The sequence below is a fragment of the Proteus alimentorum genome (assembly GCF_002607735.1).
Classification (GTDB): Bacteria; Pseudomonadota; Gammaproteobacteria; order Enterobacterales; family Enterobacteriaceae; genus Proteus; species Proteus alimentorum.
This window is the reverse complement of sequence record NZ_NBVR01000010.1, coordinates 57,672-115,342: the sequence shown is the minus strand read 5'-3', so window position 1 is coordinate 115,342 and position 57,671 is coordinate 57,672. Positions and strand designations below refer to the sequence as shown.

Sequence of the window (57,671 nt, the reverse complement as noted above, 5' to 3'; positions counted from 1 at the left end):
TAGCTAAACCTAATCCTGTTCCCTCTGATGCACTTTCTGTATTTTGAGACACTTGGAAGAAGGGTTCAAAAAGCTCATGCAATGCTTTGTCGCTGATCCCTCGGCCTGTATCGTGAATATCGAAATAGAGATAATAATCATCTTTATAAAGATGTAAGGTAATGCATCCGGTCGTAGTAAATTTAATACTATTATTCAACAGATTAGAGATAACTTGTTGTACACGAACAGGATCACTATTTACAATTTTAGGTACATCAGGTTCAATAAAACAGTATATAGCCAAGTCTTTTTTTGCAATCAAAGGTAGATAATTAGAGATAACAAAAGAGAGCACTTGACGACAATTAAATGGCTTAATATCAATTTTTAACTGTTTAGATTCAATTTTCGAGAAATCGAGGATATCACTAATAATTTTTAGTAATAACGATGAGGAGTTATCCATCGTTTTTAGCAATCGAGCAGTATCATCACTTTGCGTAAGGGATTGCAGTAACTCTAAATTACCAATAATGCCATAAAGTGGCGTTCGTAATTCATGGCTGACTGTTGCCAAGAACATCGATTTAGCTTGGTTAGCTTGCTCTGCCGCTGTCGCCATATTTTGTAGTGAGCGCTCCATTTTAACCCGAGCGCTGATATCCACTAAAACACAGATAGCCACATCTTCATTTTGATAGCGTGAGTTAACAAAACTTATTTGCAGATGATTACGATTGTTGGTCACTACATCGACCATATTGCTACTTTTCTCAGCAACAATAGAAAGGATATTTTGTTTATCACTATGACTAAGTAAACGAAAATAGTTATGTGCCAGTTCGTTACTTAAAATGATCATGCCATCACGTATTCTAAGAATACTGATCCCAACCGGCGCTGATGCCACAATCTTATGGTTAAATTGCTCGTGCTCTTCTAGGCGAGAGGCATTATTTTCGGCTGGGGAGAATATTTTTCTCTCAAAGATCCATACGAAGATAAAAATCATAATGGCTGAAATAATATTTAAGATCAGCGCATTAAAAATCGTGAATTTAAATTCATTTAAAATTTGCTTGAGTGGTAATGAATACACCACACTAAAAGATGAAGGCAATAATTTGCGCTTAGCAACTAAATCACTAAAGTCTTCATCAAAACCAAAATAAGGGGCGCTGACATCAGGAACTTGTTTAACTGCATGATAATTATTTTCTGCAGGATAGCTTAAAACAGCGGTATTTCTGCTATTAAGAAGGTGAATTGAAATCACCCTATCTTTGGCAGGAGAAAAATATTCAAGACGAATAGCTCTTTCGATACCAATCAAGCCAATAAATTTACCTGAAGCATAAACTGGTGACATGACATATAAAATGCCACTATCCCCTTTTGCATCTGGCACTATCCAATATTGGTTGACTTCTTTACCTTGTGCACGTTGATTGATGTAGTTACGTGTGTTTTCGTAAACCATCTTTTTCAACATTTCAGTATCCACAGGGGATGCACGCAAAGGGAAGTTAATCATACACATGCTATGGGAGCCAACCATAAAAACTTGGTTTATCCCTTGTAAGGCAGGAGTATTATCTTTCCAATAATATAAGATACTGTTAAATGAGCGGAAATAGTTATTTGCTTGCCCTTTAAATAATTCACAATCTGCAGTTTCATTAAGCTTATGAAGTGAAAATGGCCCTTCATAAAATAATGAGTTTTTCATACCTGGGTTTAAGTTAATTTGTTCTTGGTGGCGTTCTGCGAGGTATTGTAAATCACGGATAGTGCCGGAGGTTTGCCTAAAGAAGCCAAGGAGGTTAGTGTAATTATTACTATACTCTTGCCGAATATCAGACTTAGTATCATTGAAGATATTGATAAGGTAAAACATGGTTAACAATGCACCCATCGCCCACAACATGATACCTAATATGCGAAAAAGGTAGCGGGAAATTTTTAACGATGTTTTAAAGGACGAGAGATATCTCAAACAACCACCCTAATCAATATTCCTACCGCACAAGAAACTTATTCTATTCTAGCAGAAGTTACTGAATGTCTGAATGATATGATCTTTATCATCAGGATAATTTTTTCTGATGATGAACTGATCCTACCACATAAAAAAAGCAGGCAATTATGCCTGCTTTCTTTTATTTATACATCACAATAATGATAAATATTATTCTTCGTCCGCATCATCTGCTAAATCTGAATCAGGTGCTTCTGATGACTCTTCATTAATAACTTCATTAACTTCGTCGTCATCTAATGCATCATCTTCATCTTCAACACGTTGCAAGCCAACAACCAACTCGCCTTCTGTTGTACGAATTAAGGTAACACCTTGTGTATTACGTCCAACAATGCTGACTTCAGAAACACGTGTACGAACTAATGTACCCGCATTCGTGATCATCATAATTTGGTCAGTTTCTTCAACTTGAATTGCACCAACAACTTTACCGTTACGCTCACTCACTTTAATAGAGATAACGCCTTGTGTTGCACGATTTTTCGTTGGGTATTCACTTTGAGCAGTACGTTTACCATAACCATTTTCAGTTACGGTTAAGATATCACCTACACCTCGAGGGATGATAAGTGAAACCACTTTATCGTCATCACTCAGTTTCATACCACGAACACCTGTCGCAGTACGACCCATTGGGCGAACACAATCTTCTGCAAAGCGAACTACTTTACCTTCCGCAGAGAACAACATAACTTCGTTAGTGCTATCGGTTAAATCAACACCGATTAATTCATCGCCTTCATTTAAATTAACAGCAATGATACCTGCACTACGAGGACGGCTGAAATCTTGTAGAGGGGTTTTCTTCACGGTTCCGCTTGCCGTTGCCATAAAGACAAACTTACCTTCTTCATACTCTCTTACTGGCAAAATAGCGGTAATACGTTCATTTTGCTCAAGAGGTAATAAGTTGATAATTGGACGGCCTCGAGCACCGCGACTTGCTTCTGGTAACTGGTAAACTTTCATCCAGTAGAGACGACCACGGCTTGAGAAGCATAAAATCGTATCATGGGTGTTAGCCACTAATAGACGATCGATAAAGTCTTCTTCTTTAATTCTTGCTGCTGATTTACCTTTACCGCCACGACGCTGTGCTTCGTAATCGGTAAGCGGTTGATATTTAACGTAACCTTGGTGAGAAAGTGTCACGACAACATTTTCTTCATTGATCAAGTCTTCAATATTAATATCAGCCGTATTTTCAGTGATCTCAGTACGACGAGGATCGTTATATTGATCTTTAATCGCATTTAGCTCTTCACGAATGACTTCCATCAGACGCTCTGGGCTTCTTAAGATATGTAGTAACTCAGCAATTTGGAGTAATAACTCACGATATTCATCTAACAGTTTTTCATGTTCAAGGCCTGTCAGTTTCTGCAAACGCAGATCCAAAATCGCTTGAGCTTGTTGCTCTGTTAGATAGTACTTGCCGTCATGTACGCCATATTGTGGCTCTAACCATTCAGGACGAGCAACGTTGCTGTCGCCAGCACGCTCTAACATAGTAGAAACGCTACCTAAATCCCAAGGTTGTGCAATTAATGCCGCTTTTGCTTCTGCTGGATTTGGTGCTTGACGGATCATTTCAATAACTGGATCAATGTTCGCCAAAGCAACAGCCAGTGCTTCTAAGATATGGGCACGATCACGTGCTTTACGTAATTCGTAAATAGTACGACGAGTAACAACTTCACGACGGTGACGAATAAAGGCAGAAATAATTTCTTTTAGATTTAATAATTTTGGCTGGCCTTGGTGAAGCGCAACCATATTAATACCGAAAGAAACCTGCATTTGTGTTTGTGAGAATAAGTGATTTAATACTACCTCTCCCACAGCATCACGTTTGATTTCAACGACAATACGCATACCGTCTTTATCAGACTCGTCACGTAATCCGCTAATACCTTCAATTCGCTTATCTTTAACAAGCTCTGCAATTTTTTCAATTAAGCGAGCTTTATTCACCTGATAAGGAATTTCTGTCACGATAATGGTTTCGCGACCTGTTTTCTCATCAGTTTCGATATCAGCCTGAGCACGGATATAAATTTTTCCGCGACCAGTACGGTAAGCATCTAAAATTCCTCTGCGACCATTAATAATAGCGGCAGTCGGGAAATCAGGCCCCGTAATATGTTCCATCAACTCTTCAATCGTGATGTCTTCGTTATCAACATAAGCAAGACAGCCGTCGATAACTTCACCGAGGTTATGTGGCGGAATGTTTGTTGCCATCCCTACCGCAATCCCTGAAGAACCATTGACTAACAAGTTTGGAATACGGGTTGGCATTACTGCCGGAATATGTTCTGTTCCATCATAGTTAGGAACAAAATCAACCGTTTCTTTTTCCAAATCCGCCAGCAGTTCATGGGCGATTTTCGCCATACGAACTTCGGTATAACGCATCGCAGCCGCCGAGTCACCATCAACTGACCCGAAGTTACCCTGCCCGTCAACCAACATGTAACGCATAGAAAAAGGCTGTGCTAAACGAACAATCGTTTCATAAACAGCACTGTCACCGTGCGGGTGATATTTACCGATAACATCCCCAACAACACGGGCTGATTTTTTATAAGGTTTATTCCAATCGTTTCCTAGTACATTCATCGCGAAAAGCACTCGGCGGTGTACTGGCTTCAGTCCGTCTCGAACATCGGGTAATGCGCGTCCTACAATAACAGACATCGCATAATCCAAATATGAGCTTTTCAGCTCTTCTTCGATATTAACTGGTGTGATTTCTCTGGCAATGTCGCTCATGGAGCCACTGTCCCTCATACTACGGATTCAAAGGTTTAGAACTATACCACAAATCGCCAATTTTTGGAAAAAGGAAACAATAAAATTAATGCTCCTTTCGCTATTCTCTTCGATTTCACCGTCTAACGTTGGTAGAATCATAGCAATATGAAAATAGGAGTAATACTTTCTGATGAATGATAAAACAACCTCTTTACATGCTAACGTGGATCAGCATGAAATCGACAAGTTTGAAAGCGTCGCATCACGGTGGTGGGATCTTGAAGGTGAATTTAAGCCATTACACCGCATCAATCCACTAAGACTCAACTATATTCAAGAACGTGCAGACGGCCTATTTGGAAAAAAAATCCTAGATGTCGGTTGTGGCGGCGGTATTTTGTCTGAAAGTATGGCATGTGCTGGGGCTGAAGTAACGGGTCTTGATATGGGTACAGAGCCATTACAAGTTGCACGCTTGCACTCACTGGAATCGGGTATTCCTGTCACTTACATTCAAGATACCGTTGAAAATCACGCAAATGAAAACCCACAAACTTACGACGTTGTTACCTGTATGGAGATGTTAGAGCACGTTCCTGACCCAGCTTCTGTTGTAAGAGCCTGTGCAAAACTAGTAAAACCGGGTGGACATGTTTTCTTCTCAACCATCAATCGTAATAAAAAAGCGTGGCTAATGCTGGTGGTAGGTGCGGAGTATATTCTGAATATGGTACCTAAGGGCACACATGATGCTAATAAATTTATTCGCCCATCAGAATTACTAAGCTGGGTTGATGAAACCGATTTACGTAGCAAAAACATGATTGGTTTACATTATAACCCAATCACTGATAAATTCCGATTAGCGCCAAATGTCGATGTGAATTATATGGTGCACACACAATCGACACATAACTCGAATTCATGAAACTGAAAGTTTGATTTGGTTTAATAAAACATCAAACGATCACATTTTTTAAAATTGACTTTACATCGTTGTCACTTGAATTTGTGTTTCTTACTGCCTGTATTTATGCAGGGTACAGGCAGTTGTTAAAAAAATTATCCCCTATTTATCCACAGAAACAATCAGATTTGTACACTTGATCAATCTCTCAATTACCTTTATCTTGTTATCACCATTTGAACCAACCCCTATATATTGTGTTTCCTTAAATTTCACACCACAAGACTCCTTGACACTGATTGTCATCGGGAGCGTTTTTTTGCGGTATAAAATTTCAGGTAACACTAATGCAAGAAAGGTGCATCGCTCATGAATCACAGCCTGCTCGTCACAAAACGTGATGGTCATAAAGAACGCATTGACTTAGACAAAATTCACCGTGTTATCGCCTGGGCCGCTGAAGGTCTAGAAAATGTCTCTGTATCTCAAGTTGAATTACGTTCTCAGATTCAGTTTTATGATGGTATCAAAACTGCTGATATCCATGAAACACTGGTAAAAGCTGCTGCAGACTTAATCTCTGGTGAAACGCCTGATTATCAGTATCTCGCTGCCCGTCTTGCCGTATTTAATTTGCGTAAAAAAGCGTATGGCCAATTTGAGCCACCAACACTGTATGATCACGTTAAAAAATTAGTCGATTTAGGCAAATACGATCGCCATCTTCTTGAAGATTACACACAAGAAGAGTTCGAACAGATGAATAACTTTATTGTTCATCAACGTGATATGAATTTCTCCTACGCTGCGGTTAAACAATTAGAAGGTAAATACTTCGTTCAAAACCGTATTACAGGTGAAATTTACGAAAGCGCACAGTTCTTATATGTTTTAGTTGCGGCTTGCTTGTTCTCTCGTTATCCACAAGCAACACGTATGGACTATATCGAACGTTTCTATCATGCGATTTCAACCTTTAAAATCTCATTACCAACGCCAATTATGGCGGGTGTAAGAACCCCTACTCGTCAATTTAGCTCGTGTGTTTTAATTGAGTGTGACGATAGCCTCGATTCTATCAATGCCACATCAAGTGCCATTGTGAAGTATGTTTCTCAACGTGCGGGCATTGGTATTAATGCTGGTCGTATTCGTGCATTAGGGAGTGCTATTCGTAATGGTGAAGCATTCCACACAGGCTGCATCCCATTCTATAAACACTTCCAGACTGCGGTAAAATCTTGCTCGCAAGGTGGTGTTCGTGGTGGCGCAGCAACCTTATTCTACCCATTATGGCATTTAGAAGTTGAAAGCCTGCTGGTACTGAAAAATAACCGTGGTGTTGATGATAACCGTGTTCGTCATTTAGATTACGGCGTTCAGTTAAATAAATTAATGTATGAACGTTTAATCAAAGGTCAGGATATTACTTTATTCAGCCCTTCTGATGTCCCTGGCTTATACGATGCATTCTTTGCCGATCAAGATGAATTTGAACGTTTATATGTGCAATATGAGAAAGATAAAAGCATCCGCCAAAAACAAGTTAAAGCGGTTGAGTTATTCTCATTAATGATGCAAGAACGTGCCTCAACTGGCCGTATTTATATTCAGAACGTTGACCACTGTAATACACATAGCCCATTTGATCCGGCTGTTGCACCAATTCGCCAATCAAACTTATGCTTAGAAATTGCACTACCAACTAAACCATTAAATGATATTAAAGATCCTAATGGTGAAATTGCACTGTGTACATTATCTGCATTTAACTTAGGTGCAATTGAAAATCTTGATGATTTAGAAGAACTTGCTCGTTTAGCCGTTCGTTCATTGGATGCACTGTTAGATTACCAAGATTATCCAATCTTAGCCGCTAAACAAGGTGCAATGGGCCGTCGTACCTTAGGTATTGGTGTTATTAACTTTGCTTATTATTTAGCAAAACACGGTGTTCGCTACTCTGATGGTAGTGCAAATAATTTAACCCATCGTGCATTTGAAGCAATTCAATACTATTTATTAAAAGCATCTAATGAATTAGCGAAAGAACAAGGCGCATGCCCATGGTTTAATGAAACCACTTACGCTGAAGGTATTTTACCTATTGATACCTATAAAAAATCATTGGATGTACTGACAAAAGAGCCTCTGCATTACGATTGGGAAGGTTTACGCAAAGACATTAAAGCGCACGGTTTACGTAACTCCACACTGTCTGCACTGATGCCATCAGAAACATCTTCACAGATTTCGAATGCGACAAATGGTATCGAGCCACCGCGTGGTTATATCAGTATTAAAGCCTCTAAAGACGGTATTTTACGTCAAGTGGTTCCTGAGTATGAGCGTTTGAAAGGCGCTTATGAATTACTGTGGCAAATGCCAAGTATTGAAGGTTACTTGCAGTTAGTGGGCATTATGCAAAAATTTGTTGACCAAGCAATTTCAGCAAACACTAACTACGATCCTACTCGTTTCCCTAGCGGTAAGGTTCCAATGAACCAACTGCTGAAAGATTTGCTGCTCGCTTACAAATATGGTGTGAAAACACTCTATTATCACAATACCCGTGACGGTGCAGACGATGTACAGGGTGATCTGGAAGAAGTCGTTGAGACGGAAGATTCAGATTGTGAAGGCGGCGCGTGTAAAATTTAATTGAGGAAGCTATGTCTTATACTACTTTTTCACAAGTTAAAAATGATCAACTTCAGGAGCCCATGTTTTTTGGGCAGCCTGTTAACGTAGCGCGTTATGATCAGCAAAAATATCCTATTTTTGAAAAGCTAATTGAAAAACAGCTCTCCTTCTTCTGGCGTCCAGAAGAAGTGGACGTTTCTCGTGATCGTATTGATTACAATGCGTTACCTGATCATGAAAAACATATTTTTATTAGTAATTTAAAATATCAAACGCTGTTGGATTCGATTCAAGGAAGAAGCCCTAATGTGGCATTCTTACCTTTAATCTCAATCCCTGAGTTAGAAACATGGGTTGAAACATGGTCATTCTCTGAAACCATTCACTCACGCTCTTATACTCATATTATTCGTAATATTGTTAATGATCCGTCAGTTGTGTTTGATGATATCGTTGAAAATGAAGAAATTTTAAAACGCGCGCGTGATATTTCTTCTTATTATGATGAGTTAATCAAACTGACAAATCTTTATCATATGTATGGTGAAGGCGACCATCAGGTTAAAGGTAAAACGGTTCATGTCACGTTACGCAAATTAAAGAAACAGCTTTACCTGTGCTTAATGAGCGTCAACGCACTAGAAGCGATTCGTTTCTACGTTAGCTTTGCCTGTTCATTTGCCTTTGCTGAGCGTGAATTGATGGAAGGTAACGCGAAGATCATTAGACTCATTGCTCGTGATGAAGCGCTACACTTAACAGGTACACAGCACATGCTGAATTTACTGCGCTCAGGTCAAGATGATCCTGAAATGGCAGAAATTGCAGCGGAATGTGAGCAAGAGTGTTATGACCTGTTCGTTGAAGCTGCTGAGCAAGAGAAAGAGTGGGCTGAATACCTATTCTCTGAAGGTTCAATGATTGGTTTAAATAAAGATATCCTTTGTCAGTATGTGGAATATATTACTAATATTCGCATGCAAGCTGTGGGTCTTAAACTACCATTTAAAGCGCGCTCTAACCCTATTCCATGGATCAACGCATGGTTAGTGTCTGACAACGTTCAAGTTGCGCCTCAAGAAGTTGAAGTCAGTTCTTACCTCGTGGGTCAAATCGATTCACAAGTTGATACTGATGACTTAAGTAACTTTGAACTGTAATACTGAGAAATAACACCGATACGTTATGGCATCTCATAAAGTGACCCTGCATCAGCAGGGTCTTTCAACACCTTTAGAATTTCATACTGACACTCATCCTTCTTTGCTTGATGCATTAGAACATGGGAAAGTCCAAGTCGAATACCAATGTCGTGAAGGCTATTGCGGCTCTTGTCGTCTACGTTTAGTGAAAGGCAAAGTTTGTTATCGTAATGAGCCTTTAGCCTTTATCCAACCCGATGAAATCTTGCCTTGTAGTTGTCATCCCATCAGTGATATTGAAATAGAAATTTACTCTGAATAATTTGAATTATCTTAATTTAAGCTTTTTTCTAACACTCTTGTTCAACTTTGACTAAGGTTAAGTTAATACGATAAAAAAAGGAAAAGCATTATGAAATTAAAGTCTATTTTCTCAGTGATTGCTATTTCTACATCAATTCTGCTGGTTGCAGGCTGTTCAAGTCCACAAAAAATAGAAACAGTAAATGGGGAAACAATTTTAACGACAGATAAACCCCAAGAAGATGAAGCGACTGGATTAATAACCTACAAAGATGCAGAAACTGGACAGCTCAAACAAATTAATCGAGATCAAATAAGACGAATGGTAGAGCTTGACGATTAACGCTCTGATAAACCTTTCTCTTAAAGCGCCAATTCATATTTATGATTGGCGTTTTTTTATTCATAAAATCATCAGTGTAAACTTATAATTACACCTTACGTAATTAAAATTTGACAGAAATTTACCATTCTTATACTCTGCTTTTTAAGTAAATAAAATAGTCTAGTGAATAGAGGATCTTGTGAAGAATCGCACTATAGGCAGTGTTTTTATTGTTGCAGGAACAACAATTGGGGCAGGTATGCTGGCAATGCCACTGGCTGCTGTGGGTATTGGCTTTAGCACGATGATGCTATTGCTTGTTGGCTTATGGTTATTGATGAGCTATACCGCGTTACTGCTGGTGGAAGTTTATCAATACAACGATCCTCATACTGGTCTTGGCTCTATCGCTAAACGTTATCTCGGTGTAGGTGGTCAAATCATCACTGGGCTCGCACTATTGCTATTAATGTATGCGCTAACAACGGCTTATATTAGTGGTGCGGGTGAACTACTTTCAGCCACCCTTTCATCTTGGATTGGTCATGAGCTTTCTGTCACACAAGGTATTATTATCTTTACAATGATTGGCGGAGCTGTGGTAGGAATTGGTACAACATCGGTTGATATGATTAACCGTCTATTGTTTACCGCAAAAGTTTTCTTCCTCATATTTATGCTGATTGTGATGTTACCTCACGTTGAGTCAGTAAACTTAACCTCAATGCCTGTGGCATATGGACTTATTCTTTCTGCTATTCCTGTTATTTTTACCTCATTTGGTTTCCACGGTAGTGTGCCAAGTATCGTAAGTTACATGAATGGCGATATTAAAAAGCTACGTTTTATCTTTATTATTGGTAGTGCTATTCCTCTTGTTGCTTATATTTTATGGCAAATTGCCACATTAGGCGCCATCCCAACAAATACTTTTATGGGAATTATGGCACAACAATCTGGATTAAATGGCTTATTGACTGCTATTCGTGATGTTGTTGCTACACCTCGCGTAAATATTGCAGTTAACTTATTTGCTGCGTTAGCTCTAGCTACCTCATTCCTTGGTGTTGCACTAGGTCTATTTGATTATCTTGCGGATCTATTTAAACGCAGTAATCGTGCAACTGGCCGCGTGCAATCCAGCCTATTAACCTTTGTTCCACCTTTAGTTTGTGCGCTTTATTTCCCTAACTTTGTACAAGCCTTAGCCTATGCTGCTATTGCATTGTCAATCTTAGCGTTGCTTCTACCCGCTTTATTAGTATGGAAAGTCAGACAAGAACAAAATGGTGCAGATAAATACAAAGTTAAAGGTGGAAAAGGCGCATTAGGTATTGTGTTTATTTGTGGTCTAGTGGTTATTGGTATTCAAATCGCTATTACTTTTGGTTTATTACCTCAAGTTGGCTAATTTCCTTTATTATATCGCTTTCTTATAGACAATAAAAAAAGCAGGTGCTGATTTTAGACACCTGCTTTTTTTGATTCAGATATAGTGTCTAGATTAGAAACTTAAACCTGCACCCACATATAAACCATCAGCTAATTTATTATTGCTTCTATTATGTGAGTTTTCGATTTCAATCACACGATAACCCGCATTAACATGTAATGGTTTAAATACCGTTAATTGTGCACCCACATCGGCTTCATAATAAGATTTGCTACCAGAAGTTAATCCTTCAGGAGATGCATAAGCCTCGCCATACACGCTTAAAGAAGGCAGAACATTCCAGTTAAGTCCCACACCACCGGCTAAAGCGGCACCATCATCACCATTTTTTGGCGCTAAATAGAGTGCTTTACCACCAACACTTGCTGAAAATGGCCCTAAAGGTAACGCAAATTTTGCACCTAAGCTTCCTACTTGACCATCATGATCACTACGAGCCCAGTTTCCATTAAAAGAAAGACCCGCATTAGGATCACCTAAACCAGCGCGAACATCAGTATAATGTTCCCCTGCTTGAATATTCATTGATACTGCATTGGCATTTCCAGCCACAAACAGCGCGCTCATCGCACCGACCAATAAATATTTTTTCATTGTTATTACCCCAGCAAATAATTGTCCTAACTTATAATTATACAACAAATTTATTAAACAACTTGAGACAAAATTGAAAGATAATCTGTAGAATTTTCAATCTATGTAAATAAGTTACGTCTATCAATATTATTGGTCTAATTGGTTTTATTAATGAGTTCAATATTGCTAAAGTGGAATTACGGCCAATATTAACCATAATAAGTATAAGGCTGTTCGCTTCGTTTTATTCACACATGCTATTTTTTTAGAACGTTTACTATTTCATAAACTGGAGATATGTGATGGAAAAGAAAAAGCTAACAACGGCGTCAGGTGCACCTGTTGTAGACAATAATAACTCGATGACAGCAGGCCCTCGTGGTCCAATGTTACTTCAAGATGTCTGGTTTTTAGAAAAGCTGGCTCACTTTGATCGTGAAGTTATTCCAGAAAGACGTATGCACGCGAAAGGCTCTGGTGCTTTTGGTACATTTAAAGTCACTCACGATATTACAAAATATACTCGTGCTAAAATTTTCTCTAAAGTGGGTAAAAAAACAGAAATGTTTGCTCGCTTCTCAACAGTTGCTGGTGAAAGAGGTGCTGCAGATGCCGAACGTGATATTCGTGGCTTTGCATTAAAATTTTATACTGAAGAAGGTAACTGGGATATGGTGGGTAATAACACCCCTGTATTCTATCTTCGTGATGCACTGAAATTCCCAGACTTAAACCACGTAGTAAAACGTGATCCTAAAACTAACCTACGCAATATGGCATACAAATGGGATTTCTTCTCTCATTTACCAGAAGCTTTACACCAATTAACCATTGATATGAGCGACCGTGGTTTGCCACAGAGCTATCGTTTTATTCACGGTTTTGGTAGCCATACTTATAGCTTTATTAATAAAGATAATGAGCGTTTTTGGGTTAAATTCCACTTCCGTTGTCAGCAAGGCATTAAAAACCTGATGGATGATGAAGCTGAAGCGCTGGTCGGTAAAGATAGAGAAAGCTCACAGCGTGATTTATTTGATGCGATTGAGCGTGGTGATTTCCCACGTTGGAATTTACAAATTCAAGTGATGCCAGAAAAAGAAGCGTCAAAAGTCCCTTATAATCCTTTTGATTTAACAAAAGTTTGGCCTCATGCTGATTACCCATTAATCGATGTAGGCTATTTCGAATTAAATCGTAACCCTGAAAACTATTTCTCTGATGTAGAGCAAGCGGCATTTAGCCCTGCTAACATTGTTCCGGGTATTGGTTTCTCCCCAGATAAAATGTTACAAGGTCGCTTATTCTCTTATGGTGATGCGCATCGTTATCGTTTAGGTGTTAATCATCATCAAATTCCAGTGAATGCGCCACAATGCCCATTCCATAACTATCACCGTGATGGTGCTATGCGTGTTGATGGCAATAGTGGCAGTGGTATTACTTACGAGCCAAATAATGGCGGTATGTTCCAAGAACAACCTAACTTTAAAGAGCCGCCATTATCTATCGAGGGTGCAGCAGATCACTGGAACCATCGTGAAGACGAAGATTACTTCAGTCAACCTCGTGCGCTGTATGAATTACTGAGTGATGAAGAACATCAACGTATGTTTGCTCGTATCGCAGGTGAATTAATTCAAGCAAGCAAAGATACGCAAAAACGCCAAATTGCCCTATTTAAGAAAGTCCATCCTGAATATGGCGCAGGTGTTGAAAAAGCAATGAAAGCATTAGCGAAAAAAGACGCTAAATAACCGCATAATAAGAAGCCCTGTGAGCAACTCGGCAAAAATAACAAGGCGCCTTCGGGCGCCTTTCTTATGAGAAATAGACTAACAATAAGCAATGACCTTAACTGATTAACTGTTTTGAAATTCTTCTGCTCGTCGTTCTAATTCTGCCATATAAGGTGTTTTCGCTTTTTCATGTCCATCGGGTGACATAATACCTATGATCTGAATATTATCGTAATCCAGCCAATGCCTTGAAAAAACAAGATAATGATTCGAATGTCTGTCAATTTGTGGTTTTGTTTTCTTCCAAGCTGCTTCTGGCATCACCAAATCCATTGTCTATTTTACGCTCACCACTTTAACCATGATAAGCATATAATAAAATCACTTTTATCTACCCTTTATATTAGAAATAGGCGTTTTGAGAGAAAGCTCGACAAATAAATATCACTTCAACAACTGCCCTTTTACCCACTCTTGCACTTGCTTACGGGAGATTTTAATTCCGCCATTTTTAAGACATTCAGGGAGTTGTAAACAAGCAACAGGTCGTTGAAATCCGGCTAATCGAGAGTGATACCACTGTGGTAATTGATTGATTATTTCAATATCCGCATCCACAACTGCGACAGGACGTTGCCCAAACTCCGTATCATCGATAGGAACAACAAAAGATTGGCTTACACTAGGGTGTGCATTGAGTATTTTCTCAATATCTTCCGGCTGAATACCTTCACCTGCACTAAAAAAAAGATTATCTAATCGCCCTAAAACACACCATTCTTCAGCAATAAAGTCGCCTTTATCTCGCGTCGAATACCATCCATCGGCCGTGAGTGATAACGGTTTTAATTTACCATCAAACCAATAGCCCAAAGCAACACTGTCAGACATTATCTGGAGTTCGTCATCCACTAACCTAACATTTTTGCCTTTTAATGGAAGCCCAACGCCTGCTTTACCATCTGCACGCTTCGCACAAACAGTTGATGCCATTTCCGTCATGCCATAACCACACCAGCATTGAATTCCCCAATGTTCTGCTTCTTGCGTTAGCTCAATAGGGATCATTGCTCCCCCTAATAAAACAGATCTTAAAGTGATAGGTTTAGGTTGTTGATTATCTTGTTGCGCTCTACTTTGTAAGAAGCGCCATAGTTGTGTGGGAACTAAAGAGGCATGAGTACAACCTTGCAAAGCATCCACAAATGGGTGCATTTCACGCACCACCAGCATTGCGCCACGTAATAACCAGCGCCAAAGTATACCTTGCCCTGAAACATGAAATAGTGGTAAAGAAAGTAACCAGCTATCGCCTTTTTCAAAAGGCATTAATGATAGAATACCTTCCGCACTACAAAGATGGGCATCAAAAGTATGAACAGCCGCTTTAGGTAAACCCGATGAACCCGATGTCAAAATAAGCGTTGCCATGCGAGATGGCTCCCACTGTACAGCTTCTGTTTCATTTTTATGTTGACGTGGTGCGTTATCAAACTCAACGCCATTAAGATCAAGCAAAGTCGCATCCAGATCGAGCGTTGACTCACTCAGATCAGCATAAAAATCAATATTTAAATGAGGTAATAAATCATCAAGTAAAGACTTTGGAAGTTGTGGATTTAAAGGTAAAACCTTAGCCCCACATTGGAAAACAGCGAGTAATGTAAAAACAAGATTGAGGTTATTTTTTCCACGCAATAGCACAGTGCTTTGCGTATCAACACCTTGTTTAGCAAAATTGTTAGCTAAGTGATTAATATGACAACTGAGTTGCTGCCATGTAATCGGTGAAACACCTGAAATGATGGCCGTTTCATTTGGGTATAATTTCGCCCAGTGATGCCACGGCCATTGTTTAAATGGAACTACTGTTGCCATACTGTCTCTAGCTGTTCAAGAGAGATAAGTGGAATATCCACATTTGGCCAAGGGCGAATGAGTTGTTGTTTAATTAAATCAACAGTATCCAGCCCAGGAATGCTATTAGGCGTTAACCATTGTGCAATTCTGGCTAATTGAGTGAGCCCGAAACTACTTTCAATACTTGAACTGATAATGGCATCTAATCCTAACGCATGCGCTTGTTTAACAAGCAGTTGGCAGCGTTCAAGACTTCCCACTAGCGTAGGTTTAATCACAATCGTTGTCACACCAGATTGTGGTTTTACTTCAAAACCGTCATCACGCACAGTCTCATCCCAAGCGATATTAATGCCTGTTGCTTGAGAAAAAGCCAGTGACTCTTCAGGTGTTTTACAAGGCTCTTCTAAGAATGCAATACGATCACGCCATGCAGGGTTTACATACTTCGCAAATCCTTCTGCTTTGGCTGGTGTCCAGCTTCTGTTCGCATCCAATCTTAATTTTAAGTCTGGAATAGCTTCTAATAGCAGGTTAACAACGATCCCATCACGTACCGCTTCATATAATCCCACCTTGATTTTAGCAACTTTTTCACCTTCCATATCATTAAGGCTTAAAATCAAATCATCAGGATCGCCATTACATAAAGGTGCAGCACGATAGTTTGCTTCTTGTGGTAACGCATCATCAAGCTCTGCTAATGCACAGCTAATACCAAAAGCCACACTGGGTAGTTCACTATGAATAGGTTTTTTACCGGCGCACCAAGCTGTTAACCAAGATTGTGCAGCTTCTTGTGCTTGTTCTAAAGTTTCACGGCTAAACTCAGGAAGAGGTGAAATTTCACCCCATCCTTGTTTGCCATTTTGCTCTAAACAGACAAGAAAACCATCACGCGTTTTTAGCCTTTGATAGCGCAGAACAACGCCTGCATCTACAGGTAGGCTGAATGAATAGAGTTTGGCGTTTCGCATTATGGGTTACGTTTAAATCGAGTGAAATCAGGTTGACGTTTTTCATTAAAGGCGTTGCGGCCTTCTTGACCTTCATCAGTCATATAGAACAGCATAGTTGCATTACCCGCTAATTCTTGAAGACCCGCTTGACCATCACAGTCTGCATTTAATGCCGCTTTCAAACAACGTAATGCCATTGGGCTGTTTTCCAACATTTCACGACACCAGCGTACGGTTTCTTTTTCAAGATCTGCATAAGGAACAACGGTATTCACCAAGCCCATTTCTAATGCTTCTTTTGCATCATATTGACGGCATAAGAACCAGATTTCGCGCGCTTTCTTTTGACCAACAATACGCGCCATATAAGAAGCGCCCCAGCCACCATCGAAAGAACCCACTTTAGGGCCAGTTTGACCAAAAATAGCGTTTTCAGCAGCGATAGTTAAGTCGCACATCATATGAAGTACATGACCACCACCGATAGAATAACCTGCAACCATTGCGACAACAGGTTTCGGGCAAGTGCGGATTTGGCGTTGGAAATCCAACACATTCAGGTGATGAGTGCCGCTATCATCGCGATATCCGCCGTAGTCGCCACGAATTTTTTGGTCACCACCCGCGCAGAATGCTTTTTCACCTGCACCCGTTAAAATGATAGTACCAATGGTGTCATCATAACGTGCATCAGCTAATGCTTGGATCATCTCTTTCACTGTCAAAGGACGGAAAGCATTACGCACTTGCGGGCGGTTAATCGTAATTTTTGCAATGCCATCGACTGATTTATGATAAAGGATATCTTCAAAACCTTCAGAACAATCCTGCCATTCAATCGGTGCATATAATTTTTCTTCGCTCGGGTAAAGCATAATTAGGTTCCTTTAACCAAAGAGGGATAAAACATGATTTATCACCGCAGCATAAGCAACAGGCTGTGCCTGATGGGCATTATGACCAGCCTGCGGGATAGTCGTTAATGGCAGCGAATATTGCTGCGCAATAAATTGAAATTTATTATCTTTTTCACCACAAAGCCAAATAAATGGCAATGTGAGTTGCTGTAACTCTGTGACAAGCCAAGGCTGATGACCTAAAGAAAGCGTTTCTAAACTTTCTGCAATACAAAAACCCGCATTATGACGTCGTTTTTCAACGAGTAACTGGCGTTTCTCATCACTTAAATCGGAAAATACAGGTTGCTGATACCACTGTGTTAATACGTCACTGATAGGTTCATGACGAAAACGCTCAGCCCAGCATTTATCATGTGCAATACGGCGTTGTCTTTCTGTTGCATCACATAACCCCGGATTTCCACCTTCAACAATCAACCCCATTAATCCCGTCGTATCACCAAAACACGCATGATACATCGAAATTCTGCCACCTAACGAGTAGCCAATTAACCAATAGTGGTCAATACCTTGCTCTTTAAGTGTATCTGTCAGTAACGTACTCACTTCAACAAAATTTTTCGCGCTGATAGAAGCAGAACCACCATGACGAGGCAAATCAATCACAAGTGATGGATATTCATGGCAAGCCTGAATGACAGGTTCCCATTCACAACCTTCACCTAATAGCCCATGCAACCAAACTAACCAAGGCCCTTCATTATGGGTATTATATCGCTGACATGCTAAAGTCATGAGATGTTACCTGTTTTACCAGCTGATTTAATGTTTTTGCACCCTCAGTATCATCAACAATTAATTCAATTAATGTCGTTGTTGGCGCCCCTGCCCAGCATTTCTGAACAGTCGTTAACAATGCATCCCAACTTGTTGGTGATACATAATCCAAGCCAAACATTGCGGCTGCGTGTTTGAAATGTAGTGAATGAGGCATACAGTAAAAGCGTTCTCGCTCTGCCTCTGGCGTGGGTAGCATTGAAAATATTTGCCCACCGTTATTATTCACCACGATAATAACATTAGGTGCATAAACTTGTTGATGTAACGCTAAACTATTTAAATCATACAGTGCAGATAAATCACCTAATATTGTTAATGTGGGTTTTCCTGTTGCACGATGAACACCCGCAGATGTTGAAATTAAGCCATCAATACCACTTGCGCCTCGATTGCTCATCACAGGGTAACCTTGTGGTAGCTGAGCAAATGCATCGATTAATCGGACTATCAGACTATTGCCAACAAATAATTGTCCATCATTAGGAAGTAATTTATCTAATTGATGTGCAACCTGAGCCTCACCAAAATAATCGGTTATTTCACTGACTTTTTGATAGGTTTGTTTGGCTATATTCGTTAATTGATTAGTCCACGGTGGATTATCGATCGCAGGATGTGCCGTTAACCACTGCATAGGAGGTAATGTAAATTTCTCACCTTGATGATGACCAGGATCTAAACGCCCCGGAATAGGATCAATAATCCAATACGTTTTTGGCGAGCATGCTACTTGCCATTGTAATAAGCGTTTACCTGTTAAACTTGAACCAAATTGAATAACAATTTCAGCTTTATTTAATTCTGATTTTATCTGTGGGTTATTCAACCATAAATCGGCACAAGGTAATGGTTGCCCTGTTTGAGATAATACATCACCCAATAAAGGCCAACCTAATTTCGAAGCCCATTTTACAACTTTAACGCCCTCTTCTGGACTAATACGCCCCGCAATAACCACACCTTTTTTCTGACGTAATGCATTCCATTGAGGATGCATCGTGGCAGAAGTAAACAGGGTTTCTTGTAGCCACGGTTTATCACTTTGCCACCAATCCCCTAAAGCTTCAGTCCATGGTGTTGATGTTTCAACATCATCACCATATAAAGGTTCTGCAAAAGGACAATTGACGTGTAATGCACCATGAACCAATGTATTCATGGCATTATCAAGGGTAGAAACTAACCAACTTGCGGAAATATCTGCGGTTGGTCTTGGTAAAGAGAGTGTTTGTGAAGGATGCGTTGCAAAAATACCTTGCTGGCGAATAGCTTGGTTTGCACCACAATCAATTAATTCAGGCGGTCTGTCTGCGGTTAAAAAGACAACTCGTTCTCCCGTTAACCCTGCCTCAATCAACGCTGGGTATAAATTAGCAACAGCGGTTCCCGATGTCACGATCACAGCAACAGGTTCTTTGGTTGCTTTTGCGAGTCCCAAAGCTAAATGCCCAAGTCCACGCTCATCAAAATGCGTATGGCAAACTAATTTTTGATTAGCCGCGGCCGCAAGTGTTAAAGGGGTCGAACGAGATCCGGGGGCAATACAGATATGGCGTAAGCCATGACGAGTCAAAGTTTCGAGTATAACTTTAGCCCATTGGCGATTAAACGAACTATTAGACATTGATCATCCCAACAACGAAAACCTGCAATTGCTATTATAATATCTGTTCCTAAATACTTTTCCTTAGCCTAGTTCAATGAACAGAAGTTTTCGTTAAATAAATCGTTAAAGAAAGCACTCAAAGAGTGCATTATTTAGGCTAATCATCCACTCTATTTTCAATGAGCTCTTTTTTATCGTTAAGAATAGAAATAAATAGCGTTAGTGCTCTAAAGGATAGCATCAATTAGTTAACAATTAGCAGTGGTTATTTGAAGAGTAGCACTAAATAACTGACTTTAAAAAACCACTCGTCAAATTTTGATTATTACGCTGATGTTATTTATTCAAACTGAGATTATCTGTAAGAAATTAACTCTCTTTTTCCAGCAATGTTCGCAGACCTGCTGCTTTATTTTCAATTTCAGTCCACTCTTGCTGAGGATCAGATCCTGCAACTACGCCAGCGCCAGCGTATAAAGTTAAAGCATCATCATGCAACTCACCACAACGCAAACTCACAGCAAATTCCGCATGAGGGAGAGATAAATACCCCGCAGAACCCGCATACCAACGACGCTCAAACGGTTCATGTTGACGAATAAAAGCGCGTGCGATACTTCTTGGTAATCCACATACGGCAGCCGTTGGCTGTAATCGTTTTAAGCAATCGACATCATCAGAGTGGATTAATTTACCTTGTATATAGCGACGAAGATGCTGCACTTTACGCAACCGAATAACATCTGCGGGTGAAATATCGATACCTTCTACACCGCCTTGTAATCGTTGACAAATATCATCGACCACAACGAGATTTTCATGCTGATTCTTTTTATCATTCATCAGCCAATCTGCAAATTTAGTGGCTTGTTGTTCGTTATCGGCACTTGCCACCGTACCCGCTAACGCTTCTGTATAAAGCATCAATTCATCACGTTTATATAATCTTTCTGGTGTTGATCCCATAAACGCATCTGAAGGTGAAAATGCCAGCATATAGTGATAGCAATGATGATTAACATCACGACTCGCCTTCATAAATTGGATCGCTTTAAGCGGGCTATCCAATGTTAAGCGAGTTGCTCTTGCTGGGACAACTTTTTCAAATAAACCTTGGTTAATCTCATCTAAGGCAATGTTGAGATAGTGAGTCCACTGATCTTGCGTTAAAGAGTGATTAACATGAGTAACAGAAACAGAAAGCGATTCAATTTCTTCCGCTTGATTTAATGTTTGCAGAAAATCTAATGTATTTTGCTTATCACCTTCATCCAACATATTTAGATGAATCGAAAGCTTCTGCTGGTGGCGTCTAATCTCGATGTGAGGCAAAAAAAGGTAGGCATCATCGCCATTTTTTTCATCAATACGGCCAGGAATAATAGTATCCCATGCATTTAAGCCCCAAATACGCACATCATCACTATTTACATCACTATGGTGTAAACCTAAAAATTGGTGTGCATCTTTAATATGATTAAAACAGCGTAATTGTCCACAGGCTGCCACTTCTTCATGTTCATCACGATGTTGCCAATAGAATTGAGGATAATACGACTGTGCAGCAAGCCATGAGAGCAATGAAAATGAGACCTCTGATGGCAAGGTGACTTTCAAATGTAAAAGATTACCTTGTGCTGTCAGATTTATATTTTTAACTTTTTCGTACAGTGTCGAAAACACAGGATTAACCTTTTCCACTCCAAATACCCACAACTAATTAAAAGGGAGATTATACGTCTCTATACGAATTATCAAAGGGCTGATTAATTATAACCTTTGTCATTTATCAAAGTTTTGTATTTTTCATGTTACAAAGTAGAAGCATTAATCAGTAAATCCTAAATAGTAAACAAATCATTCTAAGATCATGCTGTATAGATAAAAAATCATTATACATAAGTGAGGTTATATGGATACAACCGTCTTTGAACATGTCGATAAAATCATCGAATCGCCTGATGTTCCTAAAGTTGCACTTAGTTTAATATTAGGAATAAATATCGAAAATGGGCGATTACCCGGTATAGTGACTTCTCATGATTTAATTAAAATAAAATCTTATATTAATAAGGCACTTTCACTCCCTTATAAAAGAGAAGATGTCATCAATTTCATTCGATATAATGAAATAAGCACACAACAGCTTTCACCTGATAACATTCTCTCTCTCTTTATTAAAATACGTGAACATGCCTTTGAGTGGAATAAAATAGAATATGCTATTAAGCAACAAGCAATTGATTTAGAAATAATTGGCAGAGAAATTACCTCCACAGGTGAAAACATTATTTCATTTATTAGTCAAATGCCTTTAATAGCAAAAATAGCCTCTACTATTAATGATTTCTCTGAGCAAGAGTTAGAAAACATTCAATATGCACCTCAAGATAAAGAAGTTGCAACACAACTAATTCATATATTAGAAAGCATGAAAGAGGATATTGAAAAAGAACGAGATAAAACTATTAAAATAAAAGAGAGTTTATCCACATTTAGAAGTAAAATAATGGGTGGTCAAGATAGTCAGAATGTTGCTCATTATTCTATTTATCACGATATTCTTAATAAGAAAAGATTTATCAATGAGTTTTATACTGATAATAGTCATTCACTTATTGAAGAGCGCGATTTACTGATTGAAGAAATTGCAATGCTAAAGGATGAATATAAACACTATGTCGGTCTTGCATTTACTGGACTCGCGCTAGGCATTATTGGCGTTATTATTACAGGAGGAATATTTGGCGCAAAAGCCGAAGCGATACGTAAAAAGAGAAATGAACTCATTAATAAAGTAAAAAAAATCAATGCTGATATCGATATCTATGCAGGTTTGTCTTTGCACTTAAATACGCTTTATATTGAATTAGAAGAAATTGAGCAATTTATTGAAGATACAAACATGGCACTAGAACATATTGAATATGTATGGCAAGCCATATTAACAGAAATAGACACATCAATAACTCACTTTAGTAAAATTAACAGTGCATTGGAGTTGATTAAATTTAGTATTTATTTAGAAAAGATTATCGCGCCTTGGTACATGGTTATTGGTTATTCAAAAGAGATCTTACTTTCTTTTGATAACGCACTATCTGCATTTTACGCATCCCAAAACTAACAAAAGGAAATTGTTATGGCTTATTCTGAAAACACCCTACAATCTGAAAAATGCTTTGAACATAATAAATTATTTCATGCACACAGAAATATTCTTTATTTGAGTAATAGCAAGTGCTATACAGCACATTCACTCGAAGAAGACATAAATAAACTTATAGAAAAAAATAATAAAAACATTGAGAGCATTATCTACTTTTCACTCAAATTAAAAAGTAAATTAAGACAAAATTTATCTAGTGATATTTTAAAAACAATTAATGAGATTAACAGTGAGATAAAAAATGGGGCTCTTAACAATGAACTAAAAAGTAGATTAATGGAGGAAAAAAACGAAATACTCAGTCTATTTTCTAATGAAATAGATGAAAGCGTAAATATTATAAGTGAGCATAATAATTCTTTATTAATTGAAATTGAAGAATTGAAAACTCAATTTGTCACAAATAAACTAACGCCTTTTATTTATGAAAAAGAGAACCAATTGGAAAAACATTCGAAAGAGATCCTTGTTTTAGAAAATGAGTCAGAAAAAATAAAAAAAGAACTGGATATTATCCGTGATAGTGAAGATATTTTACATAAAAGAAATTTCTTTGATCTTTTCAAAAATACACTACCTCAACAATCAGAAATAGAAAACCTGAATATTGAGTCACAAGAAAAAAGTATTTTATCTTCACTGATAAAAATACTTAATAATCTATTTTCCACATTAGATCACGGTTTTTCTTATACTAAAGTTGTTGAAACTCGTCATCAACTTACCTCACTCTATTTGACAAGAATAAAGAAACTTCATCAATTGAGAATTGAGCAACAACATACACTGTTGAATTTAAAACATCATTATAAGCTTGTCGATATCGATTATTTCCTTCACATCCTGATTAAGCAATTAGAGTTTCTCTCTGAACATTGGCGAGAAATAACATCGAAAATATTAATGTTGAAAAATAATATTTTTTTAAATGAATCCATAATCATACCCATTTTTTCATTCTTAGATAATTTTTCTTTATATTATGAAACACCAGAACAAATGAAAACATATTCGTAATAACAAAAAAACGGCTCTATAAAAGAGCCGCTCTTAATTTGAATATCTAACTATTACAATTAATTTGCTACAGGCGCAATAATCGCAAAATTTGTTAGTTCAATTAACGGTTGTGGCCATACACCTAATGCAATAACAACAATGGCACAGATTAGCGCAACAAATGTCGCCATATTTTGTGATGTTGTTGCAATCGCTGGTGTATTGTCATTGTCTGGTTTGCGTAAGAAGACAATAGCCGCAGCACGTAGATAGTAAAATAAACCAATCGCACTACCTAACACAACCATACCTGTTAACCACCATAAGCTTGAGCTAATGCCCGCAATGATGACATACAGTTTACCAATGAAACCTAATGTAATTGGTACACCGGCCAGCGATAACATCATCAGTGACATCACCACAGCAACAACAGGACGGCGCCAGAATAATCCGCGGTAATCTTCCAGTGTATCCATTTCGCTTTCACGATAAGGACTTGAAGCGACGGCAATAGCACCAAACGCCCCCAGACTTGCAAACAAGTAACCGGCTAAATAAATTTCAGCGGTTTCTTGTGCTAATACAGGGCTGTATTGCAACACGATTAATGCCACAAGCAGATAACCAAGGTGCGATACTGACGAGTAACCCAATAAGCGCTTCACGCTCTTTTGCGTTAACGCCATGATGTTACCAAACAAGATAGAGGCAATGGCCATGAAACCTAAGATCATGCGTAAGGTTTCACTATCCGCAGCTGGCGCTTCAAGGAATAAACGCATAACAACCGCAAAAATACCAATCTTACTTGCTGTCGCTAAGAACGCGCCAGTTGGTGCTGGTGCACCTTGATAAACATCGGGTGTCCACAGTTGGAATGGGAATAAAGATAATTTAAATCCAATTCCCACTAACATCATACCTAAACCAGCGAGCACTAATGGTTTATGGATATTGCTGTCACTTAAACTTTGTCCCATTGCAGTAAAGGAGAGATTTCCTGCTTCTGCATAGAGAAGTGCCATACCAAACAGTAAGAAAGAAGAGGCGGCTGCCGAAAGCAACATGTATTTAATACCCGCTTCCAAAGAGGGACGTTGTTGGAATGCATAACCGATAAGACCAAACAGCGGTAATGTCAGTAATTCAATACCAATAAACATCGATGCGAAGTGGTGAGCTGAGGAGAGTAAAATCCCCCCAATGACCGCAATCGCAATCAGCAAGTAAAACTCTTCTTTGTTATCTTGATAACCTTCTAACCAAGGATAAGCAAAAGCAATAGTGCCAATACCAGAAAGGATCACTAGTGCAGTAAAGAAACTAGAGTATCCATCAACATGGTAAAGCGTGGTAACGTCCACTACGCCTAATGCATTAACGTAATAGAGTGATCCCAGCGCAATGATGAAACCTGTTGCTGTCAAAGTGGCAATAATAAAATGATCGCGTCGCCACGCAATGGACAGCATCACAACCACCACCGTCAATCCGACGATCAATAGCGGTAGCATTGCGATCAATTGTTCAGGAGTTATTGTCATGGCGAATTACGGCCTTACTGTTGAAATAGAAGCGGAATACCAAGTCTGGAGATTTTCCATCGCTGATATTGATGTGTCTAACACAGGTTGTGGGAAGAAGCCCAAAATAACCAGTAACACGACCAATGTGATCAGAATAAAGAACTCTCTCAGATCTAACCCTTTATAGGTTCTTTCAGCTGTTTTCGGTGAACCATAGTAAGCCTGTTGCATCATCCACAGCGCGTAAACAGATGCGAAGACTAAACCAAAGACCGAAATAATGGTGATCAGCTTAAAGTGACCATAAGTACCAAACAGGATCATAAACTCACCGACGAAGTTACCTGTTCCTGGCATACCTAAAGAGGCAACCGCAAAGAACAGTGAAAACGCAGGTAAGAAACGGATGCTTTTCCACAATCCACCCATTTGGTTCATATCACGCGTACCTAAACGCTCATACAGCATGCCACACATGATAAACAGACCTGCTGCTGACAAACCATTGGTGATCATTTGAATAATCGCACCTTGGTAAGCCAATACAGAGCCAGCATAAATCGCAATGACGATAAAGCCCATGTGAGAAATACTACTGTAAGCCGCAAGACGTTTGATATCTGTCTGACGGAATGCCAGTAATGCTGCATAAAATACGGTAATTAAACCTAACCACATCGCCACAGGTGCCAGTAACGCTGACGCTTCTGGGAAGAGGGGTAAATTAAACCGTAATAGACCGTAAGCCGCTGTTTTTAGCAAAATACCTGATAAGTCAACAGAGCCTGCGGTTGGTGCTTCTGCGTGAGCATCCGCTAACCAGCCGTGTACAGGAACAATTGGCATTTTCACTGCAAATGCAGCGAAGAAACCTAACATCAGGATAAATTGCAGTTCAGAGCCTAATACTGTGTGTGCTTGTAATAAAGTATCGTAGTTAAACGTCCAAATACCTGTTCCACGGTAGAAAGCCACCGCGAGACCGATAATGGCCAGCAACATTAACAGACCACTTGCCTGTGTATAGATAAAGAATTTTGTCGCTGCACTAACGTGTTTTTTATCACTACTTCCTTTGTGTCCCCATAAAGAAATCAGGAAATACATTGGGATCAACATCATTTCCCAGAAGAAGAAGAATAAAAATAGGTCAGTTGCTAAAAATACGCCCATCACACCTGCTAAGATCCACAGCAGGTTAAAATGGAAAGCACCTTGTGATGGCTGATTTTCATTCCACGATGAAAGTACTGCTAAGATCCCTAAAATCGCAGTTAATACCGTCATCAGCAATGACATACCATCAAGTGCAAATTGGATATTAATCCCTAAAGCAGGGATCCACGGCACAAAGTAATACTCTGTCCAACGTGGTGCTCCATCAGCACTAAGTAGTTGATAATCGCCTTGCAACCAAAGTTGCACAGAAATAACGAGTGTTAATCCCATCGTCAGCAACGCAACCCAGCGAGGAACTTGCGAGCCGATTCGTTCAGCCTGCCAACTTAGCAGGCCACCGATGAAGGGAATAAGTATTAGCCAGGGTAATAACATGGCGCAATGTGTCCCTTAATTAAACCAGAAGCAGCAGAGCGATGACCAGCACTGCACCTAAACCGAGAGAAGCCGCATACCAACGTGCTAATCCATTCTCACTGAAACTTAATCCTTTATTGGTCCCTTTAAGCAGGCAACCGAATAGATTAAAGAATTGGTTAACAGGATCATTTTGGATAAGCCACGCCGCCCCTTTATAAGGTTTGACAAACAGCACTTCATACAGTGCATCGAATCCCCAAGCATGGAACCACCATGTTGAGAAGAAACGACCTGTACGAGTATTGGCAACCTTAGCAACACATTGACGCTGTTTCAGGTATAACCATGCTGCAATGACAACGCCTACTATCGCTACCACACCAGAAAGCGCTTCTAATACATATTTACCCTCATGCGATGCGTTTCCTTCAGGGAAAACAGCACCTAACGGCTGAGTAATTAACGCACCGATAAATGTTGATAACAGTGCTAATACCGCTAATGGGAAAGTATGAGTAAACCCTTTAACTTGATGTGCTTCGGTTTTGGTTTCACCATGGAATACGATGAAAATCAAACGGAAGGTATAAAGTGACGTAAATAACGCGCCCACTAAACCTGCAAGCATTAAGTTAACATGCCCGTTTGAATACGCACCCCATAAGATTTCATCTTTACTGAAGAACCCTGCTGTTAACAGTGGTAATGCCGCTAATGCGCCACCACCAATGAGGAAACAAGCATAAACAAATGGGATCTTCTTACGTAACCCGCCCATCTTAAAGATATTTTGTTCGTGGTGGCAGGCAATAATCACAGAACCTGCGGATAAGAACAGTAATGCTTTAAAGAAAGCGTGAGTCATTAAGTGGAAAATTGCCGCATCCCATGCTTGAGCGCCTAAAGCCAAGAACATATAACCAATTTGGCTCATGGTTGAATAAGCAAGAATACGTTTGATATCTGTTTGTACTAAAGCGGCAAAGCCGGCTAACACTAATGTCACTGCACCGATAATACCGACTAATTCCAGTACTTCTGGTGCCATTAAGAATAGCGCATTGCTACGTGCCACTAAGTACACACCCGCCGTGACCATGGTTGCGGCGTGAATTAATGCAGATACCGGTGTTGGGCCTGCCATTGCATCGGCTAACCAAGTTTGTAATGGAAGCTGTGCTGATTTACCGACTGCACCGCCTAATACCATTAACATTGCCCAGTTAATGACGCTTGAACCTACTGCTAATTGCTCAGGAGCAAGCACGGCCATTTCACGGAAGCTCAATGTACCTAATTGGTCAAACAGGATAAACATACCGATAGCTAAGAACACATCACCGATACGCGTTACGATAAACGCTTTCATCGCAGCTGCGCCATTAGCAGGATTGCTATAATAGAAACCAATTAACAGGTAACTACATAAACCAACCCCTTCCCATCCCATATACATCAGCATCATATTATCAGCCAGTACTAAGACAACCATACTTGCGATAAATAAGTTGGTATAAGCAAAGAAGCGAGAATACCCTTCTTCGCCACGCATATACCAAGATGCATACATATGAATAAGGAAGCCAACACCAGTAATCACACCCAGCATTGTTAATGAAAGACCATCAAGAACCAATGTAAACGGAATATTGAAATTCCCAGCTGACATCCAGTTCCATAAAGTCAGAACTTGAGTTTCTTGCCCGTTAGCAAAGAAATCCATACCGGCCCAAAGAGTAACTAGGGCAGATAAACCAACAGAACCTGTACCAATCCATGCTGATACGTTTTCAGACCAACGACCATGCGAGAAAGCGAGCAGTAAGAATCCCAGCAGTGGTAGCAGAATGGTTAAATAGAGTATATTCATCCGCGCATCTCACTGACTGTATCAATATTGATATTTTGGCGATGTCTATGAAGCTGTAACAACAATGCCAGACCAATACTTGCCTCTGCCGCCGCCAAACTGATTGCCATGATATACATTATCTGACCATCTGTTTGACCCCAAAAGCTACCTCCGACAACAAATGCCAGTGCAGCTGCATTAATCATAATTTCTAGTCCGATCAACATAAACAACAGGTTGCGGCGAAGTACTAAGCAGGTAAAACCTAACACAAACAGTACCGCAGCCAAGATCAAACCATGTTGAAGAGGTATCATTTTTGCTCCCCTGCGTTTTCGTTTTCGACGAGATCGTCATGGCTCTGATCACGACCAATGTGATAAGCAACTATTAACCCAGACAACAAGAGAACAGATGCTAACTCAACAGCCAGAATATAAGGTCCAAATAAGCTAATACCGACCTCTTTTGCGCCAATCACTTCTCCAGCAATTTCGCCGTGAGTCACACTACTAATGGCGTACACTAACACCACAAGTAAAGTGAGAGATAAAAGTGCAGGTCCAATCCAAAACTTCGGTTGTAGCCACTTTTTCTCTTGATCAACAACGGATTTACCTAAGTTGAGCATCATTACCACGAAAACGAACAACACCATAATGGCGCCAGCGTAAACGATGATTTCTAATGCACCCGCAAAATAGGCGCCTAACGAGAAGAAAACCACAGAGAGTGCAATCAATGAAATCACTAAGTACAGCAATGCGTGTACGGGATTGGTATGAGTGATCACTCTCAATGTTGCAAGGATGGCAATCAGCCCCGCGATGTAAAATGCAAATTCCATGAATATCGCTCCTTACGGTAACAGGCTTTTGACATCGATAGGTTTAGCTTCATCATCTGCATCACCTTTGTCTTTGCCGTTAATCGCCATACCTGTTTTACGGTAAAAGTTATATTCAGGATATTTGCCGGGCCCAGAAATCAACAGATCGTCTTTTTCATAAACCAGATCCTGACGCTTAAACTCACCCATTTCAAAATCAGGCGTTAATTGCAACGCCGTTGTTGGGCAAGCTTCTTCACATAAACCGCAGAAGATACAACGAGAAAAGTTGATACGGAAAAACTCCGGATACCAACGACCATCTTCATGTTCTGCTTTCTGTAATGAAATACAGCCTACTGGACAGACTGCTGCACACAAGTTACAAGCAACACAGCGCTCTTCACCATCAGGATCACGCGTCAACACAATACGTCCACGATAGCGTGGTGCAACATTGACAGGTTCTTCCGGGTACATCTGTGTTTCACGTTTGGCGAAGGCATGTAAGCCAATCATCCAAATGCTTCGTACCTGGGTGCCGAAACCAGTCAATAACTCTTTTAAAGTCATGGTTCAATCACCCCTTATTGAGCGTTGTAAAGTATCACTGCAGCAGTTACCAGCAGATTAATAAGCGTTAACGGTAAGCAAATTTTCCAACCGAAAGACATCACTTGGTCGTAACGCGGACGCGGTAACGAAGCACGAATAAGGATAAACATCATCATGAAGAATCCTGTTTTCAGTGCAAACCAAACGAATGACGGTAAGAAAGGACCTTGCCAACCCCCAAAGAATAACGTCACGATAAGACCCGATACCGCAACGATCCCGATATATTCACCCACAAAGAATAAACCGAATTTCATACCAGAATATTCAATGTGATAACCATCAGCCAGCTCTTGCTCTGCTTCTGGTTGGTCAAATGGATGACGGTGACAAACCGCAACCCCAGCAATCGCAAACGTAATAAAGCCAAAGAATTGTGGGATGACATTCCACATATTTGCTTGTGAGTTTACGATGTCAGTCAGGTTAAAAGAGCCTGCTTGTGCAACAACACCTAAGATTGAAAGTCCTAAGAACACTTCATAACTTACGGTTTGTGCTGAAGCACGCATTGCACCTAACAGTGAATATTTGTTATTACTTGACCATCCTGCAAATAACACGGCATACACCGCAATACCTGCAACCATCAAGAAGAACAAAATACCGATGTTTAAGTCAGCAACAACCCATGTTGAGCTAACAGGTACAATCGCAAATGACAGCAGTAAAGATGAAAATGCAATCACTGGCGCAATGGTGAAGATAAAGCGGTCAGCAAATTTCGGGATCCAGTCTTCTTTAAAGAACATTTTGATCATATCCGCAATTAGCTGTGCTGAACCTGCATAACCTACACGGTTAGGCCCATAACGGTTTTGGAATAAACCCAGTAAACGACGTTCCCCCATACTCATAAAAGCACCACAAGTGACCACGACAAGCAAGATCACGACGGCTTTTAAAACGGTGAGTAAAATCTCTGTAACTTCAGGAGATAACCAGCTCATTATGCAATACCCCGCAGTTGACGAACCGATACACCCACCAGCGATGGAGAAATACCCGCCATACCTAACGGCAAGCCAATTTGACCTTGAGTCAGGTGAGCACTGATTTTCACAGGTAAGGTGAATTCACGGCCTTCGTAAGTAAACATCGCTTGCTGACCTTGAGTTAACGCTAGTGCTTGGGCATCAGATTCACTCAATGTTAAATAAGCAGTTTCCATACGAGATTGGATAACTTCAGCGCGTTGTGATAACTCTTCACTACCAAATAAACGGTAGCAAGGTGCGACAGTCCATTGATTTTTCTGAGCATTAAATGGCGCAGGAATATCAGTGAAATAGCCAAGTGTATTATTACCACATTCGATTAAGCGCACACCCGGATCACCAAAGCGTAAGCTCCCCCCCACTTCTGCTTGGAATTTATTCCATGCTTGAGGTGAGTTCCAACCCGGCGCCCATGCAAATGGAATTTGCTGACGAGGCGCTGTTGGGCTGTTATTACCTTCCATTGAGAATGCAAATGGGGTGTCGATATCTTTTGGTTGACGCTGTTCATGAACAGACACATTTGCCAACATAGAAGTACGACCGCTATAACGATGGGGTTCACGCGCCAGTTTCTGTCCACGAATACGGAATGATGCATTCGGTGCAGCATCCACAATGCCAGCAAACTGAGGAAGACTGGTTGCACAATGCTCAATAACATTGTCTAACTGTGTCCAATCCAGCGTTCTTTCATGCCATTGCGAATCAACAGCACTCAACCAACGCCAGCTTTCATGCATCACCACATCTTTGTTATAGAAAGAAGGTTCGAATACTTGGAAGTAACGTTGTGCTCTGCCCTCTTGACTCACCATTGTTCCATCGCTTTCAGCGAATGAAGATGCTGGGAGAACAAGATGTGCTTTCGCCATAATGTCTGTTTGCTGGTGGTCGATAACAATAACGTTATCGACTTTAGCAATCGCATCATCAATCACGTCAGCATCGTAATGGCGATATAAATCGTTTTCCATTACAACAACAGTGTTAACTTGACCACTGCGCATCATTTTTAATGCATCATCAAGTGGTTGTGCATTCATCATGGCAAGACCCATGCTGTTTGCATCATCAGCAACGAAAGAAAGCCCGACTTCATTACCTTTTGCTTTTAATGCAAAAGCAATGTTAGCGGCTGCTTTGATAACGTCTTCGCTACCTGCATGGCTACCACTGATAATTAATGGTTTCTTCGCTTGAGAAAGTGCTTGAACAACCATTTCAATATGTTTATTCAGTGCTTCATCGATCCCATCAACAGCGGGTGCATCACCATTAATGTTATTTGCAATCGCAAAGCCTAAACGCGCTTGATCAACAACTGGAGCACGATAACTCCATGCAGCAACATCATCGAGACGAGTTTCATCAACATGAGTGACAAACAGTGGATATTTTGCACGTTGTCCGATATTCATAATCGCAGCAATTTGCCAGTCAGCCACTTTTTGAGCGGCTGCCATTTCTCGTGCTTTACCTTTCACGGCTTGACGTACAGACAATGCCATACGAGCCCCTGTTTGTGTTAAATCTTCACCTAACACTAAAACAGCATCGTAATCTTCAATTTCACGCAGCGATGGGGTATGAACGCCACCTTTTTGTAAAATATCTAACATTAAAGTCAGTCGTTTTTGCTCTGATGCAGAGATACCACTATAGAAGTTTTCAGCGCCAACAACTTCACGTAATGCGAAGTTACTCTCAATGCTTGCACGCGGGGAACCAATACCCACGATACGCTGGCTTTTCTTCAGCATATCCGCAGCCGCTTGAGTCGCTTGAACAGCGTTAATTTCTAACCAGTTACTGCCTAAACGTTTTTTAGGCTGACGAGGTCTGCTTGCTAAATTCACATAACCATAGCCAAAACGACCACGGTCACAAAGGAAATAGCGGTTTACAGTCCCGTTATAACGGTTTTCGATACGACGTAATTCACCATAACGTTCACCCGGGCTTGTGTTACAACCCATGCTACAACCTTGGCAAATACTTGGTGCAAACTGCATATCCCACTTACGGTTATAACGTGATGAGTGCGTTTTATCAGTAAATACACCTGTCGGACAAATCTCGACCAAGTTACCCGAGAATTCGCTCTCTAATGTGCCATCTTCAACGCGTCCAAAGAATACGTTGTTATGTGCACCAAAGACGCCAAGATCGGTACCATCGGCATAGTCTTTGTAGTAACGAACACAACGGTAACAAGCGATACAACGGTTCATTTCATGAGAAATAAACGGTCCCAGATCTTGGTTTCTATGTGTACGCTTGGTAAAGCGATAGCGACGCATAGTATGACCTGTCATTACTGTCATATCTTGAAGGTGGCAGTTACCGCCTTCTTCACAAACTGGACAGTCATGAGGATGGTTTGTCATATACCATTCAACAACACTTTCACGAAACTTCTTCGCTTCTTCGTCGTCAATAGAGATAAACGTGCCATCAGTCGCCGGTGTCATACAAGACATCACTAAACGACCGCGGGTATCCTCAGCATTTTGATACTGCTTCACCGCACACTGGCGGCAAGCGCCAACGCTTCCCAGCGCTGGGTGCCAGCAAAAATAAGGAATATCTAAGCCTAAATTAAGACAGGCTTCTAACAGGTTATCAGCCCCGTTAACTTCATATTCTTTGCCGTCTACATGAATCGTAGCCATAGTCAGCATGCTTCCCAAAGGCCTGCACAGCAGGCGTTAAACCTAGAATGTGTCGTGAAAAATTACCAGCGGCTTTTCAGCAAGTTAGGCTGAATACCTCTGATCAAGTTGGCATTGGTATAATCTTCTTGAATAATGCCTGCCTCAAATTCTTCACGGAAATATTTAATGGCGCTTTGTAAAGGTTCTACTGCACCCGGTGCGTGAGCACAGAATGTGTGTCCCGGACTTAAAGAACGACACAAATGCTCAAGGGTTTCAATATCACCTGGGCGACCTTTGCCGTTTTCTATCGCACGTAAGATTTCGACACTCCATGGCAAGCCATCACGACAAGGTGTACACCAGCCACAAGATTCACGAGCAAAGAACTCTTCTAAGTTACGGGTTAATGAAACCATATTAATTTCATTATCTACCGCCATCGCAAGTGCTGTACCTAAACGGCTACCTGCTTTTGCAATCGTGCCAAAATCCATTGGGAGATCGAGATGATCTTCTGTTAAGAAGTCAGTACCTGCCCCCCCCGGTTGCCATGCTTTCAGTTTAAGACCATCACGCATACCGCCTGCGTAATCTTCAAGGATCTCACGCGCTGTTGTACCAAAGGGTAATTCCCATAAGCCCGGATATTTCACACGACCTGAGAATCCCATTAATTTAGTACCCGCATCTGGGCTTTTGCCTTCACTTAAGCCGATATACCAATCTTTGCCGTGTTCAATAATCGCAGGTACGTTACACAGTGTTTCAACGTTATTGACACAAGTTGGTTTACCCCATGCACCTGATGTTGCAGGGAATGGAGGTTTAGAGCGCGGGTTAGCACGACGACCTTCTAACGAGTTGATTAATGCTGTCTCTTCACCACAGATGTAACGACCTGCACCTGTGTGAACAAACAGTTCAAAATCAACGCCTGAACCAAAGATATTTTTACCAAGAAAGCCTGCTGCTTTTGCTTCCTCAATAGCATGGCGTAAATTCTTAGCCGCTTCGATATATTCGCCACGAAGGAAAATATAGCCACGGTAAGCTTTTAGTGCGTGAGCGCCGATAATCATCCCTTCAATTAACAGATGTGGAAGCTCTTCCATCAAGAGACGGTCTTTATAAGTACCCGGCTCCATTTCATCTGCATTACAAAGAATGTAACGGATATTCATGCTTTCATCTTTTGGCATCAGGCTCCACTTCAAGCCTGTTGAGAATCCAGCACCACCACGACCTTTTAGGCCAGCATCTTTAACTTCAGTGGTCACCTCAGTCGGTGACATACCTTTTAATGCTTTTTCTGCCGCTTTATAACCGTTTGTAGCACGGTATTCATCCAACCATACAGGCTGACGATCATCACGTAAGCGCCACGTTAGCGGGTGCGTTTCTGCGCTACGAATAATCGGTTTTGCTCCTGAAATTGCTGTCATGGATACTGCTCCAGTAACGTTTCAATCTCTTCAGGTTTAACAAAGCTGTGAGTATCGTCATCTACCATCATGGTAGGACCTTTATCACAATTACCTAAACAGCAGGTTGGCAGTAACGTAAAGCGACCATCTGGTGTTGTTTGACCAGGAATGATATTAAGGTGCTTTTCAATTGCGGCCTGAATGCCTTGATAACCTGTAATATGACAAACCACGCTGTCACAAAAACGAATGATGTGACGGCCAACGGGTTGACGGAAAATTTGGCTATAGAACGTAGCAACGCCTTCAACATCGCTTGCAGGGATCCCAAGAACATCCGCAATCGCATAAATCGCGCCGTCTTCAACCCAACCACGGTTCTTTTGCACAATTTTCAGTGCTTCAATAGAGGCTGCTCGTGGATCTTCATAGTGATGTTTTTCTTGTTCAATTTCAGCACGCTCTTCTTCAGTTAAAACAAACGTTGCTTTCTTTGAATGTGTTACATCAACGATTTCGATCTGCACTGCATCATCTTTTTGGTTTAATTCATTTTGCATGATTAACGATCCACATCCGACATTACAAAATCAATACTTCCCAGATACACAATCAAGTCAGAAACCAGACTACCGCGGATAACCGCTGGGATTTGTTGTAAGTGAGCAAAGCTTGGCGTACGAATACGTGTACGGTAGCTCATTGTGCTGCCATCACTGGTTAAGTAATAACTGTTGATCCCTTTAGTGGCTTCAACCATCTGGAATGATTCATTAGCAGGCATAACTGGGCCCCATGAAACCTGTAAGAAGTGGTTAATCATGGTTTCGATATGCTGTAATGTGCGCTCTTTTGGTGGAGGCGTTGTCAGTGGATGATCTGCTTTAAATGGTCCTTCTGGCATGTTTTTATAGCACTGTTCCAGAATACGTAAGCTTTGGCGTAGTTCTTCTACTTTCAGCATAACGCGGTCATAACAGTCACCATTGCTTGCAACTGGGATTTCAAATTCAAAGTTTTCATAACCTGAATATGGACGCCATTTACGCACGTCAAACTCAACGCCTGTTGCACGAAGACCCGCACCTGTTACACCCCACTCTAACGCTTCTTTTGAGTTATAAGAGGCAACACCAATTGTACGACCTTTCAAAATACTGTTTTGCAGTGCCGCTTTTACGTAAGAATCTAGACGTTTTGGCATCCAATCTAAGAATTCACGTAATAAACGTTCCCAACCGCGTGGTAAGTCATGAGCAACACCACCGATACGGAACCATGCAGGGTGCATACGGAATCCCGTAATGGCTTCAACGATGTTGTAAACTTTCTGACGGTCAGTAAAGGCAAAGAACACCGGTGTCATTGCACCAACGTCTTGAATAAAGGTACTGATATACAGTAAGTGGCTATTAATACGGAATAGCTCTGACAGCATGACACGAATGACTTTAACGCGTTCAGGTACCTCAATACCGGCAAGTTTTTCCACTGCAAGTACATAAGGCATTTCGTTAACGCATCCGCCGAGATATTCGATTCGGTCTGTGTATGGGATATAGCTGTGCCAAGATTGGCGCTCACCCATTTTTTCAGCACCACGGTGGTGATAACCCACGTCAGGCACACAGTCGACGATTTCCTCGCCATCAAGCTGAAGAATAATACGGAATGCACCGTGAGATGATGGATGGTTAGGACCGAGGTTTAAGAACATAAAGTCCTCATTCTCAGTACCGCGTTTCATCCCCCACTCTTCAGGTTTGAATGTCAGCGATTCCATTTCCAGATCCTGTTTCTGCTTTGTCAGCACATAAGGATCGAACTCTGTCGCACGAGCAGGATAATCTTTACGCAGTGGATGACCTTCCCAATCAGGAAGCATCATAATACGGCGTAAATTTGGATGCCCATTAAAGACAATCCCAAACATATCCCAGACTTCACGCTCATACCAATTCGAGTTAGGAAAGAGAGATGTGATAGTCGGAACATTAAGATCATTTTCACTTAATGCGACTTTCAGCATGATATCTTTATTACGATCGATTGATATCAGATGATAGAAAACGGAAAAATCGGCTGCTGGCAAGCCTTGACGATGCGTACGAAGACGCTCATCAAAACCATGCATATCAAACAGCATGACATAAGGTTTTGGTAAAGATTTGAGGTATAGCATTACCTCAATAAGTTGTTCCCGTTTTACCCACACCACTGGCATGCCAGTACGAGTAGGCTGGAACGTAAACGCATCTGGCCCAAATTTCTGACGCAGTTCATTAACCACCTGATCATCAATATGATCGGTCGTTTCCCACGCTGGCCGAGCGCCTTTTTGCGCTATCTGATCGGTCATTTCTATTCACCACAACTTTGATCAGGGTTACTATGATCGCAACACATTGCTCTGGTTACGTCTTAGGCAAAAGCCTTTAAATTTCGTCAGGAGTACGCAGGTTTTTCACTGCGATACGTTCACCGTGTTTTCTTTCTCGTTCTGATTGCATATTGGCACGGTAAACGCCTTGGTCGCCGACAACCCATGATAATGGGCGACGTTCTTTACCAATGGACTCTTGTAATAACATCAGTGCTTGCATGTAAGCTTCAGGGCGTGGCGGACATCCAGGAATATACACATCAACTGGAATGAACTTATCAACACCTTGCACTACTGAGTAGATATCGTACATACCACCAGAGTTTGCACATGCCCCCATAGAGATAACCCATTTAGGCTCTAACATCTGATCGTATAAACGTTGAATAACGGGCGCCATCTTAGTAAAACAAGTACCCGCAACCACCATAAAGTCAGCTTGACGAGGTGATGCACGTAATACTTCTGAACCAAAACGAGCCACGTCATGCACAGCCGTAAATGACGTCACCATTTCAACGTAACAACAGGAAAGACCAAAGTTATATGGCCATAAAGAGTTTTTTCGTCCCCAGTTCACAACGTCATGCAACGCATGTTCCAGTTTCCCCATATACACGCTGCGATGAACGTGAGCATCTAATGGGTCACTGACAATTTCCTGTGATTGCAGGGGATAACGGTCATTCTCACCGTTCGGATCTATGCGGGTGAGCGTATAATCCATTTCTAATGCCTCGCTTATTACTGCTGCGGATGTTTGCCGCTGGTTAATCGAACATGGCTTTTACTCGCAGTTTCACGGCGAGAGCGAACAGGCGTCCAATCTAATGCACCTATGCGAACCAAATAGAATAATCCAGCTAATAAAATAGCGATGAAGACTGACGCTTCAATAAAGCCTAACCAGCCAACTTCACGAACGGAAACAGCCCAGGCATAAAGAAACAGTGCTTCAACATCGAAAATAACGAAAAACATGGCAACTAAATAGAATTTAGCTGACATGCGCAGACGAGCGCTGCCAACGGAATCAAGACCAGATTCATAAGGAACATGCTTTGCCCTTGCCTGTGCGCGTCCGCCTAAATAGCGGGCACCCAACAACATGAGCGAACATAACCCCAATGCGCCTATGAGGAAGACAGCAAATGCCCAATGATGGGCGATAACTTCGGTGGTTGTAGACATACTCATTGCTTACTCATCAAAGGTGGTGTCAATTAACCAACTCTTATCCGGCGGTTTACACCACATTTCTAATTACGAAAAAAAAGGCGAATTAAACAGACTTGCTAATTAAAGAAATAATAACAGTCTATTTATACCTTTCTTCTTTTTTAGAAAACTTTGCGACAAATCACTCAGTTTTCTATCGCGATTTAACAAATTTAACACTCATTTTTAACACCCAACTACTGGCTAATGCTAAAACGTGTCAGTCAACCGACAAACTTTATGCTAACACGCTTAGTCTAACCGATAATTCGATTTTACTACACCAGTATCTCAGGAAAAACCTGACTCAACACAGGCAAATGTGCCTTATTTTTTTGATCAATCTCACAAAATAGTCGAAAAAATACTTAATCAGTTTAAAATTTATCCAAATTTTAACAAATTAACTTTCTAATATTGTGGAGGAGGTCAAATATCCGCTTAGATTTACTTTTTTATTCTCTTAAAACCTAGACAATCTTTTTATTTGTTAACAAATCCTACAAGTGATTAACCAAGGGGGAAGGTAAACATTTTTTTAACAAGCAGTTAAGGTAGTTATGGAATGAAATGTCACAAAGATAAATACATAAAACAGCATAATTATTAACATAGTGTTACTATTTCAAAAAATGGCAATAAAAAAACGGAAATAAATGCACTTTATTGCATCTATTCCCGTTTATCATTATTCATCACTATCCAGTTTTATTTGACTCTTTTTTAATCTTTAATTTTTGTGTTTTAACGCTAAAAAGTTCACACAATTATTAATATGATTATTCAAGTTCAATAGCGCTAATATCTTCAGGTGCAGTGACGGTATAAGGTGTTTTCTTGTTTTCAATCGCATTGAATACAGTTAACACCGCTTCATTTTGTTCATCAGCGTTACGATACAACCAATATTGTGTTTCAGGTAAACGAGGTAACCCTTCGCTTTCACCTAAAATACGTAAATCGGCATTTTGCATTTCAAGTGGACGTGCAGTAATACCCACTTCGGCATTAACTGCGGCACGAACAGCAGATAAAGATGCAGCTTCATAAGCAATACGCCATTGAATTCCAGCGTCATCTAACGTGTTTATCGCTAATTGACGGAATGGGTTCGTTTCATCCATTACAACTAAAGGAATAGGTTCATTCATTTGTAATTGGAAATCTGGTGCACAATGCCATAGCACTGGTGCAGTACGTAACGCTGTACGTGGATGATGAGCAATACGTGCCGTTGTTAATGCTAAATCAATTTCATGATTATCTAGCATTGTCTCAATATATTGAGAACGCTTAATACGGACATCAACAGCTAAACGTGGATACACTGATGCGATACGGTTTAATAAAAACGGTAATAAAGTATCAACAGAGTCATCAGAAGCACCAATACGTAGCTCCCCTTCTGCATCGCTATACGTTAATGATGCCGTTGCATCATCATTCGCACGCAGAATTTGACGCGCATAACCTAACAGTTGTAGACCATGCTCGGTTAAAAGTTTATTACGACCATGACGGGCGAAAAGCTCTCTACCCACCAATTGCTCTAAACGTTGCATCTGCTGACTCACAGCAGATTGGGTTCGACATACAGCAGCAGCGGCTGCCGCAAAAGTGTTCAAATCTGCTACAGCTACAAACGTTCTAAGCAGATCGAGGTCGAGATTCATTATCGGACGATTTGCATTAATCATTGTTTATTCTTCACTTATTTTTGATTTTTAAATTACATATACCTGGTGTTTTATATCAAAAGTCTAAAAAAGACTTCCGATTCAGACAGTACTCTACTCTGAAAAGGAGAGCAAAGACATACCGAATACTTTACATTTGTTTCTTATCGTTTACACCTCCTAGATAGAAAGGAATTGCATCTTTTTGTAACAAATTAAATTTTATTATCATTTTAAGCATTCACAAGAAAGAACTGTATGCCATCATCACAAGTTAGACTTAGATCATACTATATTGCTTTATCATTCATAAATTTTAACATTTTGAAAATAATTTAAATTATCTTAACTATGCATTCGAGTTTAAGTATCTTCCCCTATAAATTAAATTTAAGATTTAAATTTAATTTATACTTAAACTAATTGATTGCTATAGAATAAAGTAGATTTAACCATATTATTTGAAAATTTAATATATTAAGTCAGATAATACAAATCCGATAAAATTATTCAATAATTGATTATGCAACATTTCATCTACCTATCTATCACATCAACTTGTTTCTAATCACCACACTAAAAAGCCCCTGTTCAATAGAATAATAACCCGGTTTATTTAATGAAACTGAAATATAAATCCATCATAAGCAATACAATCAGTCATCAAAATAACATTCTAAGAATAAATTGACCTTTTACACCAAAAATTACCTAGCATCTTCAAAAGTTTGTAACGTAAGAGTAGAGTGATAGAACAGTTATTTGCTGGGACAGCCTTTTCATTTGTATCTTTCTATATGAATAGCTATCGGCGATAAATGTCGCTAAGTCGCCATAATCACAATAAAGATACGAGTCAGACCCTATTAGGTAAACGCGCTATGAATCAGATTAAAAAATCAAACAAACTCGAACATGTCTGTTACGACATTAGAGGTCCGGTTTTGCAAGAAGCAAAACGTCTGGAAGAAGAAGGTAACAAAGTTTTAAAACTCAATATTGGTAACCCGGCACCTTTTGGCTTTGAAGCACCTGATGAAATTTTAGTAGATGTGATCCGCAATCTACCAAGCTCTCAGGGTTACAGTGACTCCAAAGGTCTGTTTTCTGCGCGTAAAGCTATCATGCAGCATTATCAAGCTCGTGATATGCGAGATATCACTGTTGAAGACATCTATATTGGTAATGGCGTTTCTGAGCTAATCGTACAAGCGATGCAAGCCTTATTGAATAATGGCGATGAAATGCTAGTACCTGCGCCAGATTACCCATTATGGACAGCAGCAGTTTCTCTTTCAGGAGGAAATGCAGTTCACTATATGTGTGACGAGCAACAAGGTTGGTTCCCTGATTTAGATGATATCCGCAGTAAAATTACAAAAAATACCCGCGGTATTGTTATTATCAATCCAAATAACCCAACAGGTGCGGTATATAGCAAAGATATTTTGCTGGAAATCGTTGAAATAGCACGTCAACATGATCTGATTATCTTCGCTGACGAGATCTACGATAAAATTCTGTATGACGATGCGCAGCATCATTCTATTGCGGCGATGGCACCCGATTTATTAACCGTAACATTTAATGGTTTATCAAAAACCTACCGTGTTGCAGGTTTCCGTCAAGGTTGGATGGTATTAAACGGCCCTAAAAAACATGCTAAAAGCTATATTGAAGGCTTAAATATGTTAGCGTCTATGCGCTTATGCGCTAACGTTCCTATGCAACATGCCATTCAAACTGCATTAGGGGGTTATCAAAGTATTAGTGAGTTTATTCTGCCCGGTGGTCGCTTATATGAGCAACGTAATCGTGCTTGGGAACTGATTAATCAAATCCCCGGTGTTTCTTGTGTTAAACCTATGGGGGCATTGTATATGTTCCCTAAAATTGACTTAAATCGCTACAGTATTAAAGACGATCAGAAAATGATCCTCGATTTATTACTGCAAGAAAAAGTGCTACTGGTACAAGGGACTGCCTTTAACTGGCCATACCCAGACCATTTCCGTATCGTTACTCTTCCTCGTGAAGATGATTTAGATATGGCGATTCAAAAATTTGGGCGCTTTATTGTGGGTTATCATCAATAACATTGCCCATGTGTAAAATAAAACGCAATATATCAATACGTTATATTGCGTTTTATTATTTTCTTTTTTATTAACGTTTACATCTGCCTATTATCCACTCACAATAATATCTTCAATCACGCAATTGGGAGATATTATGAGTTATTTTTTTGCCCACCTTTCTCGTTTAAAACTCATTACTCGCTGGCCATTAATGCGTAATATTCGCCAAGAAAATGTATCTGAACACAGTTTACAAGTCGCTTTTGTTGCCCATGCCTTAGCGGTAATTAAAAATCGTAAATTTGATGGCAATGTCAATGCAGAGCGTATTGCATTACAAGCGATGTATCATGATGCAAGTGAAGTTATTACAGGTGATATGCCGACCCCCATTAAATATCACAACCCTCAAATTGCTCATGAATATAAAAAAATAGAAAAATACGCACAGCAAAAATTAATTGAAATGCTCCCTGAAGAATTACAAGATGATTTTCGCCCTCTTATTGATGAACAATTACATAGCGAAGAAGAAACATTTATTGTTAAACAGGCTGATAGTTTATGTGCCTATTTAAAATGTCTTGAAGAGTTAGCCGCAGGCAATAGTGAATTTAATTTGGCTAAAAATCGGTTAGAAAAAACGCTAGCAGAAAGACATAGCCCAGAAATGGACTATTTTATAAAAGTGTTTGTACCAGGCTTTAGTTTATCGCTGGATGAAATTAGTGAGTAAATGAAACCATTACTCTATAAAAAGATGAGTGTGAATACACACTCATCTTGATTCAAACTTTAGTTTTTCACTTTAATAGTAATTCAGCTATTTTTTATTTATATTTACACTATCCTCTATAAACTTATTTAATATATTTAATGCATCCGTAGCTTGCTCTCTCTTAATCCAATTTATTTTTTCTGACTTACCAAATATATTTTTTATTTTTTCTACAAACCCCATTTTTTTCATAATATTATCATTGGCTTGTAAATATTTTTTTATGATTAATACTTTTTCTTTTTTTGATAGCTCTTTATTTTCAATTTTATTTTTAATAATAGAAAAATCACTACTATTCAAGTTATATCTATTCTCAATTTTTTTATCTTCTGTTTTATTAATATCGTTACCATATAATTCCCTATAGCTATTCAGTTTTTCTTCTGATTTTTTATTTCTCTTTTCTGTATACTCATTCGATTTTGATTCATCATTAATTTTATTCTGTATTACAATATTATTTTCTTTATTAAAATGGTAATTTCTATACACATCACCTTTATCATTATCTATATCAGCATTTTTTATTTCTAAAATACTTTTACTAAATTTAACGGGCTCTTTCTTAGAAAAGGTTGAAAAGGATGCGACTTCTGTCTTATTTTGAGTACCTATAGTAATAGTTTCATATGCAACATTATTACGGGTTAATAATGGAGATGATATATTTTTCACCTCTTTAACTTCCGTCGTTAACATACTGTTTTTTTTGCTTTCTGAATGAGTATCTCTTAGTGAACTCATTGGATTTGAATTATTCACATTTACAATTGACATTTTAAACACTCCCTAATTTTTCTATTTCTTTAAATTACTCCTTTATAAGTTTTGATATTTCAGAAAACACACACGTATAGATACAAATTATATAAAATGCAAAAAACACCGCCTAATAAATAAAAAACGCTGTTTATTAATTAACAAACAGCGTTTCAGGAAAACAAAAATATTGGTATTTAGAATGGGAATAATAGCGGGATCAGGAAGACACTAATCAGCATTACAATTATCGTAAATGGCACCCCAATCTTAATAAAGTCAGCAAACTTATATCCACCCGGTTCAAGAATAAGCGTATTAACGGGTGAGGAAACCGGTGTCATAAAGGCTGCGGATGCTGCAACACCAATAACCATTGCAAATGGTAATGGTGAAACATTCATTTGATTCGCTGCAGCAATAGCAATGGGTGCCATTAATACCGCAGTTGCCGTATTTGAGATAAACAACCCAATTGATGCACAAAGTATAAATAAACACACCAACATCACTTGAGGGCCTGCACTACCCGCCACATCCATTAAGCCATTAACAATAAGCTCGATACCGCCTGTTTTCTGTAATGCCGCAGCAAAAGGCATCATTCCCACGATCAAAATAATACTTGGCCAATGAATGGAGCGATAAGCACTTTCCATATCAATACAACGGAATTTCCCCATTAATAAACAAGCAATAAGTGCCGCAATAAAGTTAGGTACTTCGTTCGTCACCATTAATGCCACCATTAACGCTAACGAAAAAAGTGCATGAGGCGCTTGAGATGAAGCAGGTGCGACTGTTTCAATTTCAGCCGCTAAATTTAAAACGATAAAGTTGCGGGGTTTGGTTGATAAAATGCGAATAAGTTTCCAATCACCAATCACTAATAACACATCACCAAGCCGTAATGGTTCATCAACGATTTTACCCGGTAATGCCCCCCCTTCACGGCGAATAGCAACCACGTTTAAGCCATAACGCGTACGGAATTTAATTTCTCTGAGTGATTTTCCTAATAATTCAGAATCAGGGTTCATGGATACTTCAGCAAGCCCCACATCACGAGATTGTTCAGAAAAATATTCACCTCGTAATACCATTGGTTCTAACATCTGTTCACGACAAAACTCACGTAAATCGACATCACTGGCCGACATATCAACTAATAAAACATCACGTTCTCTTAATTCAGTGCCACCAGTTGCGCTAACCATAACACGCCGAAACCGCCTCCAGCGTTCAATACCGACAACGTTTGCACCATAACGCGAACGTAAGTGTAATTCATCAAGTGAATGACCTACTAGCGGAGAACCTTTACGAATAGCTAAACGACGAGCACGCCCCGCTAACTGATAATCACGAATAAGATCACGGAAAGTACGGCGATAAGCTTCTTTTTGCTTACCATTATCGTTATTTCCTAACCAACGACGCACCACCAGCATATAGAGAATGCCTGCGAATAATACAGCGATACCAATAGGTGTAATGGAGAAAAACTGGAAACTCGGTAAACCTTCTCTGACTAATTCACTGTTAACAACCATATTCGGTGGTGTTGCCACTAAGGTCATTAATCCACTAATCAATCCAGCAAAACCTAACGGCATCATTAAACGACCTGGCGATGTTTTCATTCGAGCAGCAACACTCAATACAACAGGAATAAAGATGGCAACAACACCTGTTGAACTCATGAAAGCACCTAGACTTGCAACACATATCATTAATAGCACAAGCATTTTAACTTCACTGCTACCCGCGACACGAACTAGCCAGTCCCCCATTTGATAAGCCACGCCTGTTCTCACTAACCCTTCACCAATAACAAAAAGAGCAGCAATCAGTAATACGTTAGGATCGCTAAATCCTACCGTGGCTTCATTTAATGAGAGTGTACCGCTAAGAACGAATGCGATGATGACAAGTAAAGCGACCACATCCATGCGGATTTTGTTGGTCGTAAAAAGGACAATAGCTATCAATAGCAGGCTTAAAACCCATAATAATTCGCTATTCAAAATGGCCTCGATCAGCAATAAGTGAAAACAGTTTAAGACATCAATTCACTACATTGATAAGTAGACCATTTTTACAACAATAAGTCTTTTAATATGATCAAAGAAAAGACGACCTTTTGTGCGTTATTATCACTTTTTCAGCTTGCTTCTCGATTTTAATATCATTTAATGAATCAATAATTAAATGAATCTCATTACGGCGAGGGAGAGAAAGAGGGGCATGAACGGCAACAACTTGGCATCCCGCATCTAAACCAGAGTAAATACCCGCGGCTGCATCTTCAAAAACCACACAATCTTGTGGTAATAAACCCAATTTTTTGGCCCCTAAAAGATAAGGCTCAGGATTAGGTTTACCTTTACTAATGCATTCCGCTGTAACCCAATGCTTAGGTTCAGGAATACCCGTGACAGATTGGCGCGTTGAGGCAATAGGAACAGTACCTGATGTGACAATCGCCCACGGAATATCTAAGTCATTAAGGCGATTAATCAACGCAATAGCACCCGGAAGCGGTGCTAAGCCTTCGGTTTGTGTTGACTCTAATTTTTCTAGCCAACGAAAAGTTTCCGTTATCTCTTGTTCAGTTGCATTAGGCATAAAATGGCGAATTGACTCAATAGCAGGCTTTCCGTGGATGTAGTCATTAATCTCTTGTGTCGAAACACCAACGCGCTCACCAAATAATGCCCAACAGTGTTCAACAACGGGTAATGAATCCACTAATGTTCCATCGAGATCAAACAGAAAACCTTTACATGTAATTACCATATTTTATGCCTACCTTTACCTTACAGTGATGCGTCAATTATTATGTACTGCAATTACGCATTAAGTATTTGCTGAATTTCAACGGCGCTAAGGTGATATTGGCGAGGGCATGCTAACCAAACGTTAAGCATTCTTTGGTATTTTTCCCACATTGGTGTTTGAGAATTAAAACCATGGCTGCCACTATCAAAATGTGTATAACGCCCTTCTGTGTTGACCATAAAGCGAACATAACTAAGATAGCGAGCTTCTGTCGCTGCATCAAATCCTATAAATGCAACACGGCGAGCATCTGGCATCTCTTGTTCTTTTAAGTTATCTCGGGAAACTTGCAGTGCATGGTACATTTCCATGACGTTAATAATGGTACGGCAAGTCTCTTCTGACATTTCATCAAAATCACGGTCAAGTTCACGTAATTGTAATCCATAACCTCGTTCAATAATTGTCTGATAGCGACGATAACGTTCAGCGTTATCAGGATCCATCATGGTCATCATTTTGTATTGATTAGAGAGGATCAAGCGTTGTGCGTGTGTCATTTCCATCATTAATTCTCCAAAGAAATTATGGGGAGGATCATGTCATTAATCAAAAGTATTGAGTAGTGCTAACGACGCGTTTTTTGATCTCAACGGGGTAATTCAAGAAACAATAATGACAAACACAGTGTGTAGAACAAATGTTCTACACATCATCCAGAAAAGAGCGATCAAGTTGCTTAAAGGCGCGTTTTAATAAATGTGCTAGAGAAAGGTAAGTTGGCGTTTGTTCCACGGGTGCTAATGCTATACCCGCCTCTTCAAATTTAGCGCGAATTTCATAAAACCAGCGTAATAAGGTTTCAGGAAGTGGTGTTGCTGCACGTTTACCTAACCACCACAATCCTTGCATTGGCAAGCTACAAGCAAACAGTGCGGTTGTAATCGCAGGGCCTAAATTACCGCCTAATGCAATTTGCCATGTCATCGTAAAAATAGCGATAGGAGGCATATAACGAATGCCAAATCGTGTGGCTTTAACGATACGATTTTCAGGGAAAACAGGCGCTAACTGCTTTTCAACCGGCCAGGTTTTTAGATACTCATTACCCAAACGAAGCTTCTTAAAAAAGCCGGGAGGAGTCACTGTCGGTTCGCTCATAATGACCTCAATCAATTTCTTCTGTAACTTTTAAAAAATATCTATAAAGAATAAAAATCTTTTAGTAGAATTAAGTATATTTTGTCTTTGTTGCCTTTACTCTGTATCCTGTGCCCATTCTAAAGCTTTGTGGCAATAAAGCGCTATATTTTGTTTGCCGGCGTGATTTTCAACCCTTTTCGCCGATTTTAACGCGAAAAGCTAATGGGTGAATAAAAATCGTCCAATTAATGATTGGCAACTATAATTAGCATCAAGTTTTTTACTTCAAGCATGATGCGCGTCATTAATGTCATCATAGGAATGCGATAGGCTTTTATGATTGACGTTTTATTAACCACCGTCTTTATAATATAAAAGACACTACGACAACAAGATAAATAGGTAATTCCATGTCAAGTAAGCTGGTGCTGGTACTGAACTGCGGTAGTTCTTCTCTTAAATTTGCAATTATCAACCCAGAAAATGGTGAAGAATTCCTGTCAGGTTTGGCTGAATGCTTCAACCTTCCTGAAGCCCGCCTGAAGTGGAAAATGGATGGCCAGAAACACGAAGCTGCGTTAGGCGCAGGTGCGGCTCATAGCGAAGCATTAAACTTCATCGTAAATACTATTTTGGCTCAAAAACCAGAACTTTCTGCACAAATCGCGTCTATTGGTCACCGTATTGTTCATGGTGGCGAGAAATTCACTAAATCTGTCGTGATCACTGACGAAGTTATCAAAGGTATTGAAGCAGCTATCCCATTTGCACCATTGCATAACCCAGCTCACCTTATTGGTATTGAAGAAGCACGTAAAGCATTCCCTCATTTAATTGAAAAAATGGTTGCTGTTTTTGACACTGCTTTCCATCAAACAATGCCAGAAGAAGCTTATTTGTATGCTCTGCCATACAGCTTATATAAAGATCACAGCATCCGTCGTTACGGTGCTCACGGAACTAGCCATTTCTACGTTTCTCGTGAAGCCGCTAAAATGTTAAACAAACCGGTTGATGAACTGAACGTAATCACTTGCCACTTAGGTAATGGTGGTTCTGTTTCTGCTGTTGTTAACGGTAAATGTGTTGATACCTCTATGGGTCTGACTCCATTAGAAGGTTTAGTAATGGGTACTCGTAGTGGTGATATCGATCCTGCTATCGTGTTCCATTTACACGACACTTTAGGTATGAGCGTTGAAGACATCAACAAACTGCTGACTAAAGAATCTGGTCTGTTAGGTTTAACAGAAGTCACTAGTGACTGCCGTTATGTTGAAGATAACTACGACACTAAAGCAGATGCTAAACGAGCAATGGACGTTTACTGCCATCGTTTAGCGAAATACATCGGTTCTTACTGTGCACTGATGGAAGGTCGTTTAGATGCTATTATCTTTACTGGTGGTATCGGTGAAAACGCAGCAATGGTACGTGAATTGTCTCTGAAAAAACTGGCTCTGTTAGGTTTTGAAGTTGACCATCAACGTAACTTAGATGCACGTTTCGGTAAATCAGGCACTATCACTACCGATAACAGCCGCCTTGCTGTTGTTATCCCAACTAACGAAGAGTTAGTTATCGCTCAGGACGCAAGTCGCCTGACCGCTTAAGTTCTTTGATGTACTGCCAGTGTCATGCTGGCAGTACTGTTTTACATAACGAGCAACCGATATTTAAAGAGGTTTCCGTGTCCCGTACAATTATGCTAGTCCCAACTGATACACGCGTAGGTTTAACCAGCGTCAGCTTGGGTGTTATCCGTTCTATGGAACAAAAAGGCGTTAGCCTTAGCGTGTTCAAGCCAATTGCACAGCCTCGTGTAAAAGGCGCTTTAGATCAAACAACGGCGATTATCCGCTCTCACTCCACAATTCAATCATCAGAACCTTTAAACATGGATTATGTTGAGTCTCTACTCAGCTCAAACCAAAAAGATGTTTTGATGGAAGAAATTGTTGCTAGATACCATGAAAATACCGCTGATGCAGAAGTTATTCTCATCGAAGGTCTGGTACCTATGCGTAAGCACCCTTTTGCACAATCATTAAATTATGAAATTGCAAAAACATTAGGTGCTGAAATTGTTTTCGTTACTGCATTAGGTAACAACACGGTTGAACAGCTAAAAGAGCGTATCGAATTTGCGCGTGCTGAATTCGGCGGTGTAAAAAACCAAAATATCACAGGCGTTATTGTTAACAAACTAAATGCACCTGTTGATGATCAAGGCCGTACTCGCCCTGACTTATCTGAAATCTTTGATGATTCCAGCAAAGCATTAATCTCCAATGTCGATTTAAAAACTATCGAGAAAAATAGCCCACTGCCTTTACTGGGTTGTATTCCATGGAACTTTGATTTAATCGCCACTCGTGCAACAGATATGGCAAAACACTTAAATGCGACGATCGTCAATAAAGGCGATATTGAAACCCGTCGTATTAAGTCTGTGACTTTCTGTGCCCGTAGTATTCCACACATGTTAGAGCATTTCCGCCCAGGTTCACTTTTAGTGACTTCAGCGGATCGTCCTGATGTATTAGTTTCAGCGTGCCTTGCAGCAATGAACGGCGTTGAAATTGGTGCAATCTTACTAACAGGTGGCTATCAAATCGATGCCCCAATCAAACAACTTTGTGAACGTGCATTCGAAACTGGCTTACCAATCTTTATGGTTAATGCGAACACTTGGCAGACCTCGTTAAATCTGCAAAGCTTTAGCTTAGAAGTCCCCGCTGATGACCATGAACGTATTGAAAAAATTCAGAACTACGTTGCCCAACATATCAATACACAATGGATTGATTCACTGACAGCTAACTCTGAACGCCCTAACCGTTTATCACCACCAGCATTCCGCTATCAATTAACAGAATTAGCGCGTAAAGCGAAAAAACGTATCGTTTTACCTGAAGGCGATGAGCCGCGTACTGTTAAAGCAGCAGCAATTTGTGCTGAGCGTGGTATCGCAACTTGCGTACTGTTAGGCGATCCTGAAGAAATTCGTCGCGTAGCAACCGCACAAGGTGTTGAATTAGGCACAGGTATTGAGTTAGTCAATCCTAAAGAAGTTCGTGAAATTTATGTACCTCGCTTAGTTGACCTGCGCAAAAGCAAGGGTATGACAGAAGTTGTTGCTCGTGAACAGTTAGAAGATAACGTTGTTCTCGGCACATTAATGCTGGAAAAAGGTGAAGTAGATGGCCTAGTTTCTGGTGCTGTTCATACAACTGCTAACACTATTCGCCCACCACTACAGTTAATCAAAACTGCACCAGGTAGCTCATTAGTGTCTTCTGTGTTCTTTATGCTGTTACCTGAACAAGTTTATGTTTATGGTGACTGTGCAATTAACCCAGATCCAACAGCAGAACAACTGGCTGAAATCGCAATTCAATCTGCAGATTCTGCAATTGCATTCGGTATCGACCCACGCGTTGCGATGATCTCTTATTCTACGGGTAACTCTGGTGCAGGTAGCGATGTAGAGAAAGTTCGTGAAGCGACACGTTTAGCACAAGAAAAACGCCCTGATCTGATGATCGATGGTCCTTTACAATACGACGCGGCTGTTATGGCTGACGTTGCTAAATCTAAAGCGCCAAATTCACCCGTTGCAGGTAAAGCGACTGTGTTTATCTTCCCTGATCTGAACACCGGTAACACCACTTATAAAGCGGTACAACGTTCAGCTGACTTGGTTTCAATCGGACCAATGTTACAAGGTATGCGTAAACCAGTGAATGACCTTTCTCGTGGTGCATTAGTGGACGATATCGTCTACACCGTTGCGTTAACCGCAATTCAGGCAAGCCAACAAGAAAACGCATAATTATTGAAGTTCACTTCAAATAGAAAAACGCCAGATGATTGATTTTATCTGGCGTTTTTTATTCTACAGATTTCCTATTTAACTAAAATTCGAGGCTGTTTCCTTTAAAAAGGAGAGTTAAGAGAAATCTCGCCTATAAACACCAGATACAAAAACAATTAATATCTTGATTTTACTCGTTTATTTATATTGTTTTTATTTGAAAAAAGATAGGAATGAGGTGAATTTCTGTTAGTATGCAGGTGGGTGCTTGGATCAGTTTGGTTCAAGCATTTGCGAACGCCAAAAAGACGAAAGCCCCGAATTCTATTTTATTAAAATTCGAGGCAGTCTCAAGACCTCAACAACTTGATTCTGTCTCCTTTAAAAAGGAGTGTCAAGAGAAATGGCTAAATTTGCCCTGATGGGGCTGATTGCTGTCTGTATGACAGCACTGTGTTTATCATTACTTAAACATGAAAGATTATGCTCTTTCAATATTCGTAGTGGCCACACAGTAGTTCAAGCGACTTTATCTTGCGATAAATAGCTTTGTGGGGGAGTTTTCCCCCACAATTTCTCATAACAGGTTGTTGTGTTTTGTGGTTACCAAGCACCCTACTTTAATTGTTAAAAATACACTGATTAGCAGCCTCTCTCTTCCCCTTTTTATTATTGTATCCACAATAATGATGACAGATAACACATTAATTTTACTCGTTTATTTATATTGTTTTTATTTGAAAAAAGATAGGAATGAGGTGAATTTCTGTTAGTATGCAGGTGGGTGCTTGGATCAGTTTGGTTCAAGCATTTGCGAACGCCAAATAGACGAAAGCCCCGAATTTTACTTTACTAAAATCCGAGGCAGTCTCAAAGCAGACAACTTGATTCTGTCTCCTTTATAAAGGAGTGTCAAGAGAAATGGCTAAATTTGCCCTGATGGGGCTGATTGCTGTCTGTATGACAGCACTGTGTTTATCATTACTTAGACATGAAAGATTATGCTCTTTCAATATTCGTAGTGGTCACACAGTAGTTCAAGCGACTTTATCTTGCGATAAATAGCTTTGTGGGGGAACTTTCCCCCACAATTTCTCAAACAGGTTGTTGTGTTTTATGGTTACCAAGCACCCTACTTTAATCCACTAATATCCGTTGATTAGTTGCACCCCATAAAATCGACATTTCTGTAAACAGTGCACCACTAATATCTTCAACTTCTTCTGCCGTAATTTCGCTATTGCCTTGCTTACCAAAGAATACGACTTCATCCCCTGATTTGATATTTTTAAGATCTGTAATATCAACAATCACCGTATTCATTGACGTTTTACCTAAAACAGGCACACGTTGACCACCGATTAAGGCATGTCCAGCATTACTAAAAACTCGACGATAGCCATCTGCATAACCAACAGGAATATTCGCTAATACCGAGTCACGTTTTAGTGTGTAAGTACGGTCATAACCAACAGTATTACCTTTAGGATAATAATTAATTGAAGCAATGGTCGATTTAAACGTCATAACACGTTTATAATCTGTACTTGCGATGGTGTCACCATAGAAAATTCCGCCGACACGCACCATATCTAACCATGATTCTGGCACAGTAATTGTGGCAAACGTATTTGCCATATGCAGAGTAATATCTTTACGATTTAACCCTGTAACATCCAATACCTTTTGTGATTGCTGTTTAAAACGAGCAAGATCTTCTCTTACTTTATCAGCATCTTCTTCAGGATAGTGAGACATAATGCCAACCACTTTAAGGTTAGCTAATTGAGCAATTTGCTTCGCCTCTTCAAGCCCTGCATCGTTATTAACTTCTAATCCATTACGAGACATTCCACCTGAATTTAAGGCAAGATGAATAGAGAGCACTTTATTTTGTTGTTTAGCAATGGCATCTAATTTTTTAGCCATATCTAAATTACCAATCAATTCTTCCACGTTATAGCTGGTTGCCTGAGCCATTTCTTGCTCTGTGGCATTACGTACACGCATTAAACGGCCTTGGAATCCTAGATCTCGAACTTCTTTTAGCTCTTGGTTATTCGTTACACCAATACATTGCACATTATTTTCAATCATAACAGGTGCAACTAATGATAAATCATGACCATACGCATCGCCTTTTAAAATGGCACAAAGAGCGGATTTGTCACCTAAAAGTGATTGTACTTTCTTCACATTAAAATCGAGCGCACTACGTGAAATTTCAATCCATGAGTTATTCACGATTGCAGGTTGAATCTGAGCTGTTGGAGCCGTGGGGGGATTGTGATTAACCGGTTGTTGGCAAGCAGTGATAACAAAAAGTGGTAACAACGCAAGATATCGAATACCAAAAGACATCTTCTTTTTCCTTAGTGATTGTGATGTAAACCTATTTTTATAATTAATTAGGTACGAAAATATACACACAGTGAATATTCACTCAGGATAATAGCATTATTATTCATAAAATAAACATATAAATTCATATAAAAAAACGCCTCAATGAATTAATTTCAATGAGGCATTTATATATCTTAATTCTTAAAACAATCAGCGAACAATAATACCTAACAGAATACCGATAACACCAAAGTCTGCATCACTAAATGTGGTGTTAGCAATACCGATATCGCCCAGTACGGGTAATAGGAATACAGGTAAGAAAGTAATTAATAAACCTTGAACAAAAGCACCTAAAATCGCACCGCGACGTCCACCAGTTGCATTACCAAATACCCCTGCGGTTGCCCCCACAAAGAAATGAGGAACAACCCCCGGAATGATCACCGTCCAATCTAAGGCATACAGAATAAACATGCCGATAACACCGGCCGCAAAGCTACTTAAAAAGCCGACTAATACTGCATTTGGTGCATAAGGGAATACAACTGGGCAATCTAAAGCGGGTTTGGCATTAGGGACTAACTTATCTGAAATACCTTTAAATGCAGGAACGATTTCAGCAATCACCATACGCACACCTTGCAGAATAATATAAACACCTGCTGCAAAGGTTATAGATTGCATCAATGAGAACATAAACCAGTTTTTACCACCACTGACTTCGCGAACAAAAGCATCGCCCGCAAACAAACACGTAATGATAAAAATAATCCCCATAGTAAAGGCGATAGCAACAGGTGTATCACGTAAAAACAGTAAACTTTTAGGCACATTCATCTCTTCTGTTGAATGCTCTTTGTTACCAAATTTACTGCCGATAAAACCGGCAACGACATAAGAAATCGTAGAGAAGTGTCCTAATGCAACATCATCGGAGCCAGTAATTTTTTTCATATAAGGATGTGCAATGGCAGGGAAAAATACCATTGAAATCCCAACAACTAATGAACCCACCGCAACTAATACTGTGCCTTCTAAGCCCGCAGTTGCCAGAATAACCGCCACCATCATCGACATAAATAAGGTATGGTGACCCGTTAAGAAAATAAATTTCCACGGCGTTAAACGTGCAATTAAGATATTAATCAACATGGCAAAAAACATAATTAATGCCATTTCTTTACCAAAGCTTTTTTGTGCAATAGAGACAATCGCCTCATTATTAGGTACAACGCCTTGAATACCGAATGCATGTTGGAAAATCGTTGAAAAATCACCCAGTGAGTTAATAACAAGACCTGCACCAGCACCTAAAATCACAAAACCCATAATGGTTTTTACGGTACCTTTAATACATTCTGTAACTGGTTTTTTTTGGGCAATTAAACCAATCAATGCAATCAAGCCGACTAAAATAGCAGGCTCTGAAAGCACATCACTCATTAGAAAGCGGAAAAAGTCCATGATAGGCTCCTTATAACGCGCCTAATTCACGTAATGCGACTGAAAGTTTCTCTTTCATCGCCACTTTATCAATCATATTATCCAGTGAAACAACCGTTCCATTTACTGCTTGAGAATTGAGTTGCTCTGCAATATCACGCGTACCTACATAGATATCACTTGGTGTGCCTTTTGCTGACCCCAAATCAACGTGATCAACTTCTGCATTCACAGAAAGATCTTTTAGAATGCTTTTGATGCTCATTTCCATCATTAAGCTACTCCCTAAACCATTTCCACACACAACAGTAATTTTCATGATATTCCCCTTGGTAATTTTAATCGTCATTAATAGTTGTTGATAACGGCAAATACATCTGCTTTGCTTTTCGCATTAAATAGCTTTTGAATATCTGTATCGTTATCAAAAAGTTCGGCTAATTTCACAATGGCATTAATATGGCTGTCGTTATCTGTTGCAGCCAAAACAATCAGTAATTTCACCGGATCGTTTTCATCTGCACCAAACTCAACACCTTGCTCAACAATAGTTAAAGCAAGCGAAAGTTGATTAACACCATCTTCGGGGCGCGCATGAGGCATCGCAATCCCTGGACCTAATACATAATATGGCCCTATTTTCTCGTGTGATTTGTAAATTGCATCGATATAACGAGGTTCAATACAACCTTTATCAATTAATGGCTGACACGCCACTTTAACGGCATCTCGCCAATCGCTAACGTTTGGAACCACTTGCACCACATCGGGTGTTAATAACGTTTTAAGCATACTTATAACCTCGATAACACTCTCTTTGAGCTTCGTTATTAAGGATAGTAATCATTAATGGTAGCGCTATCTAGATAGATCATTCGTAATTGTGATAGCGCTATCATTTTAATGAAATGTTAATTGCAGAAAATGCCAACAATTGACACTGTATTGTTTCAGCATAATAGGAAGATTTCAGGTAGGATCTGCGGTTAATCAAATAGGCTAAGCAAGCATAATCACAAATGATCAAAACACGTAAGCGCCGAAATACAGGTCGCATCACATTACAAGATGTCGCTAAACATGCAGGAGTCGGATCAATGACCGTTTCTCGTGCATTGCGAACCCCTGAATTAGTTTCTGATAAGTTACGAGAAAAAGTTAATCAAGCCGTAGAGGAACTTGGCTATATTCCTAATGCCTCGGCAGGTGCTTTAGCTTCAGCACAAAGTCATATTATTGCTGTACTGTTGCCCTCTTTTACAGATAAAGCTAGTGCAGATTTTATGCAGTCTTTACAGCAAATACTCAATCGCCATCAATATCAAATTTTAGTTGGCTGCTATGAGCATCAACCTCATAAAGCCAGTGATGTGATTAATATGCTATTGCAAAGTAATCCTGCCGCATTAGTTGCCTTTGGTTCTCAGCTTAGCCCAACGCATTTTTTACATATCAGTAATGCCAATGTACCTGTTGTCAGTGTTGCCAGCCAATCAGATGAGCAAGCGGCTATTAGTATTGATTGTTCTTATGAGCAAGCTGCATATGATTTAACAAACCATTTAGTCACTCAAGGAAAGCGTTGTATTGGCTATATTGGTGCATTACAAGGGCAACGTCTGCACCACCAGCAAATAAC

Annotated in this window: 49 protein-coding genes (2 of these 49 cut by a window edge); 16 read left to right on the top strand and 33 right to left on the bottom strand. The window is 39.8% G+C overall.

Annotated elements, in window-relative coordinates:
• Together rcsC and gyrA are read right to left on the bottom strand one after the other, a co-directional pair.
• Window positions 1-1,978, bottom strand: the 5' portion of a protein-coding gene (gene rcsC / locus B6258_RS01755) for a two-component system sensor histidine kinase RcsC (protein WP_099073830.1). The gene continues 857 nt to the left of window position 1, outside the view; only the first 1,978 of its 2,835 coding nucleotides appear in the window; it begins with the start codon at window positions 1,976-1,978; the stop codon falls past the left edge of the window.
• 192 nt (window positions 1,979-2,170) lie between these two features.
• Window positions 2,171-4,798: a DNA topoisomerase (ATP-hydrolyzing) subunit A gene (gyrA, locus tag B6258_RS01750; protein WP_099073829.1), complete on the bottom strand. Its 2,628-nt coding sequence runs from the start codon at window positions 4,796-4,798 to the stop codon at window positions 2,171-2,173.
• 172 nt (window positions 4,799-4,970) lie between these two features.
• Here gyrA and ubiG point away from each other — a divergent pair, with 172 nt between their 5' ends.
• The 6 genes from ubiG (at window position 4,971) to tyrP (ending at window position 11,511) form a co-directional block, all read left to right on the top strand.
• Window positions 4,971-5,708 carry a bifunctional 2-polyprenyl-6-hydroxyphenol methylase/3-demethylubiquinol 3-O-methyltransferase UbiG gene (gene ubiG / locus B6258_RS01745; RefSeq protein WP_099073828.1) on the top strand — a complete coding sequence of 246 codons (738 nt, stop codon included), beginning with the start codon at window positions 4,971-4,973 and terminating at the stop codon, window positions 5,706-5,708.
• 348 nt (window positions 5,709-6,056) lie between these two features.
• Entirely contained in the window at window positions 6,057-8,348 is a 2,292-nt protein-coding gene (gene nrdA, locus B6258_RS01735) for a class 1a ribonucleoside-diphosphate reductase subunit alpha (protein WP_099073826.1), read from the top strand.
• Window positions 8,349-8,359: 11 nt separating this feature from the next.
• Entirely contained in the window at window positions 8,360-9,490 is a 1,131-nt protein-coding gene (gene nrdB / locus B6258_RS01730) for a class Ia ribonucleoside-diphosphate reductase subunit beta (protein ID WP_075670676.1), read from the top strand.
• A gap of 25 nt (window positions 9,491-9,515) precedes the next feature.
• The gene (gene yfaE / locus B6258_RS01725) at window positions 9,516-9,794 is read left to right on the top strand and encodes a class I ribonucleotide reductase maintenance protein YfaE (protein WP_099073825.1); all 279 of its coding nucleotides are present in this window, start codon (window positions 9,516-9,518) and stop codon (window positions 9,792-9,794) included.
• Between the two features lie 90 nt (window positions 9,795-9,884).
• Entirely contained in the window at window positions 9,885-10,118 is a 234-nt protein-coding gene (locus B6258_RS01720; RefSeq protein ID WP_069368006.1) for a YgdI/YgdR family lipoprotein, read from the top strand.
• 181 nt (window positions 10,119-10,299) lie between these two features.
• Window positions 10,300-11,511: a tyrosine transporter TyrP gene (gene tyrP, locus B6258_RS01715; RefSeq protein WP_099073824.1), complete on the top strand. Its 1,212-nt coding sequence runs from the start codon at window positions 10,300-10,302 to the stop codon at window positions 11,509-11,511.
• A gap of 93 nt (window positions 11,512-11,604) precedes the next feature.
• Here the strand turns inward: tyrP and B6258_RS01710 are convergent, their stop codons facing one another.
• Entirely contained in the window at window positions 11,605-12,147 is a 543-nt protein-coding gene (locus tag B6258_RS01710) for a YfaZ family outer membrane protein (protein WP_099073823.1), read from the bottom strand.
• Window positions 12,148-12,431: 284 nt separating this feature from the next.
• On the opposite strand from B6258_RS01710, the gene B6258_RS01705 reads away from it, so the two are divergent.
• The gene (locus tag B6258_RS01705; RefSeq protein ID WP_099073822.1) at window positions 12,432-13,886 is read left to right on the top strand and encodes a catalase; all 1,455 of its coding nucleotides are present in this window, start codon (window positions 12,432-12,434) and stop codon (window positions 13,884-13,886) included.
• 105 nt (window positions 13,887-13,991) lie between these two features.
• Here B6258_RS01705 and B6258_RS01700 read toward each other — a convergent pair whose 3' ends face one another.
• The 7 genes from B6258_RS01700 to B6258_RS01670 form a co-directional block, all read right to left on the bottom strand.
• Window positions 13,992-14,189 (bottom strand): type II toxin-antitoxin system YafO family toxin, encoded by a 198-nt coding sequence (locus B6258_RS01700; protein ID WP_231039676.1) that lies wholly within the window; start codon window positions 14,187-14,189, stop codon window positions 13,992-13,994.
• A gap of 123 nt (window positions 14,190-14,312) precedes the next feature.
• Window positions 14,313-15,746, bottom strand: coding sequence for an o-succinylbenzoate--CoA ligase (menE, locus tag B6258_RS01695; protein WP_099073820.1), 1,434 nt, complete (start codon window positions 15,744-15,746; stop codon window positions 14,313-14,315).
• A complete protein-coding gene (gene menC / locus B6258_RS01690) occupies window positions 15,734-16,705 on the bottom strand; it encodes an o-succinylbenzoate synthase (RefSeq protein ID WP_099073819.1) in 972 nt (323 codons plus the stop codon). The genes menE and menC overlap by 13 nt, the downstream gene beginning before the upstream one ends.
• Window positions 16,705-17,562 carry a 1,4-dihydroxy-2-naphthoyl-CoA synthase gene (gene menB / locus B6258_RS01685; protein ID WP_075670662.1) on the bottom strand — a complete coding sequence of 286 codons (858 nt, stop codon included), beginning with the start codon at window positions 17,560-17,562 and terminating at the stop codon, window positions 16,705-16,707. Before menB ends, menC begins: the two co-directional genes overlap by 1 nt.
• 12 nt (window positions 17,563-17,574) lie before the next feature.
• A complete protein-coding gene (gene menH, locus B6258_RS01680) occupies window positions 17,575-18,342 on the bottom strand; it encodes a 2-succinyl-6-hydroxy-2,4-cyclohexadiene-1-carboxylate synthase (RefSeq protein ID WP_099073818.1) in 768 nt (255 codons plus the stop codon).
• Complete coding sequence (gene menD, locus B6258_RS01675) at window positions 18,317-20,011, bottom strand: 2-succinyl-5-enolpyruvyl-6-hydroxy-3-cyclohexene-1-carboxylic-acid synthase (RefSeq protein ID WP_099073817.1); 1,695 nt, start codon at window positions 20,009-20,011, stop codon at window positions 18,317-18,319. Before menD ends, menH begins: the two co-directional genes overlap by 26 nt.
• A gap of 351 nt (window positions 20,012-20,362) precedes the next feature.
• Entirely contained in the window at window positions 20,363-21,694 is a 1,332-nt protein-coding gene (locus tag B6258_RS01670; protein ID WP_099073816.1) for an isochorismate synthase, read from the bottom strand.
• A gap of 211 nt (window positions 21,695-21,905) precedes the next feature.
• On the opposite strand from B6258_RS01670, the gene B6258_RS01665 reads away from it, so the two are divergent.
• Both B6258_RS01665 and B6258_RS01660 read left to right on the top strand, forming a co-directional pair.
• The gene (locus B6258_RS01665) at window positions 21,906-23,120 is read left to right on the top strand and encodes an alpha-xenorhabdolysin family binary toxin subunit A (protein WP_099073815.1); all 1,215 of its coding nucleotides are present in this window, start codon (window positions 21,906-21,908) and stop codon (window positions 23,118-23,120) included.
• A 15-nt stretch (window positions 23,121-23,135) separates the two neighbouring features.
• A complete protein-coding gene (locus tag B6258_RS01660) occupies window positions 23,136-24,179 on the top strand; it encodes an alpha-xenorhabdolysin family binary toxin subunit B (RefSeq protein WP_099073814.1) in 1,044 nt (347 codons plus the stop codon).
• Window positions 24,180-24,238: 59 nt separating this feature from the next.
• On the opposite strand, the gene nuoN is transcribed toward B6258_RS01660, so the two are convergent.
• From nuoN to hexA, 14 genes are all read right to left on the bottom strand, one after another.
• Window positions 24,239-25,708 carry an NADH-quinone oxidoreductase subunit NuoN gene (gene nuoN / locus B6258_RS01655; RefSeq protein WP_099073813.1) on the bottom strand — a complete coding sequence of 490 codons (1,470 nt, stop codon included), beginning with the start codon at window positions 25,706-25,708 and terminating at the stop codon, window positions 24,239-24,241.
• Window positions 25,709-25,714: 6 nt separating this feature from the next.
• Window positions 25,715-27,244, bottom strand: a complete 1,530-nt coding sequence (gene nuoM, locus B6258_RS01650) for an NADH-quinone oxidoreductase subunit M (RefSeq protein WP_099073812.1) — start codon at window positions 27,242-27,244, stop codon at window positions 25,715-25,717.
• A gap of 19 nt (window positions 27,245-27,263) precedes the next feature.
• A complete protein-coding gene (gene nuoL, locus B6258_RS01645; protein WP_099073811.1) occupies window positions 27,264-29,099 on the bottom strand; it encodes an NADH-quinone oxidoreductase subunit L in 1,836 nt (611 codons plus the stop codon).
• Window positions 29,096-29,398 (bottom strand): NADH-quinone oxidoreductase subunit NuoK, encoded by a 303-nt coding sequence (nuoK, locus tag B6258_RS01640; protein WP_099073810.1) that lies wholly within the window; start codon window positions 29,396-29,398, stop codon window positions 29,096-29,098. The genes nuoL and nuoK overlap by 4 nt, the downstream gene beginning before the upstream one ends.
• The gene (nuoJ, locus tag B6258_RS01635) at window positions 29,395-29,928 is read right to left on the bottom strand and encodes an NADH-quinone oxidoreductase subunit J (RefSeq protein ID WP_099073809.1); all 534 of its coding nucleotides are present in this window, start codon (window positions 29,926-29,928) and stop codon (window positions 29,395-29,397) included. The genes nuoK and nuoJ overlap by 4 nt, the downstream gene beginning before the upstream one ends.
• A 12-nt stretch (window positions 29,929-29,940) precedes the next feature.
• Window positions 29,941-30,483 carry an NADH-quinone oxidoreductase subunit NuoI gene (gene nuoI / locus B6258_RS01630; protein WP_006533299.1) on the bottom strand — a complete coding sequence of 181 codons (543 nt, stop codon included), beginning with the start codon at window positions 30,481-30,483 and terminating at the stop codon, window positions 29,941-29,943.
• Between the two features lie 14 nt (window positions 30,484-30,497).
• Window positions 30,498-31,475 (bottom strand): NADH-quinone oxidoreductase subunit NuoH, encoded by a 978-nt coding sequence (gene nuoH, locus B6258_RS01625; RefSeq protein ID WP_098942360.1) that lies wholly within the window; start codon window positions 31,473-31,475, stop codon window positions 30,498-30,500.
• Window positions 31,475-34,207, bottom strand: a complete 2,733-nt coding sequence (gene nuoG, locus B6258_RS01620) for an NADH-quinone oxidoreductase subunit NuoG (protein WP_099073808.1) — start codon at window positions 34,205-34,207, stop codon at window positions 31,475-31,477. The genes nuoH and nuoG overlap by 1 nt, the downstream gene beginning before the upstream one ends.
• 53 nt (window positions 34,208-34,260) lie before the next feature.
• On the bottom strand, window positions 34,261-35,625 hold the full coding sequence (nuoF, locus tag B6258_RS01615; protein ID WP_099073807.1) for an NADH-quinone oxidoreductase subunit NuoF: 1,365 nt from the start codon (window positions 35,623-35,625) through the stop codon (window positions 34,261-34,263).
• A complete protein-coding gene (gene nuoE, locus B6258_RS01610) occupies window positions 35,622-36,167 on the bottom strand; it encodes an NADH-quinone oxidoreductase subunit NuoE (RefSeq protein WP_006533305.1) in 546 nt (181 codons plus the stop codon). Before nuoE ends, nuoF begins: the two co-directional genes overlap by 4 nt.
• 2 nt (window positions 36,168-36,169) lie before the next feature.
• Window positions 36,170-37,966 (bottom strand): NADH-quinone oxidoreductase subunit C/D, encoded by a 1,797-nt coding sequence (nuoC, locus tag B6258_RS01605; RefSeq protein ID WP_099073806.1) that lies wholly within the window; start codon window positions 37,964-37,966, stop codon window positions 36,170-36,172.
• 76 nt (window positions 37,967-38,042) lie between these two features.
• On the bottom strand, window positions 38,043-38,717 hold the full coding sequence (locus B6258_RS01600) for a NuoB/complex I 20 kDa subunit family protein (protein WP_004243697.1): 675 nt from the start codon (window positions 38,715-38,717) through the stop codon (window positions 38,043-38,045).
• A gap of 17 nt (window positions 38,718-38,734) precedes the next feature.
• On the bottom strand, window positions 38,735-39,187 hold the full coding sequence (locus tag B6258_RS01595) for an NADH-quinone oxidoreductase subunit A (RefSeq protein WP_036912633.1): 453 nt from the start codon (window positions 39,185-39,187) through the stop codon (window positions 38,735-38,737).
• A gap of 800 nt (window positions 39,188-39,987) precedes the next feature.
• Window positions 39,988-40,905, bottom strand: coding sequence for a transcriptional regulator HexA (gene hexA / locus B6258_RS01585; protein WP_099073805.1), 918 nt, complete (start codon window positions 40,903-40,905; stop codon window positions 39,988-39,990).
• A gap of 860 nt (window positions 40,906-41,765) precedes the next feature.
• Here hexA and B6258_RS01580 point away from each other — a divergent pair.
• Together B6258_RS01580 and yfbR are read left to right on the top strand one after the other, a co-directional pair.
• Complete coding sequence (locus B6258_RS01580; protein ID WP_099073804.1) at window positions 41,766-42,980, top strand: pyridoxal phosphate-dependent aminotransferase; 1,215 nt, start codon at window positions 41,766-41,768, stop codon at window positions 42,978-42,980.
• A gap of 136 nt (window positions 42,981-43,116) precedes the next feature.
• A complete protein-coding gene (yfbR, locus tag B6258_RS01575; protein WP_099073803.1) occupies window positions 43,117-43,698 on the top strand; it encodes a 5'-deoxynucleotidase in 582 nt (193 codons plus the stop codon).
• An 87-nt stretch (window positions 43,699-43,785) separates the two neighbouring features.
• Here yfbR and B6258_RS01570 read toward each other — a convergent pair whose 3' ends face one another.
• The 5 genes from B6258_RS01570 to yfbV form a co-directional block, all read right to left on the bottom strand.
• Window positions 43,786-44,520 carry a hypothetical protein gene (locus B6258_RS01570; protein ID WP_099073802.1) on the bottom strand — a complete coding sequence of 245 codons (735 nt, stop codon included), beginning with the start codon at window positions 44,518-44,520 and terminating at the stop codon, window positions 43,786-43,788.
• A gap of 179 nt (window positions 44,521-44,699) precedes the next feature.
• Entirely contained in the window at window positions 44,700-46,529 is a 1,830-nt protein-coding gene (locus tag B6258_RS01565; RefSeq protein ID WP_099073801.1) for an SLC13 family permease, read from the bottom strand.
• A 97-nt stretch (window positions 46,530-46,626) separates the two neighbouring features.
• A complete protein-coding gene (locus B6258_RS01560) occupies window positions 46,627-47,301 on the bottom strand; it encodes a sugar phosphatase (RefSeq protein ID WP_099073800.1) in 675 nt (224 codons plus the stop codon).
• 53 nt (window positions 47,302-47,354) lie between these two features.
• Complete coding sequence (locus tag B6258_RS01555; RefSeq protein WP_099073835.1) at window positions 47,355-47,849, bottom strand: YfbU family protein; 495 nt, start codon at window positions 47,847-47,849, stop codon at window positions 47,355-47,357.
• A gap of 139 nt (window positions 47,850-47,988) precedes the next feature.
• A complete protein-coding gene (gene yfbV, locus B6258_RS01550; RefSeq protein WP_099073799.1) occupies window positions 47,989-48,444 on the bottom strand; it encodes a terminus macrodomain insulation protein YfbV in 456 nt (151 codons plus the stop codon).
• Between the two features lie 392 nt (window positions 48,445-48,836).
• Here yfbV and ackA point away from each other — a divergent pair, with 392 nt between their 5' ends.
• The 4 genes from ackA (at window position 48,837) to B6258_RS01530 (ending at window position 53,308) form a co-directional block, all read left to right on the top strand.
• On the top strand, window positions 48,837-50,039 hold the full coding sequence (gene ackA / locus B6258_RS01545) for an acetate kinase (RefSeq protein WP_023581716.1): 1,203 nt from the start codon (window positions 48,837-48,839) through the stop codon (window positions 50,037-50,039).
• A 77-nt stretch (window positions 50,040-50,116) separates the two neighbouring features.
• Window positions 50,117-52,261: a phosphate acetyltransferase gene (pta, locus tag B6258_RS01540; RefSeq protein WP_099073798.1), complete on the top strand. Its 2,145-nt coding sequence runs from the start codon at window positions 50,117-50,119 to the stop codon at window positions 52,259-52,261.
• 385 nt (window positions 52,262-52,646) lie between these two features.
• Window positions 52,647-52,790, top strand: coding sequence for a Hok/Gef family protein (locus tag B6258_RS01535; protein WP_099073797.1), 144 nt, complete (start codon window positions 52,647-52,649; stop codon window positions 52,788-52,790).
• Between the two features lie 374 nt (window positions 52,791-53,164).
• The gene (locus B6258_RS01530) at window positions 53,165-53,308 is read left to right on the top strand and encodes a Hok/Gef family protein (protein ID WP_072068619.1); all 144 of its coding nucleotides are present in this window, start codon (window positions 53,165-53,167) and stop codon (window positions 53,306-53,308) included.
• A 72-nt stretch (window positions 53,309-53,380) separates the two neighbouring features.
• Here B6258_RS01530 and alr read toward each other — a convergent pair whose 3' ends face one another.
• The 4 genes from alr to B6258_RS01510 form a co-directional block, all read right to left on the bottom strand.
• Entirely contained in the window at window positions 53,381-54,604 is a 1,224-nt protein-coding gene (gene alr, locus B6258_RS01525) for an alanine racemase (RefSeq protein ID WP_099073796.1), read from the bottom strand.
• Window positions 54,605-54,796: 192 nt separating this feature from the next.
• Window positions 54,797-56,053, bottom strand: a complete 1,257-nt coding sequence (locus tag B6258_RS01520; protein ID WP_099073795.1) for a PTS ascorbate transporter subunit IIC — start codon at window positions 56,051-56,053, stop codon at window positions 54,797-54,799.
• A gap of 10 nt (window positions 56,054-56,063) precedes the next feature.
• The gene (locus B6258_RS01515; RefSeq protein ID WP_099073794.1) at window positions 56,064-56,351 is read right to left on the bottom strand and encodes a PTS sugar transporter subunit IIB; all 288 of its coding nucleotides are present in this window, start codon (window positions 56,349-56,351) and stop codon (window positions 56,064-56,066) included.
• Window positions 56,352-56,380: 29 nt separating this feature from the next.
• Window positions 56,381-56,824: a PTS sugar transporter subunit IIA gene (locus tag B6258_RS01510; RefSeq protein ID WP_099073793.1), complete on the bottom strand. Its 444-nt coding sequence runs from the start codon at window positions 56,822-56,824 to the stop codon at window positions 56,381-56,383.
• A 227-nt stretch (window positions 56,825-57,051) separates the two neighbouring features.
• Here B6258_RS01510 and B6258_RS01505 point away from each other — a divergent pair, with 227 nt between their 5' ends.
• Window positions 57,052-57,671: the 5' portion of a LacI family DNA-binding transcriptional regulator gene (locus B6258_RS01505; protein ID WP_099073792.1), read on the top strand. 427 nt of this gene lie beyond the right edge of the window; the window shows 620 of its 1,047 coding nt (coding positions 1-620); its start codon is at window positions 57,052-57,054; its stop codon lies beyond the right edge, outside the window.

Bases quoted from the DNA above. Each gene is read 5' to 3' on its own strand.
- menC (WP_099073819.1), bottom strand. From the start codon at position 16,705: ATGCGAAACGCCAAACTCTATTCATTCAGCCTACCTGTAGATGCAGGC.
- B6258_RS01520 (WP_099073795.1), bottom strand. From the start codon at position 56,053: ATGGACTTTTTCCGCTTTCTAATGAGTGATGTGCTTTCAGAGCCTGCT.
- nuoL (WP_099073811.1), bottom strand. From the start codon at position 29,099: ATGAATATACTCTATTTAACCATTCTGCTACCACTGCTGGGATTCTTA.
- B6258_RS01705 (WP_099073822.1), top strand. From the start codon at position 12,432: ATGGAAAAGAAAAAGCTAACAACGGCGTCAGGTGCACCTGTTGTAGAC.
- B6258_RS01580 (WP_099073804.1), top strand. From the start codon at position 41,766: ATGAATCAGATTAAAAAATCAAACAAACTCGAACATGTCTGTTACGAC.
- menD (WP_099073817.1), bottom strand. From the start codon at position 20,011: ATGTCTAATAGTTCGTTTAATCGCCAATGGGCTAAAGTTATACTCGAA.
- nuoN (WP_099073813.1), bottom strand. From the start codon at position 25,708: ATGACAATAACTCCTGAACAATTGATCGCAATGCTACCGCTATTGATC.
- yfaE (WP_099073825.1), top strand. From the start codon at position 9,516: ATGGCATCTCATAAAGTGACCCTGCATCAGCAGGGTCTTTCAACACCT.
- nrdA (WP_099073826.1), top strand. From the start codon at position 6,057: ATGAATCACAGCCTGCTCGTCACAAAACGTGATGGTCATAAAGAACGC.
- B6258_RS01515 (WP_099073794.1), bottom strand. From the start codon at position 56,351: ATGAAAATTACTGTTGTGTGTGGAAATGGTTTAGGGAGTAGCTTAATG.
- ubiG (WP_099073828.1), top strand. From the start codon at position 4,971: ATGAATGATAAAACAACCTCTTTACATGCTAACGTGGATCAGCATGAA.
- gyrA (WP_099073829.1), bottom strand. From the start codon at position 4,798: ATGAGCGACATTGCCAGAGAAATCACACCAGTTAATATCGAAGAAGAG.
- menH (WP_099073818.1), bottom strand. From the start codon at position 18,342: ATGACTTTAGCATGTCAGCGATATAATACCCATAATGAAGGGCCTTGG.
- nuoJ (WP_099073809.1), bottom strand. From the start codon at position 29,928: ATGGAATTTGCATTTTACATCGCGGGGCTGATTGCCATCCTTGCAACA.
- B6258_RS01510 (WP_099073793.1), bottom strand. From the start codon at position 56,824: ATGCTTAAAACGTTATTAACACCCGATGTGGTGCAAGTGGTTCCAAAC.
- nuoH (WP_098942360.1), bottom strand. From the start codon at position 31,475: ATGAGCTGGTTATCTCCTGAAGTTACAGAGATTTTACTCACCGTTTTA.
- B6258_RS01535 (WP_099073797.1), top strand. From the start codon at position 52,647: ATGGCTAAATTTGCCCTGATGGGGCTGATTGCTGTCTGTATGACAGCA.
- B6258_RS01555 (WP_099073835.1), bottom strand. From the start codon at position 47,849: ATGGAAATGACACACGCACAACGCTTGATCCTCTCTAATCAATACAAA.
- nuoC (WP_099073806.1), bottom strand. From the start codon at position 37,966: ATGACCGATCAGATAGCGCAAAAAGGCGCTCGGCCAGCGTGGGAAACG.
- menE (WP_099073820.1), bottom strand. From the start codon at position 15,746: ATGGCAACAGTAGTTCCATTTAAACAATGGCCGTGGCATCACTGGGCG.
- B6258_RS01560 (WP_099073800.1), bottom strand. From the start codon at position 47,301: ATGGTAATTACATGTAAAGGTTTTCTGTTTGATCTCGATGGAACATTA.
- B6258_RS01570 (WP_099073802.1), bottom strand. From the start codon at position 44,520: ATGTCAATTGTAAATGTGAATAATTCAAATCCAATGAGTTCACTAAGA.
- yfbV (WP_099073799.1), bottom strand. From the start codon at position 48,444: ATGAGCGAACCGACAGTGACTCCTCCCGGCTTTTTTAAGAAGCTTCGT.
- menB (WP_075670662.1), bottom strand. From the start codon at position 17,562: ATGCTTTACCCGAGCGAAGAAAAATTATATGCACCGATTGAATGGCAG.
- nrdB (WP_075670676.1), top strand. From the start codon at position 8,360: ATGTCTTATACTACTTTTTCACAAGTTAAAAATGATCAACTTCAGGAG.
- B6258_RS01600 (WP_004243697.1), bottom strand. From the start codon at position 38,717: ATGGATTATACGCTCACCCGCATAGATCCGAACGGTGAGAATGACCGT.
- B6258_RS01700 (WP_231039676.1), bottom strand. From the start codon at position 14,189: ATGCCAGAAGCAGCTTGGAAGAAAACAAAACCACAAATTGACAGACAT.
- hexA (WP_099073805.1), bottom strand. From the start codon at position 40,905: ATGATTAATGCAAATCGTCCGATAATGAATCTCGACCTCGATCTGCTT.
- nuoM (WP_099073812.1), bottom strand. From the start codon at position 27,244: ATGTTATTACCCTGGCTAATACTTATTCCCTTCATCGGTGGCCTGCTA.
- nuoF (WP_099073807.1), bottom strand. From the start codon at position 35,625: ATGACAGCAATTTCAGGAGCAAAACCGATTATTCGTAGCGCAGAAACG.
- nuoG (WP_099073808.1), bottom strand. From the start codon at position 34,207: ATGCTGACTATGGCTACGATTCATGTAGACGGCAAAGAATATGAAGTT.
- ackA (WP_023581716.1), top strand. From the start codon at position 48,837: ATGTCAAGTAAGCTGGTGCTGGTACTGAACTGCGGTAGTTCTTCTCTT.
- B6258_RS01530 (WP_072068619.1), top strand. From the start codon at position 53,165: ATGGCTAAATTTGCCCTGATGGGGCTGATTGCTGTCTGTATGACAGCA.
- B6258_RS01665 (WP_099073815.1), top strand. From the start codon at position 21,906: ATGGATACAACCGTCTTTGAACATGTCGATAAAATCATCGAATCGCCT.
- nuoK (WP_099073810.1), bottom strand. From the start codon at position 29,398: ATGATACCTCTTCAACATGGTTTGATCTTGGCTGCGGTACTGTTTGTG.
- B6258_RS01720 (WP_069368006.1), top strand. From the start codon at position 9,885: ATGAAATTAAAGTCTATTTTCTCAGTGATTGCTATTTCTACATCAATT.
- B6258_RS01710 (WP_099073823.1), bottom strand. From the start codon at position 12,147: ATGAAAAAATATTTATTGGTCGGTGCGATGAGCGCGCTGTTTGTGGCT.
- B6258_RS01660 (WP_099073814.1), top strand. From the start codon at position 23,136: ATGGCTTATTCTGAAAACACCCTACAATCTGAAAAATGCTTTGAACAT.
- nuoE (WP_006533305.1), bottom strand. From the start codon at position 36,167: ATGCAAAATGAATTAAACCAAAAAGATGATGCAGTGCAGATCGAAATC.
- yfbR (WP_099073803.1), top strand. From the start codon at position 43,117: ATGAGTTATTTTTTTGCCCACCTTTCTCGTTTAAAACTCATTACTCGC.
- alr (WP_099073796.1), bottom strand. From the start codon at position 54,604: ATGTCTTTTGGTATTCGATATCTTGCGTTGTTACCACTTTTTGTTATC.
- B6258_RS01595 (WP_036912633.1), bottom strand. From the start codon at position 39,187: ATGAGTATGTCTACAACCACCGAAGTTATCGCCCATCATTGGGCATTT.
- nuoI (WP_006533299.1), bottom strand. From the start codon at position 30,483: ATGACTTTAAAAGAGTTATTGACTGGTTTCGGCACCCAGGTACGAAGC.